Consider the following 55,696-nt stretch of genomic DNA (forward strand, 5'->3'; position numbering starts at 1 on the left):
AAGGGTATGGAGAGCGGCACGCCGGGGAACACGACGCCCTTGCCCGGCTTCAGCGTCCCGCCGACGACGACGCGACAGACCACGTCCGGCGGCCTCACCTCGACGACGCGCAGCTCGATGGCGCCGTCGTCGAGCAGCACGACGCGCGCTTTCGCGGCGTCCTGCGCGAACGTCGGCAGGTTGACGCCGATGCGGCTCTCCGTGCCGACGACGCGCTCCGTGGTGAGGGTGACGGACGCGCCGCGCCGCAGCACGACGCTCTCCGCGGCGAGCGGCCCCACGCGGTACTTGGGGCCGGGCACGTCCACCAGGATGGCGACGGGCCTCTCCAGGCGTTGCGCGGCCTCGCGGACAAGGCGCACCGTGCGGGCGTGCTCCTCGACGGTGCCGTGCGACAGGTTCAGGCGCGCCACATCCACGCCCGCGCGCACGAGCCGCCCCAGCACGGACGCGCTCGCGCTGGCCGGCCCCAGTGTGGCGACTATCTTGGTGCGGCGATTGAACTGGAGGAGCTTCATGCGTCCGCTCTCCTGTCTCTTTTCTCAGGCTCAGTATATGCGAAGTCATCCCGAAAACGCGCGCCCACCCTTCGACAAGCTCAGGGTGAGCGGTGTGCCCCGCTCGTGGTGAGCCTGTCGAACCACGAGCAGAGACCAGCCGAGGGTTCTCAGGACAGCTTTTCCTACCAGGACGGACGCATCAGGCCAGGTCTTTCACGTACCGCAGCGCGTCGGCGCCGTCCTGGTAGTAGTCCGGTAGGACGTCGAACCGGCGGTAGCCGCGCTCCTCGTAGAGGCGGATGGCCGTCGCGTTGTCGCGGCGCGACTCCAGCACCAGCCGCACGCAGCCCTGCCGTCGCGCGCAGGCCTCCGCCGCGTCCAGGAGCCTGCCGCCCAGGCCGCGTCCGCGCAGGGAGGGCCGGACGACGATGTCGTACAGGCGACAGGACTTGCCGCCAATCCGCCACATGACGACGGCCATGCCCCGGGCCTGTCCGCGCGCGCTGTCCAGCAGCACGACGCCGTGTCCGCGAGTCAGGTAATGGCGGAACTGGGCGCGGGTGAAGAGGTCTGACGTGAAGCCGACGCGCTCCAGCTCCACGAGCTGGTCTAAGTCAGCCAGGGTTGCCTTGCGTATCACTCGATGATGCGGCCTTCCGGACCCCGCGAGGTGCGTCGCGGATGCGGGCGTCCCGTGGTGATTATAGCGTCCCGCCCCGCTTCAGGGCCAGCGCTGAGCACCACGACTGTTGCTGTTCCTCCTTGCTCAACGTCACCTTCTCCATAGGGCGACATCACTGGCCTTGACCGCGCTGTCGGCAAATAGGTACACTAATAGGATAGGCAGCACAGGAGAGGGCTGTTGATCACCATCGGACTGACGGGCGGGATAGGGACCGGCAAGAGCACGGTCACCGATATGCTCAAGGAGCTGGGCGCCGTCATCGTTGACGCCGACAAGGTCGCCCACGAGGCGTACAGGCCCGGCACGCCCGCCTGGCAGGACATCGTCGCCCAGTGGGGCAAGGACGTCGTGCTCCCCTCCAACGAGGTGGACAGGAAGAAACTGGGCGGCATCGTCTTCAACAACCCCCAGGCGCTCCAGCGACTGAACGAGATCGTCCACCCGCGGATGCGCCAGATGCTCTTCGACATGATCGAGCAGCACCGGCGCAAGGGCGAGCGAGTGGTCGTGCTGGAGGCGGCCATCCTCATCGAGGCGGGATGGGCGCCCCTGGTGGACGAGGTGTGGGTCACGGTGGCGCCGGAGGAGACAGTCATTCGCCGCATCCAGGGCCGCAACAATCTCACGCCGGAGCAGATACGGGCGCGCATCCGGTCGCAGCTCTCCACGAAGGAGCGCGTGGCCCTGTCGCAGGTGGTGATTGATACAGACTGCACCATTCCAGAGGTTCGGCAAAAGGTCAGGAAGCTCTGGGATGAGCGACTGGCGAGCAGGAAGGACCCCACGAGCGATGTCCAACGTTAGCGAGCTGGAAAGCAAGCCGTTCAAGGAATACGTCATTGAGGAGTACGTGCTCCGCGAGGAGCCGTTCTACCTGCCGGTGACAGACGAGGTCCAGGTCTTTGAGGCGGCGTACCACGCCAAGATCCCCGTCCTGCTCAAGGGGCCGACGGGTTGCGGCAAGACGCGCTTTGTGGAGTACATGGCCTATCGCCTGGGCCGACCGGTGACCGCGGTGCGTCGCAAGGGCCGCCGGGACGGCGACGCGACGGAGAGCGGCATCCCGCTCATCACCGTCGCCTGTCACGAGGACCTGACCGCCAGCGACCTTGTGGGGCGCTACCTGCTGGAAGGCGACACCACCCGCTGGATAGACGGCCCACTGACCCGCGCCGTCAAGGTGGGGGCCATCTGCTACCTGGACGAGATTGTGGAGGCCCGCAAGGACACCACGGTGCTCATCCACCCGCTGACCGACCATCGCCGCATCCTCCCGGTGGAAAAGCGCGGCCAGATCATTGAGGCCAGCGACGGCTTTTTGCTGGTCATCTCCTACAACCCGGGTTACCAGAGCGTGCTCAAGGACCTCAAGCAAAGCACCCGGCAGCGGTTCGTGGCCATTGAGTTCAGCTACCCGCCCAAGGAGCTGGAGCAGGAAGTCATCAAGCACGAGAGCGGCGTGTCGGAGGACGTGGCGAAGGGCCTAGCCAAGCTGGCCGAGAAGGTGCGCAACCTGAAGGAGCACGGGCTTCAGGAGGGCGCCAGCACCCGGCTTCTGATTTACGCGGGCAAGCTCATCGCGCGGGGGATCGCGCCGCGCCGCGCCTGCCAGGTGGCCGTGGCCTGGGCGCTCACCGACGACAGGGACGTTCAGCGCAGCATTGAGGAAATCATCTCCAGCATCTTCGAGTAACGAGGGGTCATGGCGCAAGGGACCATCCACAGCGAACGGGCACGGGCGGGTACAGCGGAGTCGCTGGAGACGCAGGTCCGGCATGCCCTGACGGGACACAACAAGCTGGTCCTCCATGATCCGTACCTCAAGCCCGCAGCCGTCCTCGTGCCCCTGTTCTACAAGCGAGAATTGCCGCATATCCTCCTGACCAAGCGCACCACCCGCGTCCTGCACCACAAAGGGCAAATCTCCTTCCCAGGCGGCACCCGCGACCCGGAGGACCCCACGCTGCTCAGCACGGCGCTGCGGGAGATCCACGAGGAGATGGGCATCCACAGCGGGGATGTGCGCATCCTGGGGGAGCTGGACGACATCATCACCAACACTCGCTTTGTCGTCTCGCCCTACGTGGGAGTCATCCCGTACCCCTACGCGTTCACCGTGAGCGGCGAGGAGATTGACGAAGTGCTGGAGGTGCCCATCGCGACGCTGCTGGAGCACGGGCACGTGAACACGGCGGCGGTGGCGCCCATCCGGCCATACCCCGCTTATACGTTCGATTACGATCAGCATGTTATCTGGGGCATCACGGCCCGGATTCTGCGCCAGTTCCTGGACGTGGTCTTTGGCCCCCAAAAAGGTGCGCCAGCATGGACGGGGAAGAACGGTCATTAGCCGCCATCGAGCGGGACCTTCAGCGCTTCCACATCTCTTTGGGAAGCGAGTTCCGGAAGGCTGAGCGCCTCATCGGCGGACGGCTCTCCCGCGCGAACCTGGCGACGTGGGCCAACGAAGGTGTCGCCATCGCGCAGAACAGCTTCCGTTCATGGGAAGCCGCCACGGAGTACTTCGGCGCGACTCCCGCGATGCTGGACAAGGTCTCCTTTCCCCAGTTCCTGACGTGGGCGCGGTGGGGCCGCACGCTGGCGCAGGACTCGCCGAATCTGGCCGCCGCCTACTTCCGCGCCGGGCCTGGCTCGCTCGACTTTCTTGCCCCCGCGCGGATCGGCGACTGGGCAGAGCTGGGCAAGGGGCTTTACAAAGGCACGTGGAAGTCCAGCGCGCTGGCCTGCCGGTTCTTCGAGCAAAGCCCCCACATCCTGCGGTACCTGCCGTTGCCGGAGCTGCGCCACTATGCCGCGTTCGTTGACGCTCTGGCCGCCCGCTCGTACGACATGGCGGCCGAGTGCATGGCCCTGGCCGAGAGCGTCCTGTCCAAGATTGACGAGCCGGACAGGAAGGGGTTCCTGAGCTTTACGACGTCGCTTGTCGAGGCAAGCTGGCGGGACGCGCGCACCGCCTTTGAGTCGGGCGGAAGGGTGCTGGTGCGGATTCACAAGCCGGAGCGCGGCCGCTTCATCGCCATGGCCCAGGCCCTGGCCCAGGTGGGGCAGGGCGCCGCCCTGGTCTTCTTCAACGAGTGCTCGCGCGCGCTGGCGCAGATGGACCCCGCTTTGCACAAAGAAGTCCTGGACCTGGCGGACCAGTTGATGAAGATCGCTCCCGCGACGGCGCCGGAGTTCCTCCGCAGCGCGCCGGGTGTGCTGAAGCGCGTCCGCGCCGACCGTCTGGAGCGATGGTTCCAGGAGGGCGCTCGCATCCTGGCGGAGAACCCGGAAGGCGGCTTGGCCTACTTCCGCATGGAGTCCACTCGCGGCGAGGAGGTTCTGGAGGGCCTGGCCTCCGGCGTGGAGCTGGAGCGCGTGCGCGAGGTCCTGCGCATGTATTGCCGCGCCCTGGCGGGCACGGGCGTGGAGCTCAGCCCCGCCCAGGACCTCAAAGCCAAGGGTATCGGATGGGCGGCCCAGGAGTCGCCCACAACGGAGGGCAACACCATCTACCTGCCCGACGTGGTGGAGCGCTACGCGCTGAAGGACCAGAACTTCGGCTGGTACAAGGTGGTGTCCACCCATCAGGTGGCGCACCTGGAGTTCGGCAGCTTTGCTTTCTCCTTCGACAGGGAGTCACGCCTGTTCCCGGAGTCGCGCCGGAAGGCCCTGGCGGCGCTTTCCCCGAACGGCCACGCGGACGCCACGGAGATGGAGCGCTTCTTCGACCTGTTTGAGGACCGGCGGCTGGCCGCGGATATCTTCACCGCCCTGGAGGACATGCGCGTTGACTCCATGGTCAAAAGAGAATACGCGGGCATCCGGGAGCCGTACCGGCGCGTGCAGCAGGACGCCCTGGCGGAGCGGACCGATATCGCGCTCCTTCCCCTGCGCGAGGCCCTGGTGGAGTATCTGGTGCGCATCAGCCTGGACGGCGTGGCGTCCGTCGAGCAGTTCCCCTCGGACATGGACCCGGTCATCCGCGCAATTGTCGACACCGCGCCCGTCGTCCGCGCGCCCGAGGCGCGGGTGGAAGACACCGCGGAGGCGACCATCCGCCTGTACGAGCTTATCCGCTCCGTGCCCAACGCCCCGCAACGGCAGGATGAGAACATGCAGCCGTCCCCCGGCGCGGCGGGCGGCGCGCCCCAGCCTCGGCAGACCAGCCAGGCGGCGCCGGACCAGCCCCCTTCCGGCGACGGCGAGGGGCCGCGGCAGCACAGCGGCAAGAAGCAGGCCGCCGAGAAGCCATACACGTCACCACGGCGCGTGGACTATCGCGGCGACTTCAAACCGGAGCTGGTACAGCTTCTCTCCAAGCTGCGGACAACGCACGCTCAGCAGGGCAAGACCCAGGGGCAGCAGAATCTGTCCAAGGCCCTGCGGCAGTTCCTGGAGAAGAGCGTCGAGTTCGAGGCGGACGACGCCGCCGAGGGTGAGATAGAGGGGATGCAGCGGCAGTTCGTGGAGAACCTGCTGAACGAGGCGGCCCGGCATCGCAAGGCGCACAACAAGCCGGAGGAGGCGAAAGGCTTCGGCCTGGACAAGTCCGAGGACGAGGGCGAACCGCTGGACGCGCACGAGCCGCTCACGTTCCTGTACAGCGAGTGGGACTTCCGCGCGGGGGACTACAAGCCGCGCTGGTGCCGCGTGCGGGAGCAGCGCATGGAGGAGGGCGGCGAGGACTTCTTCCAGCGGACGCTGGATTCCTATTCCGGCCTGGTGAACGAGATAAAGCGGTCTTTTGAGATGGTCTCCATGGAGCGTCTCCGCAAGCAGCGGTTCCTGACGGACGGCGAGGACCTGGAGATGGACGCGGTCATTGAGGCGCGAGTGGAGCAGAAGGCGGGCGCCACGCCTACCGACAAGCTCTACTGGCGTCGGAACAAGGTGGAGCGGGACGTGGCCGTGGCCTTCCTGCTGGACATGAGCGCCTCAACGGCGGAGGCCATAGACGAGTCGCGCCGGGGCACGGACAAGCTTGACCCGCCGGACGACCCGCGCGACTACATGGCGTGGCTGAAGTCGCGCCGGGAGGACGTGGGCCGGCCCACGTACAAGCGCATCATTGACATCGAGAAGGAGAGCACCGTCCTGCTCATCAAGGCGCTGGAGACCGTGGGCGACCGCTACGGCATCTACGGCTTCTCCGGCTATGGCCGCGAGAACGTGGAGTTCTTCGTCATCAAAGACCTGCCCGAGGCCTTCAGCGACCGGGTCAAGCGCCGCATTGACAAGATTGCGCCGTTGCACGCCACGCGCATGGGCCCGGCCATCCGCCACGCCGTGAGCAAACTGGACAAGGAGGACGCCAAGACCAAGATACTGTTCCTGATCAGCGACGGTCGCCCGCAGGACAGGGGCTACTCACGCGAGGGCGTGGAGCGCGAGTACGCCGTGCATGACACGAAGATGGCCCTGACCGAGGCCCGCCGCCGCAACATCGTGCCGTTCTGCCTGACGGTGGACCGCTCCGGCCACGACTATCTCAAGACCATGTGCTCCGACATGGGCTACGAGGTGCTGGCGGACATCCAGACGCTCCCCAAGCGCCTGCCGTTCCTCTACCGTCGTCTCACGGTGTAGCCCGCGCTTCGCTACATTGGAGAGGCGCGCGGCCTTACGCTCCTTCGATCTTTCGCGTGACGGAGAGCGACTCTCCCCATGAGGGGATGAACGTCGAGTGGTAGCCTCCGGGGCCTCCCGCGATCACGAAGACGAAGTCCTCCGGCTTCTGGGCGAGCGCCACCCGCCCGTCAATGACGCGGCCGGGCTGCTTGCGAAGCTGGTCGTGGTACTCGGGCGCCCAGTGATCGAGGGGCCGCCATTGCGTCAGCTCGAAGAGGGCGCGTCTGACATCCTGTTTTGAATACCCGTCGCGGGCCATCAGGTTGGCGTGGTCCGGGCACATCACCACAAGCACTTCACCGACGGCGAACAGCATGTTGTTGCTGCCGACCATGTCCATGCAGTGGGAGAGCATGGTGAGGGAGCTTTGGGCGGACTTGGAATGGCTGTCGAGGTAGCTGACGGTGCTGGCCGCGGAGAACACGGTGACGGTGCTGTCCTCCTTCTTGAACCCGCGCTCCACGTGCAGCGGTTCCCACGGCGACCGCTCCTCGAACTCGCCGACGCACATTGTGTAGCGGCCGGGCGAGCCTTGCGTGGACTTGCTGACTGAGCCGGGGATGGCGCCGCCGATGTTCAGTTGAATGAAGCGGACCGTACGCCCGATCGTGGCGTTGGCGCGCCAGCCCGGGCCGAAGCATCCGTAGGAGCAATTGATGTCCAGTTTCTGGCGGATAGGCCCGTTGATGACCAGCAAGAGAGCCGCGGGGCTGGTGCTCGTAGTCACTCCGTACAGGTTCAAGTCAAGGTCGGCCATCGCCTCCGTCGCGGCGATCAGGACGGGCATGTACTCCGGAGCGCAGCCCGCCATGACGGCGTTCACGGCGATCTTCTCCACGGTGGCCGGTGCGCGCCGCGGAGGTATCTCCCGCGCTATGACCTCCTCGGGCCGCCGTCCGGACGCGGCGACCATGCGCCGGACGCGCTCCTCCGTGGGCGGGACTATCGGCAGTCCGTCGGTGACGCCTTCCTTGTAGAAATGCTCGTAGATAGCGTCGCACGAGTCCTCAACGGCTATGCGTGGGGAAGCCAACGTGTAGTCGCCCATACCCTCTCCTTACTGGGGGACCGAGCGTGGCAGACCGGACGCCAGTCTGTGTCCGGGGGCCGACTAGAGGCGGGCGGCCAGCGGGACGGTCAGCCTGGAGCAGATCTCCTCCAGCTTTTCCTTGGCCAGCCGCTTCATCTCATCCGCGGGGAGCGTTTCGAACGGGTGTGGTAGGACGACCATCGGCAGGTCGGGATAGCCGAGGGATTTCGCGGACATCTGCGCCAGGGGCTGGAACTCTCTGGTCACCAGCGCCACCGTCGGGACGCCCCTTTTCTCGAACTCGGCGCTCTCGTGGATACACCACGCGGTGCACCCGCCTCAGGCGGCCAGACCGGCGACGACGACATCGCAGTCCTGGCTAAACTGCTCGAACTCCCTGAGCTTCTCGCCCTTCCGTGTGTTGTAGAGGCTCTCAATGCGGCTGGTGGAGATGGTGGGGAAGCGCTCCTTCAGCAGCCGTTCGAGGTGGTCAACGAACACGCGGTAGTTGCGCCACGTGCCCAGACTGAAACCTATGCGCTTGCCCTCCAGTGTCTGCACCCTGGGAGACAGACCATGCCGCCGGTCGGGAGCCTTTTCCCGTGGGTCAAGGAGTTGGACCGTGCGCGACGCAGTCATAGGCACTCCTTCTCCTGATTGTTATGCAGGCAAGTGTAGGAACCCGCCGCGCCGCAGTCAATAGGGCGCTGGTCGTGGCGCGGCGCTTGATGACCAAGCGCTCGCCGTTCCTCTACCGCCGCCTCACGGTGTAGCAGGCGTTTCGTGGCCCTGCCCTAGCGCCGACCTGTTGCCCCGGCGTACGCCCCGGCTGGCGGCGCGGGTTTCTTAATGAGCAGCGCGACCGGAATCGCCAGCGCCGTCGTCCCCGCCGCAATGAAGTACGCTGTCTGATACCCGCCCGTCACGTCAAAGATCCACCCCGCGAGCGTCGGCCCGATGATGGAACCTATGGTGATGACGCCGAGCATCATCCCGTGTACGGAGCCGAACGACCTGCGCCCGAAGTAGTCGGCGACGAGGGATGCGCGCACGGGCGTCGCGCCGCCGTAGCCGGGCGCGAACACGACAATGAAGACCGCGAGCAGCGCCAGGTCCTGCACGAATGCCAGGATTAACGCTCCGGCTGTCAGCAGAAGCAGGGCAAGCGCCGTCACGTAGCGCTTGTCCATCGAATCGCCGATCCAGCCCAGTCCAACTCGACCCACCAGGGCCATCATGCTTAAGGCGGCGAAGCCGAGGGCGGCAGTCTCGCGGGAGATGCCGACTTCGACCAGGTTCGGGATGAAGTGGACGAGCACGGCGCTGGCGGAGAGGTGGACGGTGTTATGGACCAGGCAGATCATCCAGAAAGCGCGCGTGCGCAGGGCCTGGCGCAGCGTGAAGTAAGGCTCTGGCTTCACGGGAACGACCGACCCGTCGGTGGCGCGCGCTGGCTGCTCTGCCGGGTCTCCGTCCGGGCGCAGGCCTATGTCCTCCGGCTTGTGGTGCATCACGAGTGACAGCGGCAGGCAGACGGCCAGAAAGCCGATGCCAATCGCCAGGACCGCGCCGCGCCAGCCCACCAGGTTGATAACGATGACCAGGACGGTGACCAGCAGCCCGCCCGCGCTAATCCCCGCGAGGAAGACACCCATGGCGCGGCTCCGCAGCCGTGTGAACCAGTTCGCCACCGTGGCCATGCCGACGCCGATGGACGCCGCGCCCACGCCCGTGGAGATGATGACGAACGAGAGGTAGAAGACCGCGAGCGACTCCGTCCGGCTGAGAAGAAAGAACCCGGCCGCGGCGATGATGGACCCGAAGATGACAAGCCTGCGGGGTCCTATCCGGTCGAACAGGAGGCCGACAATCGGGGCGCTGATGCCTCCTTCAAGACGCTCAAGGGAGAATGCCAGGGAGGTCGCGGCGCGAGACCATCCGAATTCACTAATGATTGGATTGAAAATAGCGCCGAAACCGTAATAGAAAAAGCCCGCGACGTACATATTGATGACGCCGAAGGCGCTGACAATCCACCAGCCGTGAAAGATACGCTTACGCGGTGTGCCTGTCACGATACGATGTGGTCACAATCAGTGGTGAGCATGCGGCGCAATGATACGTCACTCGTGGGCGGCGCACAAGAGGCATGCAGTATAATCGCATGTGGAGGGCATCAAAGTAGCCGGATTTCGCCTGCCCAGCGACGGGACAGCAGCGTGAAAGGCTACGCGCGTCCCTCCAGCAGCTTCTTGAGCTGGAACAGCGCGCTGGTCGTGGCGCGGCGCTTGATGACCGAGCGCTCGCCGGGCCAGAACGTCGGGAAGACGATGGCCGCGCGGCCATCGTCAATGGCGATGAACACCGTGCCCGGGCGCTTGCCCTCCATCTCGGACGGGCCCGCGACGCCCGTGACGCCGACGCCGATGTCAGCGGCGCAGCGCCGGCGCACGGCGGCGGCCATGGCGCGGGCCACCTGCTCGCTCACGGCGCCGTGCTCCGCGATGAGCTTCGCGTCCACGCCGGAGGCCGCCTTCACCTCGTTGGTGTACGACACGACGCCGCCCTTGAAGTAGTCCGAGCTGCCGGGCACGTCCGTGATGACGCTCGCCAGCAGGCCGCCGGTGCACGACTCCATCGTCGCGAGCGTCAGGCCCTTCGCCTTCAGCAGCTTGCCGACGCTCGTCTCCAACGTGTCGCCGTCGAAGCCCCAGACCGTCTCGCCCATCGTCGCCAGCACCTTCTCGACCATCGGCAGCAGGAGCGCCTCGGCCTCGCTCTGCGTCGCCGCCTTCGCCGTGACGCGCAGGTGGATGCCGTCCGGCTTGGCGTACACGCCGATGCTGGGGTTGTTCGACTTCAGCAGCGGGCTGAGCATCTCGTCCACCTTGCCCTCGCCGATGCCGAACGTCTTGACGAGGCGGGAGGCGATGGTGACGCCGCCGGTCAGCTTCCGCAGGCGCGGCGCGACCTCGTTCTCCCACATATAGGTCATCTCGCGCGGCGGGCCGGGCATGGCGGCGATGATGCGCCCGTTTTTCTCCACCCACCAGCCGGGGGCGGTCCCCTTCGGGTTCGGGATGGCCGTCGCGGAGGCGATGAGCGTGGCCTGCTTGATGTTGCGCTCCGGCATATCCGTTCCGCGGCGCGTGAAGAACTCGCGGAGATGACGCTCCAGCTCCGGTTGCACGACCATCGTCTCGCCCAGCGCGGCGGCGATGGACTCGCGCGTCACGTCGTCCTCCGTGGGGCCAAGGCCGCCGGAGGTCAGGACGACGTCCGAGCGGGCGAGGGCGCGCGCGAACGTGTCCGCGAGGCGGCCCAGGTTGTCGCCGACCTGCGAGATGAAATAGAGGTCAACGCCGAGGGCGGGGAGCTGCCCGGCGAGGTAGGCGGCGTTGGTGTCCACGATCTGCCCCATGAGCAGCTCGGTGCCGATGGAGATGATTTCCGCTTTCATGAATCATGACGCTCCAGAAGGACGATAGCGGGGGTCATTATACCGCACCGCATGGGCGGGGGCGGGGATTGCTGGCGTGTGCGAGGGCGCGGTGTATAATCGGCGTGGCGGCGGGGCGCTCCGGAGAGGGGTTAGCGGAAGTACACTTCAGCAGACACCGTGGCAATGGGGTCAAAAGATGGTGCTTTGAGATATCGTCTCCAACTCGTTGGTTTGAGTCTCTGACGGCGCACCAATGCGAGCGCATGTGAAACGGCTGCGAGTATTGCCATGAGAGACCAGCCATAAGCGAATCCAATGAAGGGGATAACTCCAGTTCAGGACTGTTCGACAATGGTTGGGCCAACCCTAGCCACATAAAGCGCAAGCTTCAAATTTTCGCTCTCCCGGAATTAGGGTTCACACGAGGCCCACATTCTGAGTGAACAAGGCAGTGATGCCATGACCGCGATCTTCAACCAGGATGATATTCCAAGCCACCTACTCAGCATTCCTGAGATGAGTTTCACTCAGGACCTCCTTGTCGACCGCATAGGCGGCCTATGGTTCAGGCTAGGGGCTTTCACTATCAAACCTCGTCGCAACGGGCGGGGTGTTGAGGACGTGATTTCTCGGGAGAGTATTCTTCTCGCTCCTGAGCGTTTTGCCGATATCTTCGACAAGCTAAGCTTCATCGGCAATGCCCTTCACAACCTCGGCAAACCGGGAGGATTTGTCTGCCAAAAGGGCGATCAGAAGGAATATAGCTATGCCCCATTCCACCGATTCGAGTTAGGTTTCACTTCGGTGCCCAGCGAGCCGCTGGTGTTCGTCCGGTCCAACACATCGGCTGTCGAGCTTTTTATCAACCCGGACTTGGAGTTATTCTTTGAACTGAAGGAAAAAACAAGTGGATGTGGTATTTGGTGGGATCCGCGGCGTGGAGTCGAGGCCCTTCGTCGGCGCGTGATTGAGGAAGGCAACTTGGAAATCGTTGAAATCCGAGTTGATTACCTGAGGAGATACCTCCAAGCACGTCAGATGTCATTGATCGTTGGGCACTATCGCCACCTTCATCTCTTTGATCCCTCATCCAGTAATGTAGAGACGTTTGTAGCAGAGGATGTGGTGCTAGGGTCTCCCGAGAAGGGAGCCAAAGCGATCTTCCAGAACTGTGGACTCCGACAGGACATCCCGGGGACACCACCATTCTTGCAACGAAGGCTGCACTTGTGGTTTGAGATCAGGCCGCCAGAAATCGACATCGATGATCCATGGGCTGACGAGCCGTCTTTCGATCTCTACACATTCACACTGCCTACCAGAGTCGGCCCAGTTTCCCCTGCCCGCTGGAGGCTCTTTCGGCGAACTGAAGGACGCAGATTCGAAGGAGGGGTCTGCGACTTCATGGATCGTGTGTACTTTCGGCAAGAAGTGCTGGCAAAGTATGAACGGGCTTCCGGGTTCGATGTTTCGGATGATGGTTCGGTATCGCATCGCTACTACTGGGGACTTGTTCGCAGCACATCGCGAATTGGTAACGAACTGCTCGCGACTGCTATTGGAGACTTCGCGGAAGGCGTACCCTTCGAGGAATGGTCGCACTGGAAGGAGTACGCTGTCGAACCGCCGAGTCGTGAGACCGCGGCTGCACTTGGTGGAGAGCAGACAGTACCTGATGCAGTAAATTCACTGGTTCGAGCACTTCGCACATTGAACGCAACTTTCGCCCGTTTCGCCGGTTCGTTCGGCGTCGCTATTCCAGACCCGCTTTGGCAGGGTTCACTCGATAGTCTGGCTGGCCGTCAGCTCAAGTGGGTCTATCCCGCCGATGCCGATGACGACGAGTTTCTTAAGCGAGCAACGCTCGCGTCGACGCTGGTTATCGACGCTCTAGCGCCAGCATCGCTACGCAAGCTTCTCAATGTAGTAGGGAAAGACTTTCACCTGAATGACGGAAGCGAAGGCCAGTCACTGGGTTCGCGGAATCTTCTGCAACGGGTAACGCTCGTTGCTGTATTAGTCGAGGATTTCCAGCCTGCCATCGCGGAAATCCCTGAGCTAGTGAGGCTGGCAGAGAGCAAAGCTCCTAAGGCGAGCAAGGCTGACCTGCAAGACGAACTTGTGAAGTCGCACCAACGTGTTCGAGATGAGTTCGCTCCAATGGCCTTTTTGTACGATCTACGAACATACGGTGGGCTCGCTCACACTCCCAATAGGACGAAGGCGGCGTCTGCGGCGGCACAACTCGGTCTTCCCGATAAGAACTGGCATCGCACTGACTATCTCCGCCTTCTCAATCTCATTGCCAGAAGCGTTATGCAGGTCAGTGAGCACCTAGAAATCGCTGCCGAAGAGCTAATCCGTGGCGGATCCCCTGAGCCTGAATAGGTTGTAAGAGGTCGTTGACTAACCTCAATCCATTATGGGGATGTTTCAGCGACCACTTGGCGCATGCTGTTGGCGACGGCCAGTGCCAGGAGACGATTCCCCGTCGTTGCGAGCCCCGATATAATCGGGGCGTGGCAACCTGGCGGGGCGGTGGATGGCCGCGCCAAGGATGGCGGTAGGAGTAGCCCCACGACCCCACCAGATTGCTTCGCTCGGAGACTCGCTCGCAATGACCTTGCCCCTGGCTCAGCCTGGAGGTGGGTCAACAGTCGCCTCAGCCTGGGCACGAGGTAAGACCGGGAAAGATCGAGCGCTGTCCGCAGGGGTCACGCCTTCTCTTCGGGGAGCAGGCGCAGCGCCTCCACGTGGCGGGGCCGGAGAGCGCGGAAGTGGCGCTGGTCAAGGGTGGCCAGCTTCGGCTCGTTGAGCCGCTCGACGACTGCAAGCACGGCGGCGTCCACGAAGCCCACGTCTGCATCAGCGTACCGGTCGCAGAGCTCGCGGACGCGGCGGTAGTCCTCGGGCCGCAGCGCCTCGACGCGATAGGCGCCGGCTATGATGTCGTCCAGAAGAGTGACGAACACGCCCGGATGCATCCGAACGTGCACCCAGTAGTCCACCTCCTCTAGGACGGGGGCTGGGATGACTAACGGCTCGTCCGCATCCTCTATAAGCCTGCGGCACGCCGCATGGTCCGCGTCACTCCGGTCCAGCGAGGCGTAAAGCGGCCCCGTGTCCAGGATCAGCGCCATGCGCGCGGCTCCGCACGCTCCTCGGCGGTCCGCCGGGCGGTGTTCGTGCGGCCAGAGGCGCCTATCCCCAGGCTTCGAGGTCGTGGCCGGTAGCTCCCGGCCTTCTCCTCAAGGGCCTCTCGGACCAGGGCGGCGACGGATGTCCCTCGTTCCGCCGCTATCAGCCGCAGGCGCTTGAGCAGCTCTTCCGGGATGGACATAGTGGTGCGTTCCATGTCATCATGATAGCAGTAGTGATGTCTCCCGTCAACCGCCCGCACGGGTGGCCGGGAGACCCCGCAGTCGCCTCAGCTTGGGCGCGGGGTAAGGGTGGGAAGGGCGAGCACTGTGCACGGCGGCCACACCACCGGGGACTCTAACCAGAAGGCGATTCCCCCGTCGTTGCGATCCCCGACATAATCGGGGCGTGGCAACGTGATGGGGTGGCGGATGGCTGTGCCGGGATGGCGGTAGGCGCAGCCCCATGCCTCACCAGATTGCCGTGAACGTGGCCCCTTTGTCATTCCGGCGAACGCCGGAATCCACGAAGGTCGCTGGCCTGGATTCCGGATCAAGTCCGGAATGACGGGTTGGCGGCCACATTTTCATCCCCTTGTGGCGTTCCACAGGGGCATGGCGGATTGCTGCTCGCGGACTCGCTCGCAATGATGTTGACGCTGGCTTGGCCCAGAGGTGCGTAACAGTCGGCGCGGGGCCATCCTGTGTGACAGAGGAGCGTCAACGCGTCGCTCGCTACTTCACCACGCCCTTTTTCCGCAGCGCGCGCACCTCCGCGGGCGTGTACCCGGCCTCCGCCAGCACCTTCGCGGTGTGCCTGCCGAGCGTCAGCGGCGCGGGCGTCCGCACGCGGCCCGGCGTCTCGGACAGGCGCAGCGGCACGTTGAACATGCTCACCGGCCCCACCTCCGGCTGACGCACCGTCGTGAACATGCGGTTCGCGACAACCTGCGGGTGGTCGTACACCTCCGACGGGTCGAGCACGGGCGCGCCGGGCACGTCATGCTCTCGGAAGGCGCGCATCCACGCGTCGCGCGGGCGCGTCTCGAACAGGCCGGACAGGAGCTGGTACAGGTCGTCGCTGCGCTCCCCGCGCTTCAGCGATGTCGCGTACGCGGGGTCGTCCGCCATGTCCGGCACGTCCAGCGCCTTGCACAGCGCGCGCCACTCCTTGTCGCTGATGACGACGATGGTCAGCCACCGGTCGTCGGCGCAGCGATAGCAGCCGAACATCGCCTGCGCCGCGAGGTCGGGGCCTGGCGTCTTCGCCGCGCGGCGCTCGCTTTCGAGGCGCACCATCTCGACGGCCTGCATGGCGATGGCGACCTGCAGCAGCGACGTGTCCACCATCTGGCCGCGGCCCGTGCGCTCGCGGACCAGCAGGGCGAGCGCGACGCCGTAGGAGACGAGCATGGGCGCGGCCATGTCGGAGACCCAGACGCCCGCGCCCTGCGGCGTGCCGTCCGGCAGTCGCCGACGCCCCATGACGCCGGAGAGCGCCTGGAAGAGGCGGTCGTAGCCGCGCCAGGAGGCGTACGGCCCCTTGCGGCCGTAGGGCGTGACCCACACATAGACCAGCCGCGGGTTGCGCTTGCGCAGTGCTGCGTAGCCCAGCCCGAGCCGCTCAACGACGCCGGGCCGGAAGTTGTGCAGCAGCACGTCCGACCTGTCCGCCAGGCGCAGCGCGACGTCGCGGCCCTCCGGCTTGGTGATGTCCAGCGCCAGGCCCTTCTTGTTGCGGTTGACGACAAGGTACGCGCGACTGTCGCCGGTGGGGAGCGGGGGCTGCGTGAACGTGCGACGGGCGTCGTCGCCCCAGAGCGGCTCGACTTTGACGACGTCGGCGCCCTGATCGGCGAGGTACATGGCGGCGCCGGGCGTGGCCCACATCTGCGAGAGGTCCAGGACCCGGATGCCGTCCAGCGCGTAACGCATGGCGACCCCCTGCGGACTCGGAGGCGTTTCGGCGCTAGGAGGCGGGCTTCGTCGGCGTGGGTGGCGCGAACGTGGGCGTAGGCGCGAACGTGGGCGTGGGTGCGGGAATGTAGGGCGGCTCGGTGACCAGGCGGGAGAGGACAGCGCCCCAACTGCCGTCCACCAGGAATATCTGGGGGAAGCCCTTCATCTGCACGTAGTGGTTCTGGCCGTCGGGCGTCTGGTCGCCAATGAAGAGGGTGAACGTGTTGTAGGCGAGCTTGCCCGTCTGGTCATCCTTGTCCTCCAGAGTCACGTCCACGACCACGGAGGGGTTCTTCAGCCCGTAGTTCTCGTAGATGTCCGGGTTGTTGCAGGGAGGCGGCAGGCTGGCCTTGCCGGTCTCCGCGCAGAGGAGGCGCTTGGACTGCGGGCCGCTCAGGAGGAGGGTGATGCCTCCCCATCGCTCCAGGTTGACGGGCGTCTTTGCGGCGTCGGTGAAGTGGAAGGACTTGTCCGCGGGGTCACGGACGAAGGAGACCTTCTTGTCTTTGTACGTGACGTCAATCCCGCTGATGCGGTCCATCTCCAGGTTGTAGAACCAGAGGGGCGGCGTGACGAACTGAGTCGGGCGGCGCAGCTCATAGAAATAGACATACCCGCCGACCAGGATGAGCGCGACGACAAGGATTATGGTGAAGCGGAAGCTCATATCTTATGCTAGCCGCCTACCGTCTGCGCCACCACACGATGCCGCCCACCCCCACCAGCACCAGCGGCAAGAGCGCGATACTGGACCACAGAATGTAGCGGAACTCGAGCTGGGTCAGGACTATCAGGCGAATGCCCGCCGGCTTGGGCCGGATAGAGATGAGCGTCTCGTCCTCAGCAAGCCAGTTGATGCTGTTGAGGAACAGGTCGCTGTTGCCCAGGGAGTAGAAGTACTGGTTCGTCGCGAAGTCCGAGTCGCCGATGGCGATGATGCGCGTCCGCGACTGCGCGCCGGGCGCCTTGGTTTCGCCCAGAGGCGCCGAGCCGTCGACGGCCACCGCGAGCACCAAGGGTCCCTGGAGGTCCCCGCGCTTGAGGTCGAAGTCAGGCTTCTGCGGGGCCTGGGACATCCAGCTTCGGGGGCTGGAAACGGCGACGGGGGAGAGCTTGACCGTGTCCGACGGCTTCGGCTCCTTGATAAGCGACTTGAACGACGTGGCCGCCGGGAAGAAGGTGGTGTCCAGCGACGCGGTGATGCGGTCAAACAGGTACTGGGAACGCTGCACCGCCGGGGCGGTCACGTCCGGCACGGCGAAGCTGATCTGGTCCACCACGGTGCCGGGCAGGACGTCCACAGCCCATTTCTTGAGGATGTCCACGAAACTCGAGGGCGGGTTGGGGTCCAGCAGTATGAGGAGCTTTCCTCCCTGACGCAGGTAGTCTTCCAGTATCTTCTTCTCCGGCTCCAGCAGGTCTTTCTTCGGCCCCGAGATAATGAGCACGGCGGCGGAGTTGAGCTTGTTCGGGGCGGCAGGGTCGGCGGTCAGGTTCAGCGCCTGAACATCGTAGTTGTCTCGCTGAAGACCGCGCGTCGCCTCGCCCACGCCCGTCTCGATGAAGCTGACGGGGTCGCGTTCATCATGTCCGGCCAGGAACACAATCTTCTTGAGTTCCTTGCCGGTCACGCGCAAGAGGGCGCCGGTGAAATCCTGCTCGGTCAGGTTGCTGGCGGGCACCTTCTGGCGGCGCGTGCCGGAGGCGAAGACCACGGAGCCGTAGTCGTCGGTCCCCCTGATCTCGAATTGCCGCGCGACGCCCGGCTCGGCGTCCGGGTCCACGAATCTGTACGTGAACTTGGGCGACTGGTAGTGGTACTCCTTGAAAAGGCTCTCGGACTGGTCCTGGAGTCGAGAGAGCACCGGGTCGGTGGCTGTGAAGAAGCCCACGGCCTCCACCGGCTGGTCCAGCCGTTTCAGCAGGTCAACCGTCTGTTGAGCGAGTGAGAACTGCTTGGAGGCGGTCAGGTCCATCCGGTAGGTGTTGCGGGCGGCGATGATGTTGGCCAGGACCATGAGGCCGGCGAACGCGAAGGCCATGACGACGGCGTTGCTGCCGTACCGTCCGCTGCGGCCCAGGAAGGCCGTCTTCACCGTTCGGAAGGCGATGACCACGAACAGCAAAAGCAGGAACACGCCCAATGCCGCGAGGGTCAAGGTGTACGAAGCCAGGTTGGGCAGGAGCAGCGCCGTGAGGAGGGCCGCCGCCAGCGATAGGATACCTCCGCCCAGCAACGCCAGACTTACGGCGTTGAGCAGGGAAAAGAGGCGGCGGAAGGCCGCGCCCAGCCCGCGGGGTTCCTGGGGCTCGATGGGAGTCTGCGTCACGTTACCTCCACCTCCGGGCGGAAACGGACTGCACGGTGAACAGCAGGAAGGCCGCCGCGATGCTCACGAAGTACACCACATCCTTGGTGTCAATGACGCCAAAGGCGAAGTCGCGGAAGTGCGTGGGCGGTGAAAGGTAGTCGAAGATCTCCTTCGGGATGCCGCTGAACACGCCACCCGCCGAGTTGATAACCCACATGAGGAGCAGGAGGCCGAAGGTCAGGACGGCGGCCACGATCTGGTTGCTGGTCAAGGACGAGGCGAAGACCCCGACGGCCAGGAACAAGGCACCCAGAAGGAAAAGCCCCAGGTAACCGCTCAGAATGGGGCCCGCATCCGGGTTTCCGTAGATGAGCAGGATGATGGCGTAGTAGCCGGTCACGGCGATCATCACCGCCAGAATAGCCAGGGAGGAGAGGAATTTACCCAGCACGACCTGGTAGTCCTGCACCGGCGCGGTGAGCAGCAGCTCCAGCGTGCCCATCTTGGCCTCCTCAGCGAAGAGGCGCATTGTGAGCAAAGGCGTCAGTATCATGAGGACGAAGGCGGCGGGGAACAGGAACCCGCGTGTGGTGGCTTCCGGGAAGGCGCTGCTCAGGCTTGTCGCGAAGAAGTAGCCGCAGATCACCAGGAAGACCGCTGTAATCACATATGCCATCGGAGAGCCGAAGTACGTCCGTATCTCCTTGCTGGCGATGGTAAGAATGTTCCGCACGGGCTAGAGCTCCTCCTTCGTAGTCAGCTTCAGGAAGATCTCCTCCAGGCTCAGGCCGCCCGTTTGCAGCCCCTGCAGGCCCCATCCGCTGTTGACCACCAGCCTCGCCATCTCCTCGCGCAGGTCGAGACCCGGCTGCGCCTCGATGATGTAGCCATTGCGGTCGCCAACGCCGGGTGTCCACTTCACCTCGCGGACGCCTTTCACGGAGCGCAGCTTGGTCAGTACGTCCTTGGACGGCCCGCGCACTTCCATGCGGAGCTGCTCCGAGCCTCGCAGGCGCGCCGAGAGGTTCTCCGGCTTGTCCACCGCCACAATCCGCCCGTCATTGATGACGATGACCTGCTCGCAGACCATGCTGACTTCGGGCAGGATGTGGGTGCTGAGGAGGAGGGTATGCTCCTTCCCCAGGCCTTTGATGAGTTGGCGCGTCTCGACGACCTGGCGCGGGTCAATGCCGATAGTCGGCTCGTCGAGGATGAGGACATCCGGCTCGTGCAGAATCGCCTGGGCGATGCCCACGCGCTGCCGAAAGCCTTTGGAGAGCTTGCCGATGATGGTGTCCCGATAGTCGCCAAGTCTGCACACGTCAATGACGTCGCCCAGGCGCGTCCGCAGGCGCTTCTTGGTCATGCCCCGGAGGGTGCCCTGAAAGTCCAAGTATGACCGCACGGTCATGTCCGTGTAGAGGGGGACGGTCTCGGGGAGGTAGCCCACCTTGCGGCGCGCTTCCAGCGACTCCTCCAGGATGTCGTGGTCGGCGACCTTGGCCGTGCCCGACGACGGTGGCATGAAGCCCGTCAGGATGCGCATGGTCGTGGTCTTCCCGGAGCCGTTCGGGCCCAGGAAGCCCACTATCTGACCCTTGCCCACCTTGAAGGACACGTCCTCTATCGCGAGGAAGTCGCCGTAATATTTGGTAAGGTTATAGGCCTCGATCATCGTCCTAAAGCTTCGTTAGGCAGTTTACGCGCGAGCCAAAGGCGGATTATACCACAGGCGTCTCGCGGGCGAAAGAGGCGTGTGGTAGTTCTGTGATAATGACACCCTCTCATGGCCCCGTGCAAATGTCACCTGGTGGAGGCGGTGACGTTGAACGCGGAGGAACAGCAACGGGTTGCCGTGATCGCGCATAGGGAGGGGTCAAAACGAGGTGGTCGGGGTGGCCGGATTTGAACCGGCGGCCTCGTGGTCCCAAACCACGCGCGCTGGCCGGACTGCGCCACACCCCGCCTTCTCCCTATCATACACGACCGACGCAAGACACCGGCGGCGCGTGACGGACGCGCTGCTTGCACATCTCGCGCCAGCGTGTAGAATAGCAGCATTCTAGCACGAGGGCAGTCCATGTCTCCTGAGGTTACGGGTCTCATCATCGGGTCAGCCGTCTTCGGAGCGGCGCTCGCCGTGGGCGGGAGTTGGTTCTGGGCCTGCGCCCATCTGACCGAGGCATGGCACGACCAGAAGAAAATCCAGATGCCGCGCTGGCTCCTCCTAGTGCTCACCTTCGGCTATACCAGCGCCAAGTCCGACTGGGAGAAGGAGCGGTCGCTGAAGAGCAGCGGCGGCCTGCGCTGGCTCGCGTACGCGCTGGGCCTGGGCCTGCCCCTCTTTGTCCTGGCGACCACCTTGCTGCGGCTCGTCACGGCCAAGCGCCTGGACGCCAACGACATCCAGTACCTTGTTCTGGCGGCGATCACCCTGGGCCTCTGGTTCCTCCTCACCACGCTGGTCCGCCGCTCGGTGGAGAGCTAGAGGCTGGGAGACCCTCACCCTCTGAGTCTCCCTCTCCCAGAACTGGGAGAGGGAGATAGAGAAACGAATCTGGGGGACACTCCTTCGGCTTCGCTCAGGACAGGCCCCAGACCCCCGTCAAGGGGTTGCACTCCCTCTGGACTCACCAAAGATGGCTCTGGGCTAGCCCGCGCTCTCCTTGCGCCGGACAAGCGGCAGGACGTCGCGGGCGATGGCCTCGAACTGGGCCATCACCTCGTCGAGCGGGCACGTCGGCGAGAACAGGATGTGCCGCGCCCCCGCGGCGATGAACTCCTCCAGACGCCGCGCGCAGTCCTGGGGCGTGCCAAGCACCACGTACCGCTCCACAACCTTGTCGAAGGGCTGGTTGTAGCGCTCCTGAAGCGACTGGGCCGCGACGCGCGCGGCCTCCGCCACGGTGCGTCCCACGCAGATGAACTGGTACAGCCCCGGCGTAATGCCGGCCGGGTCGCGCCCCGCCTCATGCGCATACGCCTGCACGCGCGCCCAGCCGTCGCGGTACTGCTCCGGCGCGTAGAGGTAGGGCATCCACCCCTGGGCGTAGCGCGCGGTGCGCCGCAGCGCGGCATCGCGACGCCCGCCCACCCATACGGGCAGCCCGCCCGGCGTCAGCGGCTTGGGGTCCATCGTCGTGTCCTGGAGGGTGAAATAGCGCCCCTGATAGGTGGTCTTCTGGTCCGTCCACAGGCTACGCATCACCTCCAGTTGCTCGTTGGCGCGGCGACCGCGTTCCGCGTGGGGCGCGCCGCACGAGTCGAATTCCCGCTTGTTCTCGCCGCCGATGCCCACGCCCAGGATGAAGCGCCCGCCGGAGACGTGGTCCAGCGTGACGGCCTCCTTCGCCAGAATGGTCGGATGGTGGAGCGGCAGCAGGACGATGGACGTGCCTATCTGCACGCGCTTCGTGCGGGCGGCGAACGCGGCGCACACCGTCATGGCGTCGAATGTGGGGCGCCACCAGTTGGTGATGTGCTCGCCCTGCCAGATGGAGTCGTAGCCCCACGCCTCGATCTTGTCCGCGAAGTCGAGGACGTCCACGCCGCCCTCCGGCTGGGGATAGACCGCGCCGAACTTCACCAATTGCATGGTCTTCCTCCTCGTAGGTGGGACATCGTCGCGCGCCTCGGTCACGTCGGCGATACAGCCGCCCGCGCCAGGCGTTCCGGCACGCGCGCCATCGCAACCAGCGCCGCCGCGACCACGTACAGCCCCGCGAACGGAATAAACGCCCACGTGTAGCTGCCGCTCACGTCGTACACCCAGCCCGCGAACACCGGCGACAGCGCGGCCAGCAGTTGCAGCGCGGGGAACGTGAAGCCCCGGATGGCGCCGAGCGACTCGCGGCCAAAGTACGTAGCCCACATCGTCGGCGTGAGCGACAGAAAGCCGCCCAGCGCCAGCCCGTACACGACCGCGTACGCATAGGCCATCGCGGGGGTGCGCGCGAAGACGAGGAGCACGAGGCCGACGGCGCACAATGCCATCGCAAGCGGCATGGACCAGCGCACGTGCAGCCGCTCCACGATGAAGCCCCAGATCAGGGCGCCCGCCCCGGACAGCACGGCCACCATCGTCAGCACTATGATGGCGACGCTCTCCGACAGGCCCGCGTCCGTCAGGCGCGGGTACATGTGGAGGTTGATGGCGATGGCGACCATCAGGGCGAAGCAGTTCGCGACCATGAGCAGCCACATGGCGGGGGTGCGCAACGCCTGCCGCAGGGAGAACGAGGTCTCCACCTTCGCCGCGCCCGCCCCTGATGCCGAGGGCGCGCCAGGCAGGCCGTCCGGCGTCAGGCCCATGTCCTCCGGGCGTCGGCGCAGGAACAGCGCGGCGGGCACCAGCGCGAAGACGAGTACGCCCGCGCCCACGGCCAGCCAACCGGCCCGCCATCCGTAGGCGACAATGAACACCTGCGCCAGCAGCGGCCATATCGCGGTGCCGACGCGCGTCGCCACCGAGTAAAAGCCGAGCGCGCGCCCCCTGCGGCGGAAAAACCAGTTGGCGACGGCCACGCTCCCGCCCAGCTCCATGAAGCCCACGTCCGCCAGTCGCCCCAGGCTGAGCAGGACGTAGAACTGCCACGCGGCGGACACGCCCGAAATCGCCATGAAGCTCAGCCCCAGGATGGCGACGCCCGCGACGATGAACCGGCGCGGCCCGTAGCGGTCCATGAGCGGCCCGACGGCCATCGCCACGACGCCGCCGATGGCGAAGCCGACGCCCGCCATGAGCGACACCTCGGCGCGACTCCAGCCGTACTCGGCGGTCATGGGCTTGATGAACACGGACAGAAGAGGGTTCCGCGAGGCGACCTGGACGAAGCCGACGGTCAACGTCGCCGCCAGCACCAGCCAGCCGTAGTAAACGCGACGGTGGCCGATTCCGCCGCCCGGCAGGTCACTCACCGCGCCCCCTAGCCGTTCGGCGGGCGGACCGCCGCGCCCACGGGCCTGTACACGCCGCTGACGACCATCTCCAGCAGCGGGCTGCGCCTGCCCGCCGCCCTCTCCTCGTCCGCGCGGACCTGCAGGTCGCGGTTGAACGTCCGCGCGTCGTCAATGGCCAGCTCGTAGAGAGCGAGGTACCGTCCATTGCCAATCCGCTGCCGGGCGCACACGTAGCGCCGCGCGGAGAGCACGCCGGGCGTCTTCAGCACGTTGGGCGCGTGCACCGTGTCGTACCATACGTTGAACTCGGCGTCCCGCGCCGGGTCATTGCAGTTGGTAATGACGACAGTCATGGCGTTGGCCGTCCCGCTCTGGCCGGAGGGCCGCGTCGGCCCCATCGGCGTGTAGATGCCGACGACGACGATGGCCGCGAGGTCGCGCCACTCGCCGCGCGCCTTCTCCGCATCCCTCTCGCGCTCCAGGGCGTCGTTGAAGCCGCCTGGGTCGGTCACATCCAGCTCGTAGAGGAGCACGTACTGCCCCTTCCCGTAGCGTTGATGGACGCAAGTGAACAACCGGCCGGACACGACGCCGGGCGTCCGCGCCATGTTGGGCATGTGCACAGACGTCAACCACGTTCGCAGGGCGTCGTCCTGCCCGGGCTGCCTGCTGTTGACGACGGCGACGAGCAGCGCCGTGTGCTCTGCTACAAGCACGGCACCCCCCTCAGAGCGATGCATCCTGTCTTTCGAGCGCGTCTCTTGTCATTCCGCAAACAGCTTATCAATCACCAACTCCTTGAGTTCCTTGCTCGACTTGATCTCATACAATGGCACCGCAAATGACTTCACACAATTAGCGGCCGGAACGGGTTTGGACGGGTTCCATTGATGCCACGTACCCACCGTTCTTTCCGTCTTCCCCCAATCCCAAAACCAACTCTTGCAAAGCCAGTATTCGTAGCTCTCGCGCGCGCGTTCTCTTGGCATCGCGCTTTGAAAAACGTGCATACCAGCTACCAAAAGCGGATCCTCTACTTCGGTATCCTGGTCCGAGGCGAAGTGCACACTAACGAATTTCAGTTCTTTCACTAAGTCATCGCCACTTACACTGGGCGGCTCATAGAACCTCACAGCCCAACGCGCAAACCATCGCTCAGGAGCATTCAGTAAGTAAGAGAACCCCTGGGGTGCGTAAGTGTTGACAGATTGCCAGCCTTGTTCGTCCATTAACCGATCGCTATCTAGTAGCAACTGTTGTGCTTGAACATAAAGACTCTTGAGGGTAACGAACAAGCTCTTTGTAGGTGACGCCGTGGTCTTATCTTGCATGTGCGCCCCTCCTATAACGATAAGCAAGCACTTCCTCGGGAATCGGACTGAACCGAGGCCATTTGTACACGTTCACTTTCGGGCCAGAAAAGTAGAAGGCGAATTTCTCACGCGGGAAGTACGTTGTGACGGGATCAATACCCTCAAACATAGTCAATGCCTTGCGCCGAAGAAGTTGAAGCATGTCTTCCAAGACATTTCTTTGATATACATCGCTCGTTCCAGCTATCTGTCTCTCAATGATCCGAGGAAGGAGTCTCCAGGTAGTCCAGTAGATTGGCGATTCGGCGTTGTTCTTCAGACGGTATGCTTCCAGAGACTCAGAGATATCTGGACGAGGCAAAACGACGTGCTCGGTGACAAAGACCAAATCCCTGGAAACGATGCTAAGTTTGGAATCCCATTTGAGGTCTGTCGGTCTAACTCCCTGAAGGCAATCGAGCTCTTTGGCTAACTGGTCACCCGGGCTGTCGTCCTTTCCTTCAGAATCGTCCCCCTCTTTGCTGTTGGACTTGGGCGACCAGTACTTGGCCTCAATCATCACAACGTGCGTCCGATGCTCATCGCCCTCTAGGCCAATGACGACATCTGGCTCGCAATCGCTGTAGCCTTTGCGGTTCAACCACGGCCAGAACGACCAATGGACATGCTGCACTTCCATATCAAGTGCAAACGGACGTCCGTCTATCGTCTTCGCCGTTTGCAGAAATGGGAGCACACCCGTACTCGGCGGCAGGTAACGAAATGAGCCAAAGATATCAGACGTGAGCAGGTCTTCCCTCATTTCGCTCAGGTTCGTATCTGATATCTTGCCGCGGATTTCAGCTATCGTCATTTCTCGTGTCTCTTGGACTCATCCTAAAACCCTTGAAACTACGCAGATGCGTTCAAACTCCCTCATGGTTCGACAAGCTCACCATGAGCGGCAGCTAATGTTCCGCTCGTCCTGAGCTTGTCGAAGGACGAAGCCTCGGACTTTTGAAAAGACCTCTTGGTAGCCCGAATCGTCGAGTAGGCCGGAGAGCTGCGCGCCGCGCTCACGCGGGCCGCCGCTGCGTTCCGCCGAGGGGCTTGTAGAAGCCGCTGAGAACGACGGTGTTCAGCTCCGGCACGGGGCGCTCCCCCCGCGCCTTCTCTCTCTCGACCGAACTGCGGAGGTCCTGGTCCATCCTCTGGTAGTCGTCCACGTCAATGTCGTACACGGCCATGTATCCGCTCAGGCCGAAGCGCTGGTGCACGCACTTGTAGCGCTGGGCAGAGAGCATGCCCCGTACCTGCAGCACGTGCGGGAGATGCACCGTGTCGTACCAGCGATGGAACTCGGCCTCCCGCGCGGGGTCGGCGCAGTTGGAGACGACCACCAGCATGCCCGTCGGCTTGCGTCCCGCCGCCGCGTTGCTGTGCCGCTTGCCCAGAGGCGCGAAGACGCCGTTCACCGGCGCGCTCAGGAGTGCGCTCCACTGCCCGCGGTCCGCCTCGGCCTGGCGCATCGCGCCGAGGTCCGCGTCCAGCTTGGGGAAGTCGCTGGTGTCCAGCGTGTAGGCGGCTATGTACTGGATTTTGCCGGCGCGCGGATAGACGCAGGTGTAGCGCTGGCTGTCCACGATCCCGGGCGTGCGCACCACGTCCGGGATATGCACGGTGTCATACCAGCGGTTGAACTCATCCTCCCGCGTGGGGTCCTTGCAGTTGGCGAAGACGGCCAGCAGAGGCCCGCTACCTCGTGGGAACATGCTCACCTCCCTGTGTTGGTATGTGACCGCACCGTGCGCCCGGCCTACCGCTCGATGCGCCGCGTCACCGACATGGCGCTGCCGCGCGTCGGCAGGAACGTGGAGTGCAGGGAGCCGTCGCCGCCGCCCACCATGACCATCCAGTCCTGCCAGCGCCGGACCATGGGCACCTTGCCGTTGATCTCGCGGCCCGGCCAGGTCTCCTGCTCCTTCTTGCGCTGGGAGATCCAGTCCGCCGGCACCTGCGTGTTCTCCCACAGCCACTTCTTGAAGTCGTTCTTGGTGGCGAAGATGCGCTTGATCAGGCCCACGTGGCTGGGGCACAGCAGCAGCCCCGGCTCGCCCTTCCCCATGTGGAAGTTGTTGCAGCCCACGTCGCGCAGTGCGTATTTGAAGGTCAGGAGGACGTCCTCCGGGTCCGGGCTGGACTCAATGATGTTTTGCGTGCCGTGCACACCGGAGACCGTGACGGCGCTGTCCTCCCTCTTGAAGCCGCGCTCCACGTGCAGCGGCTCCCACGGGTTCTCCTCCTCGTTTTCTGCGATGCAAAAGGTGTACTTGCCGGGAGACCCCTGCGTCGCCTTGTCCACGGCGCCGGGCCTGGCGCCGCCCAGGTTCAGCAGAATGAGGCGCACCGCCCGTCCGATCGTGGCGTTGGCCTGCCAGCCCGGCCCGAAGAGACCGGACTTGTAGTTGACATTCAGCTCGTTGCGGATGGGGCCGTTGATGATGAGCAGCGGCGCGACGGGATTGGTGGTGGCCTGCATGCCGCTCAGGCTGAACCGCGGCTCCGCCATCGCGGCGACGGCGGCGATGAGCACCGGCATGTATTCCTTCTTGCACCCCGCCATGACGGCGTTGACCGCGATCTTCTCGACGGTCGCCTCGCCGTTCAGGGGCGCGACCGCCGCGATCTTCTGCCTGGGGTCCTTGCCGGTGTACTCGACGAAGGCCCGCACCCGCGCCTCCGTGGGCGGGACGACGGGCAGGCCATCGCTCATGCCCTTCGACAGCAGGTACTCGTTGATGGCCTCCAACGAGTCCTGGACCTGGACTTTGATGGACACAAGGCGTACATCCGGGGACATGAGATGACCCCCTACAGTACGAAGCTGCCTGACGGCGCGGGCGGCGCCCGGACGCCTAGCGCTCGATGCGCCGCGTCACCGACATGGTGTCGCCGAATGTCGGCAGAAACGTGGAGTGCAGGGAGCCGTCGCCGCCGCCCACCATGACCATCCAGTCCTGCCAGCGCCGGACCATGGGCACCTTGCCGTTGATCTCGCGGCCCGGCCAGGTCTCCTGCTCCTTCTTGCGCAGGGAGATCCAGTCCGCCGGCACCTTCGTGTTCTCCCACACCCACTGCTTGAAATCGTTCTTGGTGGCGAAGATGCGCTTGATCAGGCCCACGTGGCTGGGGCACAGCAGCAGCCCCGGCTCGCCCTTCCCCATGTGGAAGTTGTTGCAGCCCACGTCACGCAGGGCGTACTTGAAGGTCACAAGAACCTCCTCCGGGGTCGGGCTGCCCTCCAGGACGTTCTGCGTACCCTGCACGCCGGAGACCGTGACGGTGCTTTCGTCCTTTTTGAAGCCGCGCTCCACGTGCAGCGGCTCCCAGGGGTTCTCCTCTTCGTGTTCGGCGATGCAGAAAGTGTACTTGCCGGGAGACCCCTGCGTGGCCTTGTCAACAGTGCCGGGCCACGCGCCTCCCAGGGTGAGCTGGATGAGGCGCACCGCCCGCCCGATGGTCGCGTTGGCCTGCCAGCCCGGCCCGAAGAGGCCGGACTTGTAGTTGACGTTCAGCTCGTCGCGGATGGGGCCGTTGATGATGACCAGGATCGCGATCGGGTTGGTGGTGGCCTGCATGCCGTTCAGGTTGAACTGCGGCTCCGCCATCGCGGACACGGCGGCGAGGAGCACGGGCATGTATTCCTTCTTGCACCCCGCCATGACCGCGTTGACCGCGATCTTCTCGACGGTCGCCTCGCCGTTCAGGGGCGCGACCACCGCGATCTTCTGCTTGGGGTCCTTGCGGGTGTACTCGACGAAGGCCCGCACCCGCGCTTCCGTGGGCGGCACGACGGGCAGGCCGTCGCTCAACTGCTTCGAGAGGAGGTATTCGCTGACGGCCTCAACGGAATCCTCGACCTGGACGCGGCTGGAGCTGAGCTTGAAATCCGGAGACATAGGATAACCTCCCTTTGACTGAAGATTACTGGTCACACAAGTCGAGGCCCGGACCGCCCGCCGGGACAATCCTGGGCCTCGACTTTCGATTGCGTGCTTGTGGGACTAGGCCTTTGTTGGAATCTTGGGCATCGCCCCCGTCAGCTCCCCCACGACGGCGGAAAACGCCTTGCGCGCGTGGGCGCGGACTTCCGCTTCCGGCAGAGTTTCCAGAGGGAAGGGCAGAATGACCTGGGGCAGGTCGGACATGCCCTTGCCCTTCGCCGAAGCGTTGGCGAGGGACTCGAAGAACTTGGTGGACAGAGTAACGGTGGGGACTCCCCGCTTCTCCAGCTCGACGCTGTCGTGGATACACCACGCTGTGCAGGAGCCTCAGTTGCCCAGACCGCAGATCACCGCGTCCGCCTGGGCCAGCTCCTCCATCGCCGCCTTGGGCGTGGGGCTGGACGCGCCCTTCTTCTTGTGGATGACTTTGACCACGCCTTCGTTCTCTTTGAGCATCTTGGTGTATTCGTCGAAGACGATGCCCAGGCTCCGCCACCCGTTGTCAATGAAGCCGATGGTCTTGCCCTTGAGGCTGGGAATGCGCGGCGATACCTTCTGCTTTGCCGCGCCCGCTTCCGCCGAGGGCAGAAGGATCTCCACCATCTGGACCGGCATACTGTCCTCCTCTTGGCTGACTAATGCACTATCCTCGGCGCGGCTCCCTTTCGGAAATCGAAGCCGGGCCGTCGCGCCCACAATACACAGACATGACGCGCGTGTCAAGTCACGGGACGGCCCCACCCGAACGGCGCGGCGTCACCCGCGTCACATCCCTCTTGCCCGATATGCTACGATACTGTGCAGACGCACTCTACTACGGAAAGGGAGGCCCTGACGGTGAGCACGTCCGACTTCCGCGCCCTTCCCAGCGTTGACAGGGTGCTCGCGGACCCGCGCATCGGCGAACTGCTGACCACCTACGACAGGGAGGCGGTCGTCAACCTGGTGCGCTCCCGCCTGGAGGAGGCCCGCGGCCTCATCCGTGCGGGCAAGCCCGGTCCGACCCTTGACATCCTGGTGGAGTCCGTCCGCGCCCGCGCCGAGGTCATGTGGAGTCCCAGCCTGCGCCCCGTCATCAACGCCACGGGCGTCATCATCCACACCAACCTGGGCCGCGCGCCCCTGAGCCGCGAGGCGCTGGACGCGATAGCGTCCGTGAGCCGCGGCTACAGCACGCTGGAGTTCGACCTGGCCTCCGGCCAGCGCGGGTCGCGCCACGCCCACGTGGAGCACCTCCTGTGCCAGCTCACCGGCGTGGAGGCGGCCCTCGCCGTCAACAACAACGCCTCCGCGATCCTTCTGGGCCTCTCCGCCCTCTGCCGGGGCAAGGAGGTCGTCGTCTCCCGCGGCGAGGCCGTGGAAATCGGCGGCGGCTTCCGCATCCCGGATGTGCTGCGCCAGAGCGGCGCTACGCTGGTGGAGGTGGGCACCACCAACCGCACCTACGTGTCCGACTACGACGGCGCTATCACGGAGAACACCGCGGCCCTTCTCGCCGTCCACTCCAGCAACTTCCGCGTCGTAGGCTTCACGCACCACCCCACGCTGGAGGAGCTGGTCGAGCTGGGGCAGCGCACGCACATCCCCGTCCTGTACGACGTCGGCTCCGGATGCCTGCTGGATACGACCGCCTTCGGGCTGGCCCACGAGCCTACTCCGCAGGAAGGGGTCGCGGCGGGCGCCGCGGCCGTCTTCTTCTCCGGCGACAAGCTGCTGGGCGGGCCTCAGTGCGGCATTGCCGTGGGGCGCAAGGATGTCATTGACCAGTTGAAACGCCATCCGCTGGCGCGGGCGGTGCGCATTGACAAGCTCTCCCTGGCCGCTCTGGCCGCGACGCTGATTCATTATGTCAAAAACGAAGCGCCGGACAGGATACCCGTCTGGCGCATGGTCTCCATGTCCGCCAGGAAGCTGGACCGCCGCGCCAGGGCATGGGCCGCCGCGCTGGGCGACGTTGCGCACGTGGTGGACGGCGAGTCCACCGTGGGCGGCGGAAGCCTCCCCGGCGAGACGCTGCCCACGCGCCTGGTGGCGCTCTCCGTGCCCAACGCGGAGAGCGGCGCGACCGGCCTCGCGGCGCGCCTGCGCCGGAACGACCCGCCAGTCATCGCGCGCATTGACCAGGAGATGCTGCTCCTCGACCCGCGGACCGTGCTCCCGGAGGAGGACAAAGCCCTTCTCAAGGCCGTCCGCGCGGCGCTGGCGGGCTAGACCTCTTTCCACGCCCCTGCTGAGCAAACATCCCGTTGAGGGCAGGACTTTCCATGCCTTTCCCTGCCTGGCTCCGCGTCCACGATCCCGCTTACGCAGCCCGCGTCCTCGGCGTGCGCGCCCAGGCGGAGGCCGCGCCGGGCCAGCCCGCCGATGTCCGGCAGAGCCTGGGGCGGGACGTTGATGCGCTCATGGCGCTGGTGGCGGAGCAGGCGGCGGGCGACGCCTTTGCCCGCCGGTGCGTCGCGCTTCTCGGCCAGGCCCGCGCGGAGTTGGGCAGCGAGCGCCCCGACCCGCGGAGAGTCGTCGAGGCGACGGAGGAGGTCAGGCGGCTGCTCATCAGGTCGCGGGAGTCCAAGAGACCGTGCGATGACGCGGGTGGGACTGCCGCTGGCGGCTTACTGCGTGGCGTGGCTTGGCGCGCTGGCATGGCTCGCCTTCGGAGCACTGCGGCTGTACCCGGAGTCGGATGCGCTGAGCGGTGATGGCGGCGCGGCGTGGCTACCGGTGACCGCCGTGCTCTGGGGCGCGATGGGCGGCGTCCTGGACGCGCTTTTCGCGCTCTGGCAGCGCTTCGGTGAGCGCACGTTCGACGCGCGGTTCTGGCTGTGGTACGTGCTCAACCCCGCGCTGGGCGCGGGCCTGGGGATCGTGGTCTATCTGCTGTCCGCGACAGGGTACCTCGCCGTCACGGGCGGCGCTCACGTTGCGGATGGCGTTGCGGGCCTCCCGCGACTGAACCCGAACGGCGTCATCCTACTGGCGTTCGTCGCCGGGTTCAAGCAGACCATGTCCTACACCGTGATGAACAGGACTCTCAGCGCCGTCTTCAACGCGGGCGCGGACAGGGGCGCCACCGGCAGCGGCTAGCAGAGTGTTGAATACCCCCTTCAACCATTCCCATGGCCCCCTTCCTGTCCAGAGAAAGAGGGATACTGGGGGACACCCCCAGCGCCCCCGTCAAAGGGGGTGACTCCCCCTCTGGACTCCCTCGTACTGCGGATTCCGAACGGAGACCCTACCACGAAGCCTCAGCCCTGCGCTGGCATCCCGTCCTAGAAATAGCAGCGCAAGTCCACGGGTGCAGTGCAGGGAGCGATGCCCCTGCCGGAGGGCACGGGAGGTGTCCTCCCGTACTCGCTTTATCTCTCCCCCTCTCCGTCGGAGAGGGGGACCAAGGGGGTGAGGGCCTCACAGCAGCCCTCAGCGCCGCCTTGAAGACCTACTCTTTGATCTCCCGGCTGGCCATGAACCCGCCGAAGGTGCCCCATCCGGGGCAGACGCTGGAGTTGCGGCCCCAGCCGCCCGCGACGACGATGTGGATATCGTCCGGGCTATATGCTATCGGCACCAGGGCGTCGTCGTTATTGCGGTCCACCCACTTGGGCCAGGAGTTCAGCTCTTTCTCAAGGCTGTAGTAGCCGCCCGTCTTGATGAACCCCAGCGGCTTGCGCGCATGCTCCCAGATGAAATGCTGGACGTCCTGCTTGGAGTACCCGTCGCGGGCGAGCTGATTGGCGTGATAGGCGCCCAGGGCCACGAGCGTCTGGCCCATGGTCACCACGTTGTTGTTCCCCAGGGTGGCGAGTGTGTCGCAGATGGTCATCATGACCGCCCGCGACTCGCAGATGGCGCCCACGTAGTGCGGCGACTCGCAGCCGAAGACGGTGACGGCGCTGGCCTCGGCGGGCACGCCGTGGTCGGTGTGGACGGGCGCCCAAGGGCTTTCCTTGTTGTTCTCGCCGATGCAGTATGTCCACTTGCCGGGATGGGCCTGGTTCTTGCGGGCCGTCTCGCCGGGGCGCGCGCCGCCCAGGTTCCACAGGCCCAGAGCAACGGCCCGACCGATTGTCCCGTTGGCGCGGTAGCCGTTCCCGAAGACGCCCCAGGAGGCGTTGATGCCCAGCTTTTGCACCACCGGCCCGCTCACGATAATCAGCGGGCAGGCGATGTGCGCGGTGGTCTGCACGCCGTTCAGGTTGAACTCCGGCGCCAGCAGCGCCTCAAAAGCGGCCAGGACGGTGGGGAAATACTCCGGCAGGCAGCCCGCCATCACCGCGTTGATGGCCAGCTTCTCCACGGTGGCCGGGCAGTACTTCGGCGGGATGGGGCCCAACACCTCGTCCGGCTTGCGCCTGGTTGCGGCGAGCATGCGCTCCACCTTCTGGGGCGTCGGCGGGACCACGGGCAGGCCGTCAGTCCATCCCTTTTGAAAGAACAGCTCAACCGCGTCATCGGGGCCTGGCGTTTCGATAAGGTCGGCCTGGAACTGCATCATGTCCTCCTTGTCGGGGTGCTCCAGCAGCCCAAGATACTGCTCACGGCGTCTCCTGTCCAGTGGCGGCTTGTGGCGGTCAGTGGGCTTATGTTAGGATAGAAATGAATCTCATGCTAGACCGATGTAGCGGGGACCACGAATTTCGGGGGAGGAGTTGGTGGCCTTGACTGAGCATCGGCGCGTTAGCCTGTTGCACACCTCGGATGTGCACCTGGGATGGGACAGCAATCCCCTCCTGGTTAAACGCGCCTTCACCGCTGTTATTGACACCGCCCACAAGCTGGACGTGGACATCGTCGTCGTTGCGGGGGACCTGTTCGACCACGCCCGGGTGGAGAACGATGTCATCGCGTTCGCCATCGCGGAGATGAACCGCGCGGGGCGACAGGTCGTCGTTCTTCCCGGCAATCACGACGTCTATGACGCGAACTCCTTGTACCACCGGGTGAATGTGGAAGCCGAGTGCCCCAACGTCAAGCTCATCCGCGGCGGGGCCGGCGAGCTGGTGCATCTGCCCGATAAAGGCGTCACGTTCTGGGGCAAAGCAATGGAGGAACACCACCCCGGGTTTCATCCTCTGACAGATATTCCGGCGCGGGCTAACGGCAATTGGTTCGTGGGCATCGCGCACGGGCACTTCGAGCCGAGCGGCGGGGTGTCCGGCAGGTCGTCCCCCATCTATCCCGCGGAGATCGCCGGCGCCGGGTGCGACTACGTCGCGCTGGGGCACTGGCACATTCCGCTGGACATCTCCCAGCAGGGCGTCCGTTGCCGGTACTCCGGCTCGCCCGCGGGCTCCGGTTTCTCCGACACTCTGGGCGAGGTCTCCATCGTGGAGTTTGACCCCGCGCTGGGCGTCACGGTGCGGTCCCACCCGCTCCAGGAGCAACCGGCGCAGCCTGTCGAAGACGAGGACTAGCCGCTCCCCGACCGACGCTACGACTGGCCGGGCCGCTTGAATATCCTGTCCATCTTGACCTGAATGCGCGCCCTGCGGCGGGCCGTCTCCCGCGCGTCCGGCACAGCCTCGACAAGCTCCCCCCTGTCTAGCGTCACTTTCAGCCAGTCGCCCGGCGCGACGCCCGGGGGCAGCTTCGTCAGCGGCGCCACGAGCTGTCGCTCTTCGTCGCCGACCAGCAACACAGCCTGCCCCTCGTCAATCCGGTCAATGACCGCTCTCTCCACGGCTAGCGCTCCGTCGTGACCTGGTACGTCTGCCCGTCCGTGCGGATGACGATGGCGCCGCGCGTGTCGTTGCCATAGATTTTGGCGCCCGCGGCCAGAACGGTCTGCAGGGTCTCTTTGTGCGGATGGCCGTAGGAGTTGTCGCGGCCCGCCTGATAGACGGCCACCTCCGGCTGGACGGCGGCGACGAACTGCGGGGAGCTGGACGTGCGAGAGCCGTGGTGGCCCAGCTTGAGGATGGTGGAGCGCAGCGGCACACCCGCGCTGAGCATGCTCGCCTCCGCCTGACGCTCGGCGTCGCCCGTGAACAGGAAGCTGACCTTGCCGAACTCCAGGCGCACCACCACGGAGTTGTTGTTCCGGTCGGGGAACAACGGGTCCACGGGGTGCAGCACATGCGCCTCCAGGCTGCCCAGCCGGATGACGTCGCCGCGGCGCGCGACCACCCCTTTCGCCTTGGCTCGCTCCACCGCGTCCACGAACCGCTCGAAGGTGACCGTGGTGTTCGGCTGGCCGCTGACCCAGACCTCTTTCACGGGGAACGCGTTCAGCACGTCCACCAGCCCGCCGATGTGGTCGGCGTCCGCGTTGGTGCCCACCATCACGTCCACCTGCTGCACGCCGACCTTGCGCATGTACGCGACCAGGCCGGACTGGCGGGGGCCGCCGTCAATCACCATCACCTTGCCCTCCGGCGTCCGCACCAGGATGCCGTCTCCCTGGCCCACGTCCACGAAGTGGACGGCAAGCTCGGCGCCGGCGGTCGGCGCGGGCGCAGGCGCGGCGGGAGAGCACGCGTCGCCTAAGAGCGTGACGAGGGCAAGGGCAAGCGCAAAGACCAGGGAACGGAACATACACGCGGATTGTAGCACACGGCGCGGGACGCACTCACGGAGGGTGGACTGTTTTGACTTGCGAATACGGCGAACAGCGTGCTAAGATGGCGATTGCGCCGCGTTCGCCGGACGCCAGTCTGGTGAGACGGTTGGCAGGGCGCTCCCCGGTAGCTCAGCGGTAGAGCTGGCGGCTGTTAACCGCAAGGTCGTAGGTTCGAATCCTACCCGGGGAGCCATTCACATTCCGACCCCCTCATCCGACCTCTGCCACCATCCTTCAGACCGGAGACCGGCGAAAGGGCTACGCCGCGGAGGGATGGCGCGGCACCTGCGACAGCAGTACGAGCACCATGCCTATCACGTATGCGCAAGCGAAGACGATCCACGCCCACTGATAGCTGCCAGAGGTGTCGTACACAAACGCGGCGAAGAGCGGCCCTATCGCGTTGGATACCATCTGGGCCGTCATCGCCACGCTCCGAACGGAACCCAGACTCTTCCGCCCAAAGTAGTCCGCCCACGCGGTCGCCGTCAGGGGTATTATTCCGCCAAAGCCTATGCCATAGACCACCGCATACAGGTACGCCATCGACTCCGACGTCGCGACGTGCAGAAAGGACACGCCAATAGCGGCCCACGCAAGGTCCATGGCGAAGCAGTACCGCACCGGCAGGCGGTCCGCCAGCGACCCCCAGAACATGGTCCCCGCCGCGCCCGCCACGGCGTAGAGGCTGAGAGAGGTCACCGCAACAGTCGGCGAGAGCCCCATGTCAATCATGTAGACGACCTGGTGCAGGTTGACCGATCCGCCCACGAAGAAAGCGGCGCAGCCCACGCCCATCAGCAGCCAGAAAGCCGGAGTCCGCAACGCCTCCTGTAGCGTCCATGACACGTCCTGCCGCAACGCTCGCGGCTGTCTGGAGGCGGTCGCCGTCGGCGCGGAATTCGCAGGGGCGGCGCCGTCTGGCCGCAGGCCCATGTCCTCCGGACGGCGCCTCACAAGCATGGCTGTGGGCAGAATGCCGACCACGGCGACTATCCCCGCGATGCCCACCCAGCCGGCGCGCCACCCGAAGGCGACGATAATCGCCTGCCCGATGAGAGGCAGCAGAGCGATGGCCGCGCGTCGGCCCAGGCTCGCCATCCCCATCGCCCGGCCGCGCAGCCTGATGAACCAGTTGGCCACCAGCACCGTCGAGGAGAGGTCCAGCGTGGCGGAGGATAGCGCCCGCGAGACGGCGAAGAGCACCCAGAGTTGCCAGAGGGCGGAGACCTGGGACAGCAGCGTCAGGCAGACGACGAGGGCGGCGACGCCTCCAAGGATGACGTACTTGGGCCCGCGCAGGTCAATCACCCGTCCAACGCCAAGCACGAGAACGCCCGCCAGGAGAGAGCCGATTGACACGCCAATGGAGAACTGAGTGCGCGTCCAGCCGAACTCCTCGGTCATGGGCTTGACGAAGACCGAGAGTGTGGTATTGAACCCGGCCATCTCCACGAAGGTGACGGTTGAGGCGGCGAAAACGACATACCAGCCGTAGTAGAAGCGTGGCTGCACGGGCGCAGCCACGGCTGGCGGGGTCGCGGCGGTGGTGCGAGGCTGGTCAGTCATACAAACGTTGTGCGGGCGCCCATGGCGCCCGCACAACTATAGTTTACGCGTGAAGAACCGTCAAACGGGCTACTTCTTCTTGGGCAGCTTGTTCTCCAGTGGCTTGGACGCCTGCTCCTTGAGCTCGGCCTCACGCCACGGCAGCATCGGCACCTTGTGGCGGCCCGTGCCCTTGCCGATGCCCCCGCGTTTGACACCCCGATTTTGGCGCGCGCCCTTCATCACTGCGTGGCCCATGTTGTCGTTCCCTTTCCTTGCATGTATGAACTGAAAGCCAGCTATCTATGCTACTCCGTATTTACGGCGCTTGCAAGACCAGCTTTCCGAAGTTAGCCCTGTTCTCCATCGCCTCGTGGGCCTTTCGCGCGTCCTTCAGCGGGTACACGGCGTGGACGACGGGCCTGAGCCGACCGGAGTCGAAGAACTTCAGAAGCTGCAGCAGCTCGCTCTTGCTGCCCATGTAGCTGCCCAGCACGTTCAGATGCTTGCTGTACACGTACCGCAGGTCAACGGCAGGGCTGAAGCCCGCCGTGGCGCCGCAGGTGACCAGGCGGCCGTTCGTGGCCAGAGAGCGGATGCTCTTCTCGAAGACCTCGCCGCCCACGTGCTCGATGACCACCTCCGCGCCCTTCTTGCCGGTGATGCGCCGGACCTCCTGCGCGAAGTCCTGCGTGGTGTAGTTGATGACCTCGTCCGCGCCCAGCGCCTTCGCCTTTTGCAGCTTGTCGTCCGTGCTGGCGGTGGTGATGACGCGCGCGCCGAACAGTTTGGCGATCTGGATGGCCGCGATGCCGACGCCGCTGCCCGCCGCCTGCACCAGCACGTCGTCGCCCGCCTGGACCCTGGCCCGCCCGACGAGCATGTGCCAGGCGGTCAGGAAGACCAGGGGCACGGAGGCCGCCTCCTCAAAGCTCAGCTTCGCGGGCATGGGCACGATGTTGGTGGCCGGCGCCCGCACGTACTGGGCGTACCCGCCGTTCTGCTTCTGCCCTATGATGTTGTAGCTCAGGCACATGTTGTCGTTCCCCGCCAGGCACGCGGCGCAGCGGCCGCAACTGATGCCCGGGTTGATGACGACCTTCAGCCCCTTTTGTATGCCGTGGACGGCGCCGCCGACAGCCTCCACCTCGCCCGACACGTCGCAGCCCAGGACGTGGGGCATCTCCATCTCAGACTGGCCGCGCTGGCCCATGCGGACCCAGATGTCCAGGTGGTTCAAGGCGCACGCGCGGACGCGCACCAGGACCTCCGTAGGCCCTATCTGTGGCTCGGGGGCGTCCTCATCGTACTGGAGCTTGTCCGCTCCGCCAAATTCGTGGACACGCACCGCTTTCATGCCGACCTCCTTGAATGTTTGTAGTCAAGCGCCAAGCGCCCGCGCGGCAACCCGCTCATCGTAGCACGGCGCGGGGGCCAGTTCCAGCGCCCGAACGGGGCCCTAGAACTCATTTCGAAAGTCGCCGCTCACCCTTCGACAAGCTCAGGGTGAGCGGAAATCATCGCTCATGGTAAGCCTATCGAACCATGAGCAACAACCGACCGAAGGTTTTCGGGATAGCTTTTAGGGACACGAAGAAGATCAGCCGCTCCGCAGCCTGTGGTACGGGAAGACGAGGCGCTGCACCTCGGCGACGCTCCGCTCGGCGAACTCTCTGGCCTGCTTGCGGGCCGACTCCTCGACCCGCGGCCCGTCCTCGCTGTCGCGCAGCTTGTCCAGCCCGTACGTTGCCCGGTACGCCGCCGGGATCTCGTCCGGCAGCTCCACGTCCAGCATCGCCGCGTAGGCCAGCGTCCACGCCCGGGGCACCACGCCCAGCTCGTAACCGCCGCCGCCCAGGGCGACCCACGGCAGGCCTAACGACTTGAACTCGCGGACGGCCTCGGTGAATCCATGCGTCGTCAGACAGAGGTGCGTCAACTGGTCCAAGTAGTGCGTGTCAATGCCGAGCTGAGTCACCAGCACGTCCGGCCTGAACGCGCGGACGAGCGGCGGCGCCACCTCACGGAAGGCCCACAGATAGGTGTCGTCGGTGGTGTACGGGTACAGCGGCACGTTCACCGCGTAGCCCTTGCCCTTGCCGGTCCCCGTCTCCGTGACATCGCCCGTGCCAGGGAAGAGGAAGCGCCCCGACTCGTGCAGGGAGATGGTCAGGACCTGATCGGTGTCGTAGAACGCGGCCTGGACGCCGTCGCCGTGGTGCGCGTCAATGTCCACGTAGGCCACGCGAAGGCCCCGGCGCAGCAGCAGGTGAATGGCGAGCACCGGGTCGTTGAAGACGCAGAACCCAGATGCGTGGCCCGCCATGGCGTGGTGCAGTCCCCCCGCGGCGTTGAACGCGGCTGGCGCATTCTTGTCCGCGACCAGCCGGGCGGCGACCAGCGACGCGCCCGCGCTCAGGGCGGAGGCCTCGTACATGCCGGGATACGGGGGATTGTCCCCGTGCGCGCTGAAGTTGCAGGCCGCGGCGTCCGGGACATCCTCGCCCCGGCTGAGCCGCTTGACCACGTCCAGGTAGGCCGGCGTGTGGAACCACAGGACCTCTTCGTCGGAGGCCGTGCGCGGCGGCACGAGCCGACCGTCCGGCCGCTGAAAGACGCCGTAGGCCTCCAGCAGCTCGTAGGTCAGGTGGAGCCGATGGGGCCGCATGGGGTGGTCGGCGCGCAGCACGTGGTTGCTCAGCGTGTCTTCATATACAAAGGCAGCGTCAGCCATATGTCTCCTTCATGCCGGCGAGTCGCCCAGCCCTGGACGGACGCGCTCCATCTCTTTCCGCATGTTCTCCCAGTGCGTCCCCCGCCAATACACCCGGCGGCACGTGGGACACTGAGAGTAGGTGCGCTGCGTGCCATAAACGTAGGGCGGCACCATATCCCGCACCTCGTCGGGGCGGCGCTGCGCCAGCGGCTCGTTGCACTCGATGCATCGGGAGAAGGCATGCGCCGTCCCCTCCAGCGACAGGGCGTCCACCACCTGGCGGAGCTGGTCCGCCACCACGTCGTGCTGGATAAGAAGCGCCCGCAGCAGCCCTAATGTCACCACCCGGCGCTTAAGGATGTGCGTGTCCCTGGTCAGCAGCACGCGGCCCTCTCGCAGGGCCAGACGCACCAGCGCGTTGTCATCAACGTCGCGCGCGAGCAGGGCGTCATAGCCCAGGACACGCAGCCGCCGGGCCAGCCTGCCCACGTTGATGTCCACCAGGAAACGAGGCGCGTCGCTCATAGAGTAAGCGTGATACCCTCCCACGCCAGGCCAATCCGGCATTCGGCGCGGTCGGTAAGGTCCTCCAGATCCCCCCGTATCTCGCCCTGATAGACCAAGCGCATGTGGGCATCGAGACTCGTAGCACACCACTACAAGTATATCGTTTCACTTTGTCGTGTCACAGAGAGCTGCGCCACAAAACAAGCACCACGCGCTTGCCTTGACAACTCCCATTATCATGTGTAACCTTAGATAAGAGGTTAGTATATACAAAGTATTTCACTATGCACAAGTTTATGTCTACATCAGGCGTCCCTACGCCCGCCCGGCTTGATGCCGGGGAATCGCCGCGGTAAACAGGAGGTATCTGCGTGGTCTATTCACTCTTCGTGAGCCTCCGTGAGGGGCTGGAGGCGTTCCTCATCATCGCCATCGTCCTCGGTTACCTGAACCGCATCGGCCAGAGACGGTACTTCACCCACGTGTGGCTCGGCGCCGCCCTGGCTTTTCTGGGCACCATCGCGGTCTGGGCCGGACTTGAGCTCACGGCCAGCAAGCTGTCCGGCCCTGCGCTCGAGGCGTTCGAGGGCGGCGCGACGCTCCTCGCCGTGGTCGTCCTGACCAGCATGACGCTGTGGATGAAGCGTCAGGCGGCGGACATGGGCAGCCACCTGCGCTCCCAGGTGGACGTGGCACTCCGCAGCGGCTCCGTCGTCACGCTGGTGCTCCTCGCCTTCACTTCGGTGGGCAGGGAGGGCCTGGAGACGGCCCTGTTCCTCACCGCCGGCTCCGCGACGGCGGACTCCGCGCTGCTCTACTGGCTGGGCGCGGGCCTGGGACTGGCCGTCGCGGCAGTCATGGGGGCCATCGTCTACGCCGGCACCATGCGCCTGCCGCTGAGCGCGGTCTTCAATGTGACGGGCGTCATCCTTATCGTGCTGGCGGCGGGGCTGCTGAGCAGCGGCCTCAAGGAGCTCAGCCACGCAACGTCCGCCTCCGCTCTTGGCCCACATCTGTGGGACACGTATAACCTCGTGCCCGACAACTCAGGTTTGGGCCGCCTTTTGAATACCGTGCTGGGCTACGACGCCAGCCCCCGCCTGGGCCAAGTCGTGGCCTACCTCGGATACCTCGCCGTTTTCCTGCCACTGTTTCTTCTGGGACGGGAGAAGCCTCCCGTCGCCTCTCAAACGACTACGACGCCAATGTCCACTATGAACAGGAGGCCCGCATAAGCCATGAACCACAGACTTCTTTGCGCTCCGGTGCTGGCCCTCGGACTATTGCTGACCACCGCTTGCGGCGAGGTCAGTAACGCCAGCGGCGGTCAGGAGATCATCATAACCGCAGGCGAGCGCTCGGGCGGCCGCCAGTTCTTCGAGCCCCAGGAGGTTACGGTGCCGGCGGGCGCGCGGGTGAGTTTTGTCATCAAGAACGTCGGCAGCGAGGACCACGAATTCGAGAGCGAGGAGGCCCACGTCGAGGAGGTCGTCGTGCCGCCCGGACGCGAGCGGAGAGCGACCTGGACCGCGCCCACGCAGCCGGGCCGCTACCCGGCCTACTGCGACCTGCCCGGCCACCGGGCGATGGGCATGGAGATGACCCTCATCGTCAAGTAGCCAGCAGGGCGGAGGCTACCGGACAAGCCTCCGCCGCATGGCCGCCACCGCCAGCGGGAAGCAGACGGCGGCCAGCACGACCAGCCATAGCCCGGCCAGAAGGACCTCCAGCGTCACCCTGCCTTGGAACAGCCCCCTTATCACCGTGAGGCCCGCGGTCAGCGGCAACGGCCAGAGGAGAACCTGGACCCATTCTGGCAGTTGGGCCAACGGGAAGAAGGTGCCGCTGGCAACGAACATGGGCGTGATAAACAGGTTGAAATAGTAGTTGAACTGGGTGCCACTCTGGACGAACGAGGTCACCAGGACGGACAGGGCGGCGAACGTCAATCCGACGAGCACCCCGGCGACGGGCGCCAGCAGCGCCAGCGGTGACGTGACGACGCCCAGCACGGCCAGGGCCAGCAGAATGGTCGCCGAGCTGACAAAGGCGCGAGTGGCGCCCCACAGGACCTCTCCGGTGATGACGTCATCCAGGCTCACAGGTGTCACGATGATGGCGTCAAACGTCTTCTGGATATTCATGCGGACGTAGGTGCCCCAGGTGCACTCGAAGACCGCGGCGTACATGGCGTACGCGGCCAGTATCCCCGGTCCCAGGAACTCCAGATACTTGTGGGGGTCGTCGGGCCTGAGCAGCGATCCCAGGCCGTAGCCCATCGCCACCAGCACGACCAGAGGCTCCGCCAGGACCAGGACCAGCTCCGTCTTCCAAAGGCGCAGAAAGACATCGCTATTGCGTTGCCAGACGCGAACGCAGCGGTAAGAGACGGCGGGAAGCGAAGCTACAGACATGGCGATAGACTATTATAGCGGGTGGGGCACAGGGCGCTATGACTCCACACACACGGGAGTCCCGATATGCTCAAGCTGAAGCGTGCGTACGATCCTCCCAGCGACCAGGACGGGGAGCGCCTGCTGGTGGAGCGACTATGGCCCCGGGGCATACGGCGGGAGGCGGCGCGACTGGACGGTTGGCTTAAGGAGCTGGCCCCCAGCCCGGACCTGCGCAAGTGGTTCGGGCACGACGTCCAGCGTTGGGAGGAGTTCCAGCGGCGCTACCGCGCGGAACTGGGTTCGCCCGAGAAGGCCACGCTGCTGCGCTCGCTCGCTGAGAAGGCCCAGACGGGCGCCGTCACGCTGGTCTTCGCCGCGCGCGACACGGAGCACAACAGCGCCGTCGTGCTCAAAGAGGCCGTCGCGGAGCAATATCGCCGGTCAGGATGACCCTGCCCTCGCCGCTTCGTGTCATCCGGAGACGCGTGTGGAGTCCGGCTCCTTCGGAGAGTCCTGCTCCGTCAGGGATATCCAGCCCTGGCGCAGCGCCATCACCACCGCGTGGGTGCGGTCGTTAGCGTCCAGCTTGCGCAGAATGGCGGTGATGTGGTTCTTGACCGTCTGCTCGCTGATCGTCAGCGTGACGCCAATCTCTTTGTTGGACTGGCCCTTGGCGACGTGGGTGAGCACCTGCATCTCGCGGCGGGAGAGAGGCCCGACGGCGCCCGCGGAGTCGTGGCTGACGCCGTTTTCCAGGGCCAGGCCCTGGAATTGGCGGAGAACGTAAGCGGCCACTCTGGCCCTGTTGAGGAGCGTGTACTGGATGGGGTACTCACCGGCGCGCACGCTCCGCACGATGCCAGGGAGGAACTCCGGCATGGAGTCCTTCCGCACGCACGCGGCGGCGCCAGCGTTGATGGCGAGGAAGATGTGCGCGTCGTCATCCTGAGGCACGAGGGCGATGAGGGACGCGCCGGCGCACTTCTGCTTGATCCGCCGCGTCAGGGGCAGGTCTTCGACGGCTTCGGCGCCGAGGTCAGCGACGACTACGTCCGGCTTCGCGGTTTCCAGGGCAGGGAGGGCCTCCTCCAGCGAGGCCGCGGTCCCGACAACCTGCATGTCCGCGTTCTCAGCGAAAGCGGCGCGGAGGCTCTCCACGTAGCCCGCTTCCCGGTCAACCACAAAGACCCGGGTCCTTGATTGCTCAGTCACAAGCCGTCATGTCCTGCCTTGCCTGCATCTTATCATAATGTAAAATGTATTGTAAAGTCCGCTCCGGCATGGTCAGAATTGTCCCTTTTTGTAGTCATAGTGGGATTCCCCGACGTGTAACGCCTCCAGGGGGAGCGGACATGAAACTCATTGCAAGAGCCTGCCGCGCTCACCATTGCTTGTATTCTCGGGGCATGCGCACATGAACGATGCGCCCTCGTCATCCGCGAGGATAGTACTTTTGGGTCTTGGCGCGGCCCGTCCGCCACGCTAGCATTCGTTCCGGCGGGCGACGCTTGATACGTCAGGCGTTGATAGTGTGAGCTTTGGTCTCGAAAGGCCAGGCTCGAAGGCAAGGAGGCGATCCATGAAGAGGCTCCTGGCAGTTCTGGCAGTCCTAGCGTTGCTCGCGGTTCAGCCCGCTCCAGTTATGGCCGCCGCGCCGCAGCCCTTTACCGCAATTGGCGGTGTGCTTGGAGTGGGCAACGGCGCCATCCAACCCCTCCCTGTGGGGTTCATAACACGGGGGGAGGCCGTCTACATCCAAATAGGGTACAGCCCCGCGTGGCCTGAGCTTCAGGGAGCCATTGCGCAGACCGTCCACAAGTCCACCTCACTGGTCACCGACCCTGCGACCGGCGGGATCAAGGGCGTGGGGCACGGCACGATCACTGTCAGCGGAGGCGGGCTTTCGGTTCCGCTCACCGGCCAGTTCACCTTTAAGATATCCGGCCATGTGAACCTGCTCACGGGGAACATCATCGACCTTCATGATGAGGGCGTATTCAACGCGCAGGGAGGCGACGAGGGAGCCAATGGCACCTTCACGCTGGACCTGGACCTGAGCTCGTTCCCACCCCCAACGAATGTCGTGGTTTTTAAGGGAGCCCACCGCTCCTAACAGGGCGGTCCAGAAGCAGCTCCCCCATTTCATAAACTGGGGTCCTGAACGAAGCGCAGGGCAGGGGTGCCCTGCGTTTCGTTCTCACGGGGCAGTGCGGCCCGCTGGCCGGTGAGCTTCGCGGAATCGGGCGCCCCGTCGGAGCATAATCCAATGCGTTCCGGGCGAGCGCAGCGGTAGGGAAAGGCAAAAGCGATGTCCCGAGCAAAAGACACCGTGTGGGAGCGCGATAGGGAGGGAGTCTGGCAGAAGTACTGCGGCTTTCTGGACAACTCGCTGGACGCGTTCATGGGTATTCAGGAGCACCTCCTGGGCGAGCAACTGCGGCTCGTGGGGCAGTCCCCCCTGGGCCGGCGCTTCCTGCCCGTCCGTTTGCCCACCACAGGCAAGGAGTTCCGCGAGACGGTTCCCCTGACCACGTATGAAGACTACCGGGACGTCCTGGACGGCCAACGGGAGGAATTCCTGGCGGTCAAGCCCCACGCATGGATACATACGTCCGGCCGCGGGGGCACCTTCCGCTGGATCCCCTATACTCCCATGGCCTATGAGCGGTTTGTGGACGCCGGGGCCGCATGCATGATTCTGGCCACGGCCACCGAAAAGGGCGAGGTGAACCTGTCGAGCGGCACGCGCGTGCTCTGCAACATCCCGCGCATGCCCTACCTCTCGGGACTGCTGGGCGAGGGTCTGCACGACCGCCTGGGGCTGCGCCTGATCCCACCCATAGACGACCTCCCTGACACGGACTTCCACAAGAAGACGGAGGTGGCCTTCAAGATGGCCCTGCGGGAGGGGGCGCCCATCATCGTCTCCCTGGGAAGCGTTCTGGTGAAAATGGGCGAGGGCATGGCCGAACACTCCCGAAAAACCCGCTTCACCCGCGACATGCTGCACCCCGCGGTCCTGTGGCGCCTGGCTCGCGCCTACGTGCGTTCGCGGCTGGCGGGACGCGGCATCCTTCCCAAAGACCTGTGGCCCGCCCGCGCGGTCATCGCATGGGGGATGGACACGGACATCTTCCGTGAAGACATCCGGCGCTACTGGGGCCACCTGCCCTACGAAGCCTACGCCGCCTCTGAGGGAGGCATCCTCGCCGTCCAGAGCTGGCTCCGGCGCGGGCTGACCCTGCTGCCGTACGCGGCATACTACGAATTCATCCCTGAGAACGAATGGCTGAAGGCTCGCGGAAACGACTCGTACCAGCCTCGGACAGTCCTGCTGCCTGACCTGGAACCGGGCAAGCTCTACGAAATAGTTATCTCCCACTTCTACGGCATGCCGTTTTTGCGCTACCGCCTGGGACACTTCATTCGCGTGTTGTCCCGGGGCGACGACGAAGCAGGCATCCATCTGCCCCAGGTCGCCTTCCACGCCCGCGCCGACGACCTGATTGACATCGCCAACTTCACGCGCATTGACGAGGGCACGGTGCACCGTGCGCTGCGCATGGCGGGGCTGCGCTACGAGGACTGGACGCTGCGCAAGGAGAAAACAGGGAACAGACCCTCTTTGCACCTGTACATCGAGCCGCGCCAGGCCGTCGCGCAGGACGGCCTGGCCCACGTTCTGCACGAGAAGCTGAAGGAATGCGACTCCTTCTATAACGACCTGGACAGGATGCTGCAGATACAGCCCGTGCGGGTGACCTACCTCAGGCCCGGGACTTTTGCGCTATATTATGAGCAGAAGATGCGGGCCGGGGTGGACCTGGCCAACCGGCGTCCGCCCCGCATGAACCCGTTGGAATCCGAGGTGCGCGACCTGCTGCAAGTCAGCGGCTGCGAGGTGAAACTCGAGGTGGCATGAACCTCTACCTGCTCCTGCCCCTCCTGGGGTTCATCGTTAACCTTGCGCTGATACCTCTTGTCCTGAGGGGCAATCGCAAGAGTCAGCAGCACCAGGTCTTCTCCCTGTTCCTCCTTGTCCTGGCGCTCTGGGGCCTCACCATCTTCCAGATGCGTTCCAGCCCCACGTTGGAGGAGGCCGCCCGATGGGAGGTGGGCGTTTTCGCCACCATCGCCGCCATCGGCGTCTACTATTTCCACTTCAGCCTGCTCTTCACGCGCTTCAAGACCCCTCAAGGCCTTCTTCCCGCCGTCTATGTGAGTGGACTCGTTCTCATAGCCCTGCTGCCCACGGGGCTTGTCTTCAAAGGAATGCAGACCAAATGGTATGGGTACGCGCCCGTCCTCGGCCCTCTCGCCGTCCCGTATATCCTGTACCTCTACGTCCTGACGACATGGTGCCTGGTCAACACCATCAAGGTGTACCGGAACCCCATCTCTCCGGGAGAGCGCAACAGAGCGGGCTGGCTGGCCTTGGGGCTGTTCCTCCTGATGCTGGGAGCCACGTCAGACTACCTCCCCGTGATGGGAGTGCCTGTGTACCCCATGGGCATCGTGACCAACGTCATGTTTGCCGCGGTGACCGCCTACGCCATCGCCCGGCACCAGCTTCTGGACGTGCACGTGGCCGTGCGCAAGGGCCTCCTGTACTCGGTGGTCAGCGGCGTCCTGCTGGGCGCGTACGCCCTGGTTATCCTGTTCGTGAACCAGCTCCTCGGCACGCCGCGAGACCTTCAGCCCATACTCGTCTACCTGGGTGGCTTGTTCCTCGTGGCCATTGCCTTCCAGCCCCTGTACCATGCCCTGCAGAAGTTCGTGGACCAGTGGTTCTACCGAGGGCGCTACGACGCCCTCCGAGAACTCAGGGGTTTCGCCGTGGCGGCCCGTGACATCGCCGACCTGGAAGGCCTGGCCGCCACCCTGGTGCGGTTGGTGGTCGGCGGCCTGCAGACGGAGCGGGCCTGCCTTCTCCTGGCCTCTCCCCAGGAGCGCGGATATATCCCCGCCGCGTCCGCGGGCGCCCTGGGGTCCGCACCCATCGTCTTTACGGCACAGAGCCCTCCCGTCCAGTGGATGAGAAGCCATGACCAGGTGGTGACCATGCGGGAGGTGGACGCCCTGCCCAATCGCTACATGATGCCCACCAGCGAAGTCCTGGCCCTCCAGGAATTTGGCGCGGAACTCTTCGTGCCGCTCAAAACGCGCGAATCCCTGGTCGGAGTGCTCGTCCTGGGGCCGAAGAAGTCGCACCAGCCCTTCTCCCAGGAGGACGTGGACCTGCTTCAGACGGTGTGTAGTCAGGCGGCTACACGGATGGAAAACGCCCGCCTATACAGCGAGCTTCGCCGTCAACTGGACGAGCTTCGACAGGCCCAGGCCCAGCTTGTGCGCTCCGAGAAGCTGGCCGCCGTAGGCGAACTGGCCGCGAATGTCGCCCACGAGGTCAACAACCCCCTTCAAACCATCATCAACCTGACGTTCCTGGTGGAGCACAGCCTGGACGAGAACGACCCGCGCAAAGCAGACCTGCGGGCCATCCAGGCGGAGAGCCTGCGAGCACGGCACATCGTCAAGGGGCTGCTGGACTTCGCGCGGCAGCAGAAGTCCGCCCTGGCCGACGCCAACGTCAACGAGGTGGCGGAGGCGGTCCTGAGCCTGGCCCGGGTGCGCACGGCGAGCGGGAACGTGAAGGTGGTCACGGAGATGGACCGGAACCTGCCACCCATCCGCTGTGACGCTGAGCAGATCAAGCAGGTCTTCCTGAACATGGTGAACAACGCTATGGACGCCATGCCGAGCGGCGGTACGTTGACCGTCCGGTCACGGAGTGACAAAGACGGCATGGTCGCCGTCGAGGTGACAGACACGGGCGATGGCATCCCTCCCGAGGTGATGCCCCGTATCTTTGAACCTTTCTTCACTACCAAGCCCGTGGGCCAGGGGACCGGCCTGGGCCTGGCGGTAAGCTACCAGATTGTCAAGAAACACGGAGGGGTCATCAAGGTGGAGAGCACGGTGGGGAAGGGCAGCGCCTTCACCGTCTGTCTTCCTCTGACCCCACCAAAAGAGGAAAGCGCGGTGATGTCCCTTGCCTAATGAACGCATCCTGGTCGTTGACGACGAGGCGCCGGTGCGCGAGTCCCTGATGCGGGTGCTCCGCGCCGTGAGCTATCAGGTGGACGGGGCCGCCTCTGGCGCGGAGGCCCTCGAAAAGCTCGCCGCATCCCCCTATGACCTGCTGGTGGCGGACATCCGCATGCCGGGAATGGACGGCCTGGAGATGATGCGTCAGGCCAAGAAGCGCGACCCCCACGTGGCCGGGCTGTTCCTCACCGGCTATGGCAACATTGATACCGCCATCGAGGCGCTGGACCTGGGGGTCCAGGGCTTCGTGCTGAAGCCAGCCACGCCGGACAAGCTGCTGCGTTCCGTGGAGCAGGCGCTGATCCGGGTGCGCGCCGACAGGGAGGCGTCCCGCCTGCGGGCGCTGACGCCCCTGCTGGAGGTCTCCCGCGCCCTGGTGGCGGAGGTGGACCTGGAGAGCCTGTTCTCCCTCATCCTCAAGCTCGTCCAGCAGGAGACCAGGGCTGACCGGGCCTCCCTCATGATGGTGGACGACGACGGCAAGGAACTGGTCATCCGCGCGGCCTACGGCCTGCCCCAGGAGTACATCGGCAGCCGCCGCAAGGTCCAGGACACCATCGCCGGGACGGTGCTGCAGCGGGGCGAGCCGCTCCTGATTCAGAGCGGGGCGTCCACTCCGCCGGACATGCAGCGGGAGATGACGGCCAGGGACACCGGCTCGGCGCTGTGCCTGCCGCTGAAGGCCAAGGGGAAGGTCATCGGGGTGATGAACCTGTCCAAGCAGCGGGGCAACGCCGCCTTCACCCGGAGCGACATGGAGCTGTTCACCGTGCTGGCGGGGCAGGTGGCCGCGGCCATCGAGAACGCGCGGCTCTACGGGAACCTGAAATACTACTCCAAGATGCTCGAGCACGATAAGAAGGACCTGGAGCAGCGGATGCAGGAGATACGGGGACTAAACACTTTCCTGCAGAGCCAGCAGGCGCAGTCAATGGAGCTGTCCACCGCCAACCGCGCGCTGGAGGAGCAGTACCGTGGCCTTATCCGGAGCCTTCCGGAGATGGTTGATGCGCGCTGCCCGGAGCGGCGCGAGCATTCCCGCACGGTGGCGGCGCTGGCGGTGAGCGTGGCCCAGGTCATGGGCCTGGCGCGGGAGGACGTGGAGGAGGCCGCCTACCTGCATGATATCGGCATGGCGGTCCTGCGCGACGAGCTGCTCAACCGACGCGGCGCCCTCTCGTCGCCGGAGCAGGAGACGGTCATCAAGCACCCGGAGACGGGAGCGAAGCTCCTCTCCGACGCCCACATCCAGCCCAGCGTCCGCGACACGGTGCTGTACCACCATGAGAACTTCGACGGCTCCGGCTATCCGCTGGGCCTGGCGCGAGAGGCGATTCCCCTGCCGGCGCGCATCATCCGCGTGGTGGACTCCCTGGAAGCCATGACCGCGGCGCGCCCCTATCGCAAGAAGGCCCTGAGCCGAGAGGAAGCGATGACGGAATTGCGGAATAAATCAGGGAAGTTCTATGACCCCCAGGTTGTGGCGGCCCTGGAGAAAGCCCTGCAACAGGCCGACGAAGAGAAGAAGGGGCCTGCCACTCCATAGGGGTTCAGGACGGCGTGGCCTGTCTCAGGCCACGCGTCACGGGGCGTGAGGCCGGACCTCCGCCATGAATCGCTCTATGATCTCCAGCCGCGCGCTCACGTCCCGCGTGCGGAAGTCGAAGTGGACAGCGCCGACGCCCATCGCGGCCAGCGCGCGCAGTTCCGCCACCATCTTTTCCTTGTTGCCGTCGCCCAGCAGCCTGCGTTGCTGGTCCGGCGTCACGGGCCTGTCCGCGAACTCCAGCGACGACCCCAGGCAGACCTCTATCTCCGCCGGATCGCGGCCCGCCGCCTTCGTCATCGCGCGCAGCTCCTGAACCATCGGCCTCAGCTCGTCGGACGAGAGGTGGATGGGGAACCAGCCCTGGGCGATCCGCGCGGCGCGCCGCATGGACACCCGCGAGGTGCCGCCAATCCAGATAGGCGGATGAGGCTTCTGGACCGGCTTCGGCGAGAAGCGTAGCTCGTCGAATTGGAAAAAGCGCCCCTTGAACGCCGGGCGCTCCTGCGTCCACAGGGCCTTGTAGACCTCCACCATCTCGTCGGTCAGCGCGCCACGATGCTGGTACGGGAAGCCCAGCACGTCGAACTCCTCCTTCATCCAGCCCACGCCGATGCCGAGGATGACACGCCCCTGCGTCAGATAGTCAAGGCTGGCGATCATCTTCGCGGCGAGCACGGGGTGCCGGTACGGCACGATGAGCACGCCCGTCAACAGCTTGATGGTCGCGGTCGCGCCGGCGACGTAGCTGAGCAGCGTCATGGCCTCCACATAGTTCGGCGCGCTCTCAGAGGGATGACGGCCTGTCGTGGCGTAGGGATAGGCGGAGTCAATGCGCTCCGGGAAGACCACGTGGTCGCCGACGGAGAGGATGTCGAAGCCCAGGCGCTCCGCCCCCTGCGCGAAGCGCAGGATGTCACGCCCGTTCAGGTTCGTCCCGACTTGTGGCAGCTTGACGGCGTAACGCACGGCCAACCTCCTGGAAGCAGCATACGTCACCGATGGCGAGCATGAAGTCTGGGGGCATTGAGACCAGACGTGCTATCTGGACTCCGCGCCTGGCAGCATAGCACAACGCAGAACCTAGTGTCTTGTTTCGGAAATACGTTCCCTATTCCATGTCATACCGGCGGAAGCCGGTATCCAGAGAAGCACCGGCGAACGCTGGATTCCGGCCCCGTATCGGGTACGGGGCAAGCTTTTGGCCGGAAAGACGGTCAGTGGACAGGGGCGTTTCCTTGAACAGCTTCTCATGCATGAATTAGTATGCGTACTTCGGGGACAGGACACTAGAGTAACGACACCGGCCGGTAGTGTGTTCGCATCATGGTGCTTCCCGACAGGTGAGATGTAGCATGACTTACGCGGCAGGGTGGGTCCTGAACAGAGCGAAGGACGGTGAAGCGTGGGACATGAGGCAGTGTCTGCGCGCCCACATCGAGTGACGGAATTGGGGCGAGCATTTCTCGTCCTGGGCGGCCTTGGAATTGTGGGCGGCGCGGTGCTGATCGCCGTGGGCGCTGTGTTTGAAATGGACGACCCGTCGGGGCCCTTTCCAGGGATCATGGTGATCATGTTCGGCATCCCCATCATGGTGGCGGGCGCTCTCTGCCTCGCGGCGGGTATCGGGCTGCTGCAGAGGAAGCGCTGGGGACGGACCCTGGCCCTCGTCATGCTCTGGGTTATCCTGGTGTTCGGAACGGTGAGCATGATTGGCAACCTGGCCGCAGGGGAGATAGGCATAACTTTCGTGAGCCTCATCGTTGCGTTATTTGGCTTCCGCTTCCTGAATCACCTGCGTAACGATGCTGTCAAGGCCTACTTCTCTCCCAAGGCGCCGCCGCCCGTCGCGTAGGGCAGGCGACGGGCGGGCCATGCGGTCGCGCAACGCCCCGAGCACGCCGTGTGCGCGCGCTGCGGCGAGGAGTACGTTCAGACCGGCTCCGGCACGCGCCGCGTCACGGCCCACGAGTCGCCCCAGCCGTGCACGACGACGATGTGGTACGGCTCCAGCGCGCCCGCCACGGCGATGAGGATGTGCTCTGGCTTCTGGCACGGCTTCGTCTGGTCGCCGACCTGGATGCGCGGCTGGCGGTGCTCCCGCATCATGTGGGGCATCTGCGCCGTCGGGAAGCCCGCCTTGTCGAAAATGTAGCGCTGCACGTCCGCCTTGCTCATTCCGCGCTCGGCGAAGAGCTTCGCGTGGCCGGGCGTGAAGATGATGAGCCACTCGCCGGACGCGACGACGACGTTGTTGCTCCCCATCCATGACATGGCGTCGGCCACCCACAGGAGCATGTCGAACGGGTTGGTCAGGATGGTGGTGGCCACGTTCTGCGTGCCGTTGGCGGCATAGGCGGTGACGGCGCTCTCCTCCCGCTTGAAGCCCCGGTCCACGTGCAGGGGCGCCCACGGGCTGTTCTCCTCGTCCTCCGCGAAGCAGAAGGTGTACTTGCCGGGGAAGCCGTGGGTTGACTTGTCCACCGCCTCCGGGACGCCGCCGCCGATGTTGAGCATGATGAGGCGCAGCGCACGGCCAATGGTGGCGTTGGCCCGGTTGCCGGGCGCGAGGCAGCCGCGGCCCGAGTTCATGCCCGCCGTCCTGCGGACAGGCCCGTTCACGATGAGCACCGGCGCTGCGGGGCCGGTGGTCGCCTGCACGCCATGCAGGTTGAACGGCTCCTGGGCAATGGCGTCCACGGACGCGACCACCACGGAAAAGTGCTCCGGACGGCAGCCCGCCATCACCGCGTTGGCGGCGATCTTCTCCAGCGTGGCCCGGCCGTTGCGCGGGTCCAGGTTCGCGATGACCTCGCCGCCGGAGCGGCCCAGCGCGCGCAGCATCGCCGCCACGCGCCGCTCCGTGGGCGGGACGATGGGCAGGCCGTCCGACCAGCCCTCGGCGACGGCGCGTTCGTTGATGGCGTCCAGCGACGGGTCCACGGCCAGGAGGTCTTTCGCGCGCGTTTTCGCGGACGCAGGCATGGGCCTACACCTCTTTCGCGGCGCGCGCTGCCGCCTTGGGGGCGATGGACGCCAACGCCTGGTCAAGCGCCTTCTCCGCCGCCTTCTCCAGGTCAGGCTTCGGCATGTACTCGACGCTGCGCGGCATGACGACCAGCGGCAGATTGGGCATGCCCTTGCTCTTGCGCACCGCCTGCCCCAGCGGAATGAAGGACTCGGTCACGAGGACGGCGGCGGGAACGCCGCGCTTGTGGAACTCGACTCCGTCGTGGACACTCCACGCGGTGCAGGAGCCTCAGTTGCCCAGCCCCACGATGGCGATGTCCGCCTCCTTCGCGAGCTGGTCCATGGTTCCGGCGGCCAGCGGACGCGTCAGGTCCGGGTTCTTCACGCGGATGACCTTCGCGACGCCGTGCCGCTCCTTGAGGAGGCGCTCCATGGTGTCCAGCGTCACGCCCAGGCTGGCCCAGCCGTTGTCAATGAAGGCGGCTGTCTTGCCCGCCAGCTCGCCGACGGGCGGGGCCATCTCCTGCGTCAGCGTGGGGACAGGCGCCACGGGGTTCACGATGTAGGATGTGCGCGGGGACATAGTCACCTCCGGCCTGTCGGCCTTTTTGCGTTCAAAAGTGGGTGCGCAACCGTGGGTATGCTGCCGCTAAGCGGGGCGGGTGTCAAGAGGGATGAGAGCAGCATTTGATATAATAGGAAAAGCCCCCTTGCGGGGGCTCTCCCTATATTATGATGAGGGGCGCGAACGTGACGATGACAGTCGTCTTATGTTCCGCTAAAAGGTGTGAGGTGAGCAGCCTCATACCGACTCCTTTCCGGCGCTGGGGGACAGTCCAACTCGACCGTTGAGGCTCCCAGCGCCTACTTTTTACCGATCAATACGCCTCTACGTATGAACGGCCAGCAATTTGCCACAATCTCATGACCGCCTGTAGCGGTATGACGTTCTAGGCATCTCAAAGGCTGTCAGATTTACGCGGATCCAGCCGCCTTCTGTTGTAGTCGCCGTATAGCCTTTCTCCGGATCGCCTCGAAATCCCCTACTGCTGCGTATAGATTCTTAATGTCTTCATCCTCCAACGCGGCTAGCTCCTCGTCGGTCAACCGCAACTCCACACTGTTTCGCTGCATGATGGGTTTTGAAGCCTCGGGTGTCGCGCGCGAGGCATTTGGACTCAGTGATGCGGCAGCAACTGGCGGGTTAACCTGTCCGGCGACGGCAGTCGAACTAGTGGGCGTGGCTGCCTCACCAAGTGATGCCGTTAGTGGCGGAGTAGCTGCTGGTGCAGCGAGGCCTGCCTGTGTGCTCACCTTCGGCAAGACAAGGTATTGGCGTCCCTCCCTTACTTCGAGAACACCAGCTTGGCGCGCGGCCCTCAGTAAGATGTCGCGCGCGAACTTCACTTTGTTGTCAACAATCCCAAATCTATTCTTAATGGCGTCGTCCAATCCGTCTGTTGGAGGGATCGGCCTGCCCTCGGTTAGGAATTCCATCAATCCCCGAAATAGCGGGACTGCGCGGAAGGCCTCAGCCAGAGCTTGGACTTTGTCGGCTTCGGAGTGCGGGGCAAGAATACGAGTAGCTCTCTCCGTAATCTTAATGACTCCATTATCCTCCTCGAGAAGGCCGTATAACCGACCAGCACTCAACCTCAATTTCCATGGCCCTGAGTCCAGAGAAATCCTAATCAAGCGGGCCAAGGTCGCCCCAGACAATGAACCACCGCCTGTCTCATATGCTTGTCGCGCTACTACTAACACAGCCTCCAAGTCGAAGTATGGATACGCCGTCTTCGACTTAGGACGCCTAAGCCCAATCTTCTCGCCGCCGCTATCCGGATTACTCTGCCCCGCTACTGGCTCCACAGGTTCAGAAGTGACCATCGTGCACACCTCCACACACTTTCTGATATACAGAATACTCCTCGTGTAAGGCCATGTCAATATCTGCTTGAGGCGGTTTTCCTCCATTTTATATTTTATGTAGAACTTGTACGCGCCTTTCATGCGGTGCAGACTCTGCGTTTTCCTGATGATGCGGAGCTAGAATGAAAAGAGGCGCTGGCGTTTCAGTACGCCAGCGCCTCGTCCCGCGCGCGACCCCGCCCCTATTGCGCCAGCCAGACCACCTCCAGCGTGTCGTTCGCGTAGTCGCTCGCGCCGGGCCGCTTGCGCCCGGCAACGCGTTACCGTATCATCGGAGCGCTTCGACGGGCCGCCGAAAAAACGCCGTCACAGGAGGAAAAGCACATGGAACCCACCATCTCCAGGATACAGGGCGAGCCGACCCGCACCACGGCTGGCGGACTCAAAGTCTGGGAGCTGCGCAAGGAGACTACGGACACGCGCGACCTGTACATTGTGTACGCCGTCGTCCCGCCCGGCGCCAGCGAAGGGCCGCACACGCGGGACAGCGAGGAGATCATCTTCTACGTCAAAGGCACGTCGGAGGTCAAGGTCG

The 55,696-nt window shown here is 64.9% G+C and carries 58 protein-coding genes and 2 tRNA genes; 20 read left to right on the forward strand and 40 right to left on the reverse strand.

The annotated features are described in order from the left end of the window. Positions 1–518: pyruvate kinase (locus Q7T26_00005; GenBank protein MDO8530545.1), on the reverse strand; the 518-nt coding region annotated here is incomplete at its 3' end. Positions 519–699: 181 nt separating this feature from the next. Next, entirely contained in the window at positions 700–1,140 is a 441-nt protein-coding gene (locus Q7T26_00010; protein ID MDO8530546.1) for a GNAT family N-acetyltransferase, read from the reverse strand. 222 nt (positions 1,141–1,362) lie between these two features. Between Q7T26_00010 and coaE the strand changes: the two genes are divergently transcribed. Genes coaE through Q7T26_00030 form a run of 4 tightly spaced genes read left to right on the forward strand, consistent with a single transcriptional unit; the run spans position 1,363 to position 6,774 of the window. Further along, the gene (gene coaE / locus Q7T26_00015; GenBank protein MDO8530547.1) at positions 1,363–1,989 is read left to right on the forward strand and encodes a dephospho-CoA kinase; all 627 of its coding nucleotides are present in this window, start codon (positions 1,363–1,365) and stop codon (positions 1,987–1,989) included. Continuing rightward, positions 1,976–2,878 carry a CbbQ/NirQ/NorQ/GpvN family protein gene (locus tag Q7T26_00020; GenBank protein ID MDO8530548.1) on the forward strand — a complete coding sequence of 301 codons (903 nt, stop codon included), beginning with the start codon at positions 1,976–1,978 and terminating at the stop codon, positions 2,876–2,878. Before coaE ends, Q7T26_00020 begins: the two co-directional genes overlap by 14 nt. Positions 2,879–2,887: 9 nt before the next feature. After that, positions 2,888–3,535, forward strand: coding sequence for a CoA pyrophosphatase (locus Q7T26_00025; GenBank protein ID MDO8530549.1), 648 nt, complete (start codon positions 2,888–2,890; stop codon positions 3,533–3,535). Further along, positions 3,511–6,774 carry a hypothetical protein gene (locus Q7T26_00030; GenBank protein MDO8530550.1) on the forward strand — a complete coding sequence of 1,088 codons (3,264 nt, stop codon included), beginning with the start codon at positions 3,511–3,513 and terminating at the stop codon, positions 6,772–6,774. The genes Q7T26_00025 and Q7T26_00030 overlap by 25 nt, the downstream gene beginning before the upstream one ends. Positions 6,775–6,808: 34 nt before the next feature. Here Q7T26_00030 and Q7T26_00035 read toward each other — a convergent pair whose 3' ends face one another. From Q7T26_00035 to Q7T26_00055, 5 genes are all read right to left on the reverse strand, one after another. Then, positions 6,809–7,864, reverse strand: a complete 1,056-nt coding sequence (locus Q7T26_00035; protein ID MDO8530551.1) for a hypothetical protein — start codon at positions 7,862–7,864, stop codon at positions 6,809–6,811. 63 nt (positions 7,865–7,927) lie between these two features. After that, a complete protein-coding gene (locus tag Q7T26_00040) occupies positions 7,928–8,113 on the reverse strand; it encodes a hypothetical protein (GenBank protein MDO8530552.1) in 186 nt (61 codons plus the stop codon). Between the two features lie 72 nt (positions 8,114–8,185). Further along, positions 8,186–8,485, reverse strand: a complete 300-nt coding sequence (locus tag Q7T26_00045; protein ID MDO8530553.1) for a hypothetical protein — start codon at positions 8,483–8,485, stop codon at positions 8,186–8,188. A 155-nt stretch (positions 8,486–8,640) separates the two neighbouring features. Continuing rightward, positions 8,641–9,921, reverse strand: coding sequence for an MFS transporter (locus tag Q7T26_00050; protein ID MDO8530554.1), 1,281 nt, complete (start codon positions 9,919–9,921; stop codon positions 8,641–8,643). 152 nt (positions 9,922–10,073) lie between these two features. Further along, positions 10,074–11,306 (reverse strand): competence/damage-inducible protein A, encoded by a 1,233-nt coding sequence (locus Q7T26_00055; GenBank protein ID MDO8530555.1) that lies wholly within the window; start codon positions 11,304–11,306, stop codon positions 10,074–10,076. 441 nt (positions 11,307–11,747) lie between these two features. Between Q7T26_00055 and Q7T26_00060 the strand changes: the two genes are divergently transcribed. Continuing rightward, on the forward strand, positions 11,748–13,676 hold the full coding sequence (locus Q7T26_00060) for a hypothetical protein (GenBank protein ID MDO8530556.1): 1,929 nt from the start codon (positions 11,748–11,750) through the stop codon (positions 13,674–13,676). A 326-nt stretch (positions 13,677–14,002) separates the two neighbouring features. Here the strand turns inward: Q7T26_00060 and Q7T26_00065 are convergent, their stop codons facing one another. From Q7T26_00065 to Q7T26_00100, 8 genes are all read right to left on the reverse strand, one after another. Continuing rightward, positions 14,003–14,428, reverse strand: a complete 426-nt coding sequence (locus tag Q7T26_00065) for a PIN domain-containing protein (GenBank protein ID MDO8530557.1) — start codon at positions 14,426–14,428, stop codon at positions 14,003–14,005. Continuing rightward, positions 14,419–14,643, reverse strand: a complete 225-nt coding sequence (locus Q7T26_00070; protein ID MDO8530558.1) for a ribbon-helix-helix protein, CopG family — start codon at positions 14,641–14,643, stop codon at positions 14,419–14,421. The genes Q7T26_00065 and Q7T26_00070 overlap by 10 nt, the downstream gene beginning before the upstream one ends. A gap of 517 nt (positions 14,644–15,160) precedes the next feature. After that, positions 15,161–16,360, reverse strand: coding sequence for a CoA transferase (locus Q7T26_00075; GenBank protein ID MDO8530559.1), 1,200 nt, complete (start codon positions 16,358–16,360; stop codon positions 15,161–15,163). Positions 16,361–16,394: 34 nt separating this feature from the next. Then, the gene (locus Q7T26_00080) at positions 16,395–17,051 is read right to left on the reverse strand and encodes a DUF4340 domain-containing protein (GenBank protein ID MDO8530560.1); all 657 of its coding nucleotides are present in this window, start codon (positions 17,049–17,051) and stop codon (positions 16,395–16,397) included. Between the two features lie 16 nt (positions 17,052–17,067). Then, complete coding sequence (locus Q7T26_00085; GenBank protein MDO8530561.1) at positions 17,068–18,714, reverse strand: GldG family protein; 1,647 nt, start codon at positions 18,712–18,714, stop codon at positions 17,068–17,070. A 1-nt stretch (position 18,715) separates the two neighbouring features. Continuing rightward, positions 18,716–19,429: an ABC transporter permease gene (locus Q7T26_00090; protein MDO8530562.1), complete on the reverse strand. Its 714-nt coding sequence runs from the start codon at positions 19,427–19,429 to the stop codon at positions 18,716–18,718. 3 nt (positions 19,430–19,432) lie between these two features. After that, positions 19,433–20,371 carry an ATP-binding cassette domain-containing protein gene (locus tag Q7T26_00095; protein ID MDO8530563.1) on the reverse strand — a complete coding sequence of 313 codons (939 nt, stop codon included), beginning with the start codon at positions 20,369–20,371 and terminating at the stop codon, positions 19,433–19,435. A gap of 212 nt (positions 20,372–20,583) precedes the next feature. Then, a tRNA-Pro gene (locus tag Q7T26_00100) sits at positions 20,584–20,661 on the reverse strand. A gap of 115 nt (positions 20,662–20,776) precedes the next feature. Between Q7T26_00100 and Q7T26_00105 the strand changes: the two genes are divergently transcribed. Beyond that, a complete protein-coding gene (locus Q7T26_00105; GenBank protein MDO8530564.1) occupies positions 20,777–21,184 on the forward strand; it encodes a hypothetical protein in 408 nt (135 codons plus the stop codon). Between the two features lie 162 nt (positions 21,185–21,346). Here Q7T26_00105 and Q7T26_00110 read toward each other — a convergent pair whose 3' ends face one another. The 10 genes from Q7T26_00110 to Q7T26_00155 form a co-directional block, all read right to left on the reverse strand. Then, on the reverse strand, positions 21,347–22,291 hold the full coding sequence (locus Q7T26_00110; protein MDO8530565.1) for an LLM class flavin-dependent oxidoreductase: 945 nt from the start codon (positions 22,289–22,291) through the stop codon (positions 21,347–21,349). A gap of 41 nt (positions 22,292–22,332) precedes the next feature. Further along, positions 22,333–23,613, reverse strand: coding sequence for an MFS transporter (locus tag Q7T26_00115; protein MDO8530566.1), 1,281 nt, complete (start codon positions 23,611–23,613; stop codon positions 22,333–22,335). 8 nt (positions 23,614–23,621) lie between these two features. After that, positions 23,622–24,311, reverse strand: coding sequence for a hypothetical protein (locus Q7T26_00120; GenBank protein ID MDO8530567.1), 690 nt, complete (start codon positions 24,309–24,311; stop codon positions 23,622–23,624). Positions 24,312–24,359: 48 nt separating this feature from the next. Then, the gene (locus tag Q7T26_00125; protein ID MDO8530568.1) at positions 24,360–24,926 is read right to left on the reverse strand and encodes a hypothetical protein; all 567 of its coding nucleotides are present in this window, start codon (positions 24,924–24,926) and stop codon (positions 24,360–24,362) included. Continuing rightward, complete coding sequence (locus tag Q7T26_00130; GenBank protein ID MDO8530569.1) at positions 24,916–25,761, reverse strand: hypothetical protein; 846 nt, start codon at positions 25,759–25,761, stop codon at positions 24,916–24,918. Before Q7T26_00130 ends, Q7T26_00125 begins: the two co-directional genes overlap by 11 nt. 202 nt (positions 25,762–25,963) lie before the next feature. Further along, positions 25,964–26,659 carry a hypothetical protein gene (locus Q7T26_00135; GenBank protein MDO8530570.1) on the reverse strand — a complete coding sequence of 232 codons (696 nt, stop codon included), beginning with the start codon at positions 26,657–26,659 and terminating at the stop codon, positions 25,964–25,966. A 44-nt stretch (positions 26,660–26,703) separates the two neighbouring features. Further along, positions 26,704–27,747 carry a hypothetical protein gene (locus Q7T26_00140; protein ID MDO8530571.1) on the reverse strand — a complete coding sequence of 348 codons (1,044 nt, stop codon included), beginning with the start codon at positions 27,745–27,747 and terminating at the stop codon, positions 26,704–26,706. A gap of 55 nt (positions 27,748–27,802) precedes the next feature. Further along, positions 27,803–28,846, reverse strand: coding sequence for a hypothetical protein (locus tag Q7T26_00145; GenBank protein ID MDO8530572.1), 1,044 nt, complete (start codon positions 28,844–28,846; stop codon positions 27,803–27,805). Positions 28,847–28,951: 105 nt separating this feature from the next. Continuing rightward, positions 28,952–29,095, reverse strand: coding sequence for a hypothetical protein (locus Q7T26_00150; GenBank protein ID MDO8530573.1), 144 nt, complete (start codon positions 29,093–29,095; stop codon positions 28,952–28,954). A gap of 123 nt (positions 29,096–29,218) precedes the next feature. Next, positions 29,219–29,506, reverse strand: coding sequence for a hypothetical protein (locus Q7T26_00155; GenBank protein ID MDO8530574.1), 288 nt, complete (start codon positions 29,504–29,506; stop codon positions 29,219–29,221). 222 nt (positions 29,507–29,728) lie between these two features. Here Q7T26_00155 and selA point away from each other — a divergent pair, with 222 nt between their 5' ends. Genes selA through Q7T26_00170 form a run of 3 tightly spaced genes read left to right on the forward strand, consistent with a single transcriptional unit; the run spans position 29,729 to position 31,972 of the window. After that, positions 29,729–31,102 carry an L-seryl-tRNA(Sec) selenium transferase gene (selA, locus tag Q7T26_00160; GenBank protein MDO8530575.1) on the forward strand — a complete coding sequence of 458 codons (1,374 nt, stop codon included), beginning with the start codon at positions 29,729–29,731 and terminating at the stop codon, positions 31,100–31,102. Between the two features lie 53 nt (positions 31,103–31,155). After that, on the forward strand, positions 31,156–31,587 hold the full coding sequence (locus Q7T26_00165) for a hypothetical protein (GenBank protein ID MDO8530576.1): 432 nt from the start codon (positions 31,156–31,158) through the stop codon (positions 31,585–31,587). Further along, positions 31,472–31,972: a hypothetical protein gene (locus tag Q7T26_00170; protein ID MDO8530577.1), complete on the forward strand. Its 501-nt coding sequence runs from the start codon at positions 31,472–31,474 to the stop codon at positions 31,970–31,972. The genes Q7T26_00165 and Q7T26_00170 overlap by 116 nt, the downstream gene beginning before the upstream one ends. Positions 31,973–32,324: 352 nt before the next feature. Here the strand turns inward: Q7T26_00170 and Q7T26_00175 are convergent, their stop codons facing one another. Next, a complete protein-coding gene (locus Q7T26_00175; GenBank protein ID MDO8530578.1) occupies positions 32,325–33,380 on the reverse strand; it encodes a hypothetical protein in 1,056 nt (351 codons plus the stop codon). Positions 33,381–33,543: 163 nt separating this feature from the next. Between Q7T26_00175 and Q7T26_00180 the strand changes: the two genes are divergently transcribed. Beyond that, positions 33,544–34,299 (forward strand): DNA repair exonuclease, encoded by a 756-nt coding sequence (locus Q7T26_00180; protein ID MDO8530579.1) that lies wholly within the window; start codon positions 33,544–33,546, stop codon positions 34,297–34,299. Between the two features lie 17 nt (positions 34,300–34,316). Here Q7T26_00180 and Q7T26_00185 read toward each other — a convergent pair whose 3' ends face one another. Continuing rightward, entirely contained in the window at positions 34,317–34,565 is a 249-nt protein-coding gene (locus Q7T26_00185) for a DUF3006 domain-containing protein (protein MDO8530580.1), read from the reverse strand. A 2-nt stretch (positions 34,566–34,567) separates the two neighbouring features. Beyond that, positions 34,568–35,419 (reverse strand): ComEC/Rec2 family competence protein, encoded by an 852-nt coding sequence (locus tag Q7T26_00190; protein MDO8530581.1) that lies wholly within the window; start codon positions 35,417–35,419, stop codon positions 34,568–34,570. A 143-nt stretch (positions 35,420–35,562) separates the two neighbouring features. Between Q7T26_00190 and Q7T26_00195 the strand changes: the two genes are divergently transcribed. Further along, positions 35,563–35,637: transfer RNA gene (locus tag Q7T26_00195), tRNA-Asn, on the forward strand. 65 nt (positions 35,638–35,702) lie between these two features. Here the strand turns inward: Q7T26_00195 and Q7T26_00200 are convergent. The 5 genes from Q7T26_00200 to Q7T26_00220 all read right to left on the reverse strand — a co-directional run bounded on the left by Q7T26_00200 (position 35,703) and on the right by Q7T26_00220 (position 40,233). After that, the gene (locus Q7T26_00200) at positions 35,703–37,013 is read right to left on the reverse strand and encodes an MFS transporter (protein ID MDO8530582.1); all 1,311 of its coding nucleotides are present in this window, start codon (positions 37,011–37,013) and stop codon (positions 35,703–35,705) included. A 69-nt stretch (positions 37,014–37,082) separates the two neighbouring features. Further along, positions 37,083–37,250: a hypothetical protein gene (locus Q7T26_00205; GenBank protein ID MDO8530583.1), complete on the reverse strand. Its 168-nt coding sequence runs from the start codon at positions 37,248–37,250 to the stop codon at positions 37,083–37,085. A 61-nt stretch (positions 37,251–37,311) separates the two neighbouring features. Further along, the gene (locus Q7T26_00210) at positions 37,312–38,349 is read right to left on the reverse strand and encodes a zinc-binding dehydrogenase (GenBank protein ID MDO8530584.1); all 1,038 of its coding nucleotides are present in this window, start codon (positions 38,347–38,349) and stop codon (positions 37,312–37,314) included. Between the two features lie 243 nt (positions 38,350–38,592). Further along, positions 38,593–39,726 (reverse strand): acetoin utilization protein AcuC, encoded by a 1,134-nt coding sequence (locus Q7T26_00215; GenBank protein MDO8530585.1) that lies wholly within the window; start codon positions 39,724–39,726, stop codon positions 38,593–38,595. A 9-nt stretch (positions 39,727–39,735) separates the two neighbouring features. Continuing rightward, positions 39,736–40,233 carry a Mut7-C RNAse domain-containing protein gene (locus tag Q7T26_00220; GenBank protein ID MDO8530586.1) on the reverse strand — a complete coding sequence of 166 codons (498 nt, stop codon included), beginning with the start codon at positions 40,231–40,233 and terminating at the stop codon, positions 39,736–39,738. Positions 40,234–40,586: 353 nt separating this feature from the next. On the opposite strand from Q7T26_00220, the gene Q7T26_00225 reads away from it, so the two are divergent. Next, the gene (locus Q7T26_00225) at positions 40,587–41,450 is read left to right on the forward strand and encodes an FTR1 family protein (GenBank protein ID MDO8530587.1); all 864 of its coding nucleotides are present in this window, start codon (positions 40,587–40,589) and stop codon (positions 41,448–41,450) included. 3 nt (positions 41,451–41,453) lie between these two features. Further along, complete coding sequence (locus Q7T26_00230; protein MDO8530588.1) at positions 41,454–41,834, forward strand: cupredoxin domain-containing protein; 381 nt, start codon at positions 41,454–41,456, stop codon at positions 41,832–41,834. 15 nt (positions 41,835–41,849) lie between these two features. On the opposite strand, the gene Q7T26_00235 is transcribed toward Q7T26_00230, so the two are convergent. Further along, a complete protein-coding gene (locus Q7T26_00235) occupies positions 41,850–42,629 on the reverse strand; it encodes an ABC transporter permease (GenBank protein ID MDO8530589.1) in 780 nt (259 codons plus the stop codon). A gap of 66 nt (positions 42,630–42,695) precedes the next feature. Here Q7T26_00235 and Q7T26_00240 point away from each other — a divergent pair, with 66 nt between their 5' ends. After that, on the forward strand, positions 42,696–43,061 hold the full coding sequence (locus Q7T26_00240; GenBank protein MDO8530590.1) for a DUF488 family protein: 366 nt from the start codon (positions 42,696–42,698) through the stop codon (positions 43,059–43,061). Between the two features lie 21 nt (positions 43,062–43,082). Here Q7T26_00240 and Q7T26_00245 read toward each other — a convergent pair whose 3' ends face one another. Next, positions 43,083–43,823, reverse strand: a complete 741-nt coding sequence (locus Q7T26_00245) for a response regulator transcription factor (GenBank protein ID MDO8530591.1) — start codon at positions 43,821–43,823, stop codon at positions 43,083–43,085. A 367-nt stretch (positions 43,824–44,190) separates the two neighbouring features. On the opposite strand from Q7T26_00245, the gene Q7T26_00250 reads away from it, so the two are divergent. From Q7T26_00250 to Q7T26_00265, 4 genes are all read left to right on the forward strand, one after another. After that, positions 44,191–44,724 (forward strand): hypothetical protein, encoded by a 534-nt coding sequence (locus Q7T26_00250; GenBank protein ID MDO8530592.1) that lies wholly within the window; start codon positions 44,191–44,193, stop codon positions 44,722–44,724. A gap of 195 nt (positions 44,725–44,919) precedes the next feature. Beyond that, a complete protein-coding gene (locus Q7T26_00255) occupies positions 44,920–46,533 on the forward strand; it encodes a GH3 auxin-responsive promoter family protein (GenBank protein MDO8530593.1) in 1,614 nt (537 codons plus the stop codon). Continuing rightward, a complete protein-coding gene (locus Q7T26_00260; GenBank protein MDO8530594.1) occupies positions 46,530–48,668 on the forward strand; it encodes an ATP-binding protein in 2,139 nt (712 codons plus the stop codon). The genes Q7T26_00255 and Q7T26_00260 overlap by 4 nt, the downstream gene beginning before the upstream one ends. Continuing rightward, the gene (locus Q7T26_00265) at positions 48,661–50,262 is read left to right on the forward strand and encodes a response regulator (GenBank protein MDO8530595.1); all 1,602 of its coding nucleotides are present in this window, start codon (positions 48,661–48,663) and stop codon (positions 50,260–50,262) included. Before Q7T26_00260 ends, Q7T26_00265 begins: the two co-directional genes overlap by 8 nt. A gap of 36 nt (positions 50,263–50,298) precedes the next feature. Here Q7T26_00265 and Q7T26_00270 read toward each other — a convergent pair whose 3' ends face one another. Continuing rightward, a complete protein-coding gene (locus Q7T26_00270; GenBank protein MDO8530596.1) occupies positions 50,299–51,231 on the reverse strand; it encodes an LLM class F420-dependent oxidoreductase in 933 nt (310 codons plus the stop codon). Between the two features lie 481 nt (positions 51,232–51,712). Here Q7T26_00270 and Q7T26_00275 point away from each other — a divergent pair, with 481 nt between their 5' ends. Continuing rightward, positions 51,713–52,117 (forward strand): hypothetical protein, encoded by a 405-nt coding sequence (locus Q7T26_00275; GenBank protein ID MDO8530597.1) that lies wholly within the window; start codon positions 51,713–51,715, stop codon positions 52,115–52,117. A gap of 77 nt (positions 52,118–52,194) precedes the next feature. Here the strand turns inward: Q7T26_00275 and Q7T26_00280 are convergent, their stop codons facing one another. The 4 genes from Q7T26_00280 to Q7T26_00295 all read right to left on the reverse strand — a co-directional run bounded on the left by Q7T26_00280 (position 52,195) and on the right by Q7T26_00295 (position 55,242). Continuing rightward, positions 52,195–53,247, reverse strand: a complete 1,053-nt coding sequence (locus Q7T26_00280; protein ID MDO8530598.1) for a hypothetical protein — start codon at positions 53,245–53,247, stop codon at positions 52,195–52,197. Between the two features lie 4 nt (positions 53,248–53,251). Continuing rightward, a complete protein-coding gene (locus Q7T26_00285; protein ID MDO8530599.1) occupies positions 53,252–53,449 on the reverse strand; it encodes a hypothetical protein in 198 nt (65 codons plus the stop codon). Between the two features lie 72 nt (positions 53,450–53,521). Continuing rightward, positions 53,522–53,815: a hypothetical protein gene (locus Q7T26_00290; GenBank protein ID MDO8530600.1), complete on the reverse strand. Its 294-nt coding sequence runs from the start codon at positions 53,813–53,815 to the stop codon at positions 53,522–53,524. Positions 53,816–54,207: 392 nt separating this feature from the next. After that, complete coding sequence (locus tag Q7T26_00295) at positions 54,208–55,242, reverse strand: hypothetical protein (GenBank protein MDO8530601.1); 1,035 nt, start codon at positions 55,240–55,242, stop codon at positions 54,208–54,210. 243 nt (positions 55,243–55,485) lie between these two features. Here Q7T26_00295 and Q7T26_00300 point away from each other — a divergent pair. After that, positions 55,486–55,696 (forward strand): hypothetical protein (locus tag Q7T26_00300; GenBank protein MDO8530602.1); only part of this gene is annotated, 211 nt, incomplete at its 3' end.

Source organism: Dehalococcoidia bacterium (genome assembly GCA_030648205.1).
Classification (GTDB): Bacteria; Chloroflexota; Dehalococcoidia; order JAUSIH01; family JAUSIH01; genus JAUSIH01.

What these genes read in the sequence shown, in the direction of transcription:
- Q7T26_00020 (MDO8530548.1), top strand. Translation starts at nt 1,976, where the DNA reads ATGTCCAACGTTAGCGAGCTGGAAAGCAAGCCGTTCAAGGAATACGTC.
- Q7T26_00025 (MDO8530549.1), top strand. Translation starts at nt 2,888, where the DNA reads ATGGCGCAAGGGACCATCCACAGCGAACGGGCACGGGCGGGTACAGCG.
- Q7T26_00030 (MDO8530550.1), top strand. Translation starts at nt 3,511, where the DNA reads ATGGACGGGGAAGAACGGTCATTAGCCGCCATCGAGCGGGACCTTCAG.
- Q7T26_00035 (MDO8530551.1), bottom strand. Translation starts at nt 7,864, where the DNA reads ATGGGCGACTACACGTTGGCTTCCCCACGCATAGCCGTTGAGGACTCG.
- Q7T26_00045 (MDO8530553.1), bottom strand. Translation starts at nt 8,485, where the DNA reads ATGACTGCGTCGCGCACGGTCCAACTCCTTGACCCACGGGAAAAGGCT.
- Q7T26_00055 (MDO8530555.1), bottom strand. Translation starts at nt 11,306, where the DNA reads ATGAAAGCGGAAATCATCTCCATCGGCACCGAGCTGCTCATGGGGCAG.
- Q7T26_00060 (MDO8530556.1), top strand. Translation starts at nt 11,748, where the DNA reads ATGACCGCGATCTTCAACCAGGATGATATTCCAAGCCACCTACTCAGC.
- Q7T26_00065 (MDO8530557.1), bottom strand. Translation starts at nt 14,428, where the DNA reads ATGGCGCTGATCCTGGACACGGGGCCGCTTTACGCCTCGCTGGACCGG.
- Q7T26_00070 (MDO8530558.1), bottom strand. Translation starts at nt 14,643, where the DNA reads ATGGAACGCACCACTATGTCCATCCCGGAAGAGCTGCTCAAGCGCCTG.
- Q7T26_00075 (MDO8530559.1), bottom strand. Translation starts at nt 16,360, where the DNA reads ATGCGTTACGCGCTGGACGGCATCCGGGTCCTGGACCTCTCGCAGATG.
- Q7T26_00080 (MDO8530560.1), bottom strand. Translation starts at nt 17,051, where the DNA reads ATGAGCTTCCGCTTCACCATAATCCTTGTCGTCGCGCTCATCCTGGTC.
- Q7T26_00095 (MDO8530563.1), bottom strand. Translation starts at nt 20,371, where the DNA reads ATGATCGAGGCCTATAACCTTACCAAATATTACGGCGACTTCCTCGCG.
- Q7T26_00105 (MDO8530564.1), top strand. Translation starts at nt 20,777, where the DNA reads ATGTCTCCTGAGGTTACGGGTCTCATCATCGGGTCAGCCGTCTTCGGA.
- Q7T26_00110 (MDO8530565.1), bottom strand. Translation starts at nt 22,291, where the DNA reads ATGCAATTGGTGAAGTTCGGCGCGGTCTATCCCCAGCCGGAGGGCGGC.
- Q7T26_00125 (MDO8530568.1), bottom strand. Translation starts at nt 24,926, where the DNA reads ATGCAAGATAAGACCACGGCGTCACCTACAAAGAGCTTGTTCGTTACC.
- Q7T26_00130 (MDO8530569.1), bottom strand. Translation starts at nt 25,761, where the DNA reads ATGACGATAGCTGAAATCCGCGGCAAGATATCAGATACGAACCTGAGC.
- Q7T26_00135 (MDO8530570.1), bottom strand. Translation starts at nt 26,659, where the DNA reads ATGTTCCCACGAGGTAGCGGGCCTCTGCTGGCCGTCTTCGCCAACTGC.
- Q7T26_00140 (MDO8530571.1), bottom strand. Translation starts at nt 27,747, where the DNA reads ATGTCCCCGGATGTACGCCTTGTGTCCATCAAAGTCCAGGTCCAGGAC.
- Q7T26_00145 (MDO8530572.1), bottom strand. Translation starts at nt 28,846, where the DNA reads ATGTCTCCGGATTTCAAGCTCAGCTCCAGCCGCGTCCAGGTCGAGGAT.
- Q7T26_00150 (MDO8530573.1), bottom strand. Translation starts at nt 29,095, where the DNA reads ATGTCCGACCTGCCCCAGGTCATTCTGCCCTTCCCTCTGGAAACTCTG.
- Q7T26_00155 (MDO8530574.1), bottom strand. Translation starts at nt 29,506, where the DNA reads ATGCCGGTCCAGATGGTGGAGATCCTTCTGCCCTCGGCGGAAGCGGGC.
- Q7T26_00165 (MDO8530576.1), top strand. Translation starts at nt 31,156, where the DNA reads ATGCCTTTCCCTGCCTGGCTCCGCGTCCACGATCCCGCTTACGCAGCC.
- Q7T26_00170 (MDO8530577.1), top strand. Translation starts at nt 31,472, where the DNA reads ATGACGCGGGTGGGACTGCCGCTGGCGGCTTACTGCGTGGCGTGGCTT.
- Q7T26_00175 (MDO8530578.1), bottom strand. Translation starts at nt 33,380, where the DNA reads ATGATGCAGTTCCAGGCCGACCTTATCGAAACGCCAGGCCCCGATGAC.
- Q7T26_00190 (MDO8530581.1), bottom strand. Translation starts at nt 35,419, where the DNA reads ATGTTCCGTTCCCTGGTCTTTGCGCTTGCCCTTGCCCTCGTCACGCTC.
- Q7T26_00200 (MDO8530582.1), bottom strand. Translation starts at nt 37,013, where the DNA reads ATGACTGACCAGCCTCGCACCACCGCCGCGACCCCGCCAGCCGTGGCT.
- Q7T26_00205 (MDO8530583.1), bottom strand. Translation starts at nt 37,250, where the DNA reads ATGGGCCACGCAGTGATGAAGGGCGCGCGCCAAAATCGGGGTGTCAAA.
- Q7T26_00210 (MDO8530584.1), bottom strand. Translation starts at nt 38,349, where the DNA reads ATGAAAGCGGTGCGTGTCCACGAATTTGGCGGAGCGGACAAGCTCCAG.
- Q7T26_00215 (MDO8530585.1), bottom strand. Translation starts at nt 39,726, where the DNA reads ATGGCTGACGCTGCCTTTGTATATGAAGACACGCTGAGCAACCACGTG.
- Q7T26_00220 (MDO8530586.1), bottom strand. Translation starts at nt 40,233, where the DNA reads ATGAGCGACGCGCCTCGTTTCCTGGTGGACATCAACGTGGGCAGGCTG.
- Q7T26_00230 (MDO8530588.1), top strand. Translation starts at nt 41,454, where the DNA reads ATGAACCACAGACTTCTTTGCGCTCCGGTGCTGGCCCTCGGACTATTG.
- Q7T26_00235 (MDO8530589.1), bottom strand. Translation starts at nt 42,629, where the DNA reads ATGTCTGTAGCTTCGCTTCCCGCCGTCTCTTACCGCTGCGTTCGCGTC.
- Q7T26_00240 (MDO8530590.1), top strand. Translation starts at nt 42,696, where the DNA reads ATGCTCAAGCTGAAGCGTGCGTACGATCCTCCCAGCGACCAGGACGGG.
- Q7T26_00250 (MDO8530592.1), top strand. Translation starts at nt 44,191, where the DNA reads ATGAAGAGGCTCCTGGCAGTTCTGGCAGTCCTAGCGTTGCTCGCGGTT.
- Q7T26_00255 (MDO8530593.1), top strand. Translation starts at nt 44,920, where the DNA reads ATGTCCCGAGCAAAAGACACCGTGTGGGAGCGCGATAGGGAGGGAGTC.
- Q7T26_00260 (MDO8530594.1), top strand. Translation starts at nt 46,530, where the DNA reads ATGAACCTCTACCTGCTCCTGCCCCTCCTGGGGTTCATCGTTAACCTT.
- Q7T26_00280 (MDO8530598.1), bottom strand. Translation starts at nt 53,247, where the DNA reads ATGCCTGCGTCCGCGAAAACGCGCGCGAAAGACCTCCTGGCCGTGGAC.
- Q7T26_00290 (MDO8530600.1), bottom strand. Translation starts at nt 53,815, where the DNA reads ATGTCCCCGCGCACATCCTACATCGTGAACCCCGTGGCGCCTGTCCCC.
- Q7T26_00295 (MDO8530601.1), bottom strand. Translation starts at nt 55,242, where the DNA reads ATGAAAGGCGCGTACAAGTTCTACATAAAATATAAAATGGAGGAAAAC.